At 33.5% G+C, this 57,671-nt stretch carries 56 protein-coding genes, 1 other RNA gene and 3 other annotated features (1 of these 60 only partly in view); of the genes, 4 read left to right on the top strand and 53 right to left on the bottom strand.

Features of this window, described 5'->3' with window-relative positions; genetic code table 11:
- Positions 1-185: 185 nt before the first annotated feature.
- From HMPREF2864_RS01015 to HMPREF2864_RS00980, 8 genes are all read right to left on the bottom strand, one after another.
- A complete protein-coding gene (locus tag HMPREF2864_RS01015) occupies positions 186-494 on the bottom strand; it encodes a DUF1292 domain-containing protein (RefSeq protein WP_002458948.1) in 309 nt (102 codons plus the stop codon).
- A 12-nt stretch (positions 495-506) separates the two neighbouring features.
- Complete coding sequence (gene ruvX, locus HMPREF2864_RS01010) at positions 507-935, bottom strand: Holliday junction resolvase RuvX (RefSeq protein ID WP_002458947.1); 429 nt, start codon at positions 933-935, stop codon at positions 507-509.
- Between the two features lie 3 nt (positions 936-938).
- Positions 939-1,199, bottom strand: coding sequence for an IreB family regulatory phosphoprotein (locus HMPREF2864_RS01005; protein WP_002458946.1), 261 nt, complete (start codon positions 1,197-1,199; stop codon positions 939-941).
- Between the two features lie 65 nt (positions 1,200-1,264).
- The gene (gene alaS / locus HMPREF2864_RS01000) at positions 1,265-3,895 is read right to left on the bottom strand and encodes an alanine--tRNA ligase (protein WP_070544765.1); all 2,631 of its coding nucleotides are present in this window, start codon (positions 3,893-3,895) and stop codon (positions 1,265-1,267) included.
- A gap of 267 nt (positions 3,896-4,162) precedes the next feature.
- On the bottom strand, positions 4,163-6,550 hold the full coding sequence (locus HMPREF2864_RS00995; protein WP_070544764.1) for an SF1B family DNA helicase RecD2: 2,388 nt from the start codon (positions 6,548-6,550) through the stop codon (positions 4,163-4,165).
- A gap of 1 nt (position 6,551) precedes the next feature.
- Positions 6,552-7,223 (bottom strand): tetratricopeptide repeat protein, encoded by a 672-nt coding sequence (locus HMPREF2864_RS00990; RefSeq protein WP_037545718.1) that lies wholly within the window; start codon positions 7,221-7,223, stop codon positions 6,552-6,554.
- Positions 7,224-7,364: 141 nt separating this feature from the next.
- Positions 7,365-8,477, bottom strand: a complete 1,113-nt coding sequence (gene mnmA / locus HMPREF2864_RS00985) for a tRNA 2-thiouridine(34) synthase MnmA (RefSeq protein WP_002458942.1) — start codon at positions 8,475-8,477, stop codon at positions 7,365-7,367.
- Positions 8,477-9,619 carry a cysteine desulfurase family protein gene (locus tag HMPREF2864_RS00980; RefSeq protein ID WP_002458941.1) on the bottom strand — a complete coding sequence of 381 codons (1,143 nt, stop codon included), beginning with the start codon at positions 9,617-9,619 and terminating at the stop codon, positions 8,477-8,479. The genes mnmA and HMPREF2864_RS00980 overlap by 1 nt, the downstream gene beginning before the upstream one ends.
- 229 nt (positions 9,620-9,848) lie before the next feature.
- On the opposite strand from HMPREF2864_RS00980, the gene HMPREF2864_RS00975 reads away from it, so the two are divergent.
- Positions 9,849-10,850, top strand: coding sequence for an LLM class flavin-dependent oxidoreductase (locus HMPREF2864_RS00975; RefSeq protein ID WP_002458940.1), 1,002 nt, complete (start codon positions 9,849-9,851; stop codon positions 10,848-10,850).
- Positions 10,851-11,051: 201 nt separating this feature from the next.
- On the opposite strand, the gene HMPREF2864_RS11995 is transcribed toward HMPREF2864_RS00975, so the two are convergent.
- Together HMPREF2864_RS11995 and cymR are read right to left on the bottom strand one after the other, a co-directional pair.
- Positions 11,052-11,192: an SAS049 family protein gene (locus HMPREF2864_RS11995; RefSeq protein ID WP_002458939.1), complete on the bottom strand. Its 141-nt coding sequence runs from the start codon at positions 11,190-11,192 to the stop codon at positions 11,052-11,054.
- A 109-nt stretch (positions 11,193-11,301) separates the two neighbouring features.
- A complete protein-coding gene (cymR, locus tag HMPREF2864_RS00970; RefSeq protein WP_002458938.1) occupies positions 11,302-11,724 on the bottom strand; it encodes a cysteine metabolism transcriptional regulator CymR in 423 nt (140 codons plus the stop codon).
- 83 nt (positions 11,725-11,807) lie between these two features.
- Between cymR and HMPREF2864_RS00965 the strand changes: the two genes are divergently transcribed.
- Positions 11,808-13,076: a replication-associated recombination protein A gene (locus tag HMPREF2864_RS00965; protein WP_070572090.1), complete on the top strand. Its 1,269-nt coding sequence runs from the start codon at positions 11,808-11,810 to the stop codon at positions 13,074-13,076.
- A 31-nt stretch (positions 13,077-13,107) separates the two neighbouring features.
- Here the strand turns inward: HMPREF2864_RS00965 and HMPREF2864_RS00960 are convergent, their stop codons facing one another.
- From HMPREF2864_RS00960 to HMPREF2864_RS00850, 24 genes are all read right to left on the bottom strand, one after another.
- The gene (locus HMPREF2864_RS00960) at positions 13,108-13,899 is read right to left on the bottom strand and encodes a tRNA threonylcarbamoyladenosine dehydratase (protein WP_002458936.1); all 792 of its coding nucleotides are present in this window, start codon (positions 13,897-13,899) and stop codon (positions 13,108-13,110) included.
- Between the two features lie 87 nt (positions 13,900-13,986).
- Positions 13,987-14,177, bottom strand: a non-coding RNA gene (gene ssrS / locus HMPREF2864_RS00955) — 6S RNA.
- Positions 14,178-14,286: 109 nt separating this feature from the next.
- Positions 14,287-16,053 carry an aspartate--tRNA ligase gene (gene aspS, locus HMPREF2864_RS00950; protein WP_070544763.1) on the bottom strand — a complete coding sequence of 589 codons (1,767 nt, stop codon included), beginning with the start codon at positions 16,051-16,053 and terminating at the stop codon, positions 14,287-14,289.
- 22 nt (positions 16,054-16,075) lie between these two features.
- Positions 16,076-17,335, bottom strand: coding sequence for a histidine--tRNA ligase (gene hisS / locus HMPREF2864_RS00945; RefSeq protein ID WP_070544762.1), 1,260 nt, complete (start codon positions 17,333-17,335; stop codon positions 16,076-16,078).
- 334 nt (positions 17,336-17,669) lie between these two features.
- Positions 17,670-18,545 carry an N-acetylmuramoyl-L-alanine amidase gene (locus HMPREF2864_RS00940; protein ID WP_002458933.1) on the bottom strand — a complete coding sequence of 292 codons (876 nt, stop codon included), beginning with the start codon at positions 18,543-18,545 and terminating at the stop codon, positions 17,670-17,672.
- Positions 18,542-18,994, bottom strand: coding sequence for a D-aminoacyl-tRNA deacylase (dtd, locus tag HMPREF2864_RS00935; RefSeq protein WP_002458932.1), 453 nt, complete (start codon positions 18,992-18,994; stop codon positions 18,542-18,544). Before dtd ends, HMPREF2864_RS00940 begins: the two co-directional genes overlap by 4 nt.
- 15 nt (positions 18,995-19,009) lie before the next feature.
- Positions 19,010-21,199: a RelA/SpoT family protein gene (locus HMPREF2864_RS00930; protein WP_002478083.1), complete on the bottom strand. Its 2,190-nt coding sequence runs from the start codon at positions 21,197-21,199 to the stop codon at positions 19,010-19,012.
- A 259-nt stretch (positions 21,200-21,458) separates the two neighbouring features.
- Positions 21,459-21,977 carry an adenine phosphoribosyltransferase gene (locus tag HMPREF2864_RS00925; RefSeq protein ID WP_002458930.1) on the bottom strand — a complete coding sequence of 173 codons (519 nt, stop codon included), beginning with the start codon at positions 21,975-21,977 and terminating at the stop codon, positions 21,459-21,461.
- Positions 21,978-21,996: 19 nt separating this feature from the next.
- Positions 21,997-24,273, bottom strand: coding sequence for a single-stranded-DNA-specific exonuclease RecJ (gene recJ / locus HMPREF2864_RS00920; protein ID WP_070544761.1), 2,277 nt, complete (start codon positions 24,271-24,273; stop codon positions 21,997-21,999).
- 272 nt (positions 24,274-24,545) lie between these two features.
- Entirely contained in the window at positions 24,546-26,834 is a 2,289-nt protein-coding gene (secDF, locus tag HMPREF2864_RS00915) for a protein translocase subunit SecDF (protein ID WP_002478081.1), read from the bottom strand.
- A gap of 185 nt (positions 26,835-27,019) precedes the next feature.
- Complete coding sequence (gene yajC / locus HMPREF2864_RS00910) at positions 27,020-27,280, bottom strand: preprotein translocase subunit YajC (protein WP_002458927.1); 261 nt, start codon at positions 27,278-27,280, stop codon at positions 27,020-27,022.
- Positions 27,281-27,298: 18 nt separating this feature from the next.
- Positions 27,299-28,438, bottom strand: coding sequence for a tRNA guanosine(34) transglycosylase Tgt (gene tgt / locus HMPREF2864_RS00905; RefSeq protein WP_002458926.1), 1,140 nt, complete (start codon positions 28,436-28,438; stop codon positions 27,299-27,301).
- 18 nt (positions 28,439-28,456) lie between these two features.
- Positions 28,457-29,482, bottom strand: coding sequence for a tRNA preQ1(34) S-adenosylmethionine ribosyltransferase-isomerase QueA (gene queA / locus HMPREF2864_RS00900; RefSeq protein ID WP_070544760.1), 1,026 nt, complete (start codon positions 29,480-29,482; stop codon positions 28,457-28,459).
- A 2-nt stretch (positions 29,483-29,484) separates the two neighbouring features.
- Positions 29,485-30,489: a Holliday junction branch migration DNA helicase RuvB gene (gene ruvB, locus HMPREF2864_RS00895; protein ID WP_070544759.1), complete on the bottom strand. Its 1,005-nt coding sequence runs from the start codon at positions 30,487-30,489 to the stop codon at positions 29,485-29,487.
- Between the two features lie 38 nt (positions 30,490-30,527).
- The gene (gene ruvA, locus HMPREF2864_RS00890; protein ID WP_037542897.1) at positions 30,528-31,136 is read right to left on the bottom strand and encodes a Holliday junction branch migration protein RuvA; all 609 of its coding nucleotides are present in this window, start codon (positions 31,134-31,136) and stop codon (positions 30,528-30,530) included.
- Between the two features lie 12 nt (positions 31,137-31,148).
- Entirely contained in the window at positions 31,149-31,604 is a 456-nt protein-coding gene (locus HMPREF2864_RS00885; protein ID WP_002458922.1) for an ACT domain-containing protein, read from the bottom strand.
- 11 nt (positions 31,605-31,615) lie between these two features.
- Positions 31,616-32,908 (bottom strand): GTPase ObgE, encoded by a 1,293-nt coding sequence (gene obgE / locus HMPREF2864_RS00880; RefSeq protein WP_070544758.1) that lies wholly within the window; start codon positions 32,906-32,908, stop codon positions 31,616-31,618.
- Between the two features lie 188 nt (positions 32,909-33,096).
- On the bottom strand, positions 33,097-33,381 hold the full coding sequence (rpmA, locus tag HMPREF2864_RS00875) for a 50S ribosomal protein L27 (RefSeq protein WP_002458920.1): 285 nt from the start codon (positions 33,379-33,381) through the stop codon (positions 33,097-33,099).
- Positions 33,382-33,392: 11 nt separating this feature from the next.
- Positions 33,393-33,713, bottom strand: coding sequence for a ribosomal-processing cysteine protease Prp (locus HMPREF2864_RS00870; protein ID WP_070544757.1), 321 nt, complete (start codon positions 33,711-33,713; stop codon positions 33,393-33,395).
- Positions 33,714-33,718: 5 nt separating this feature from the next.
- The gene (gene rplU / locus HMPREF2864_RS00865) at positions 33,719-34,027 is read right to left on the bottom strand and encodes a 50S ribosomal protein L21 (protein WP_002458918.1); all 309 of its coding nucleotides are present in this window, start codon (positions 34,025-34,027) and stop codon (positions 33,719-33,721) included.
- A gap of 13 nt (positions 34,028-34,040) precedes the next feature.
- Positions 34,041-34,124 (bottom strand) — a sequence feature (ribosomal protein L21 leader region).
- Between the two features lie 59 nt (positions 34,125-34,183).
- Entirely contained in the window at positions 34,184-34,678 is a 495-nt protein-coding gene (mreD, locus tag HMPREF2864_RS00860) for a rod shape-determining protein MreD (RefSeq protein ID WP_002458917.1), read from the bottom strand.
- Complete coding sequence (gene mreC, locus HMPREF2864_RS00855; RefSeq protein ID WP_060795676.1) at positions 34,678-35,520, bottom strand: rod shape-determining protein MreC; 843 nt, start codon at positions 35,518-35,520, stop codon at positions 34,678-34,680. The genes mreD and mreC overlap by 1 nt, the downstream gene beginning before the upstream one ends.
- A 195-nt stretch (positions 35,521-35,715) precedes the next feature.
- Positions 35,716-35,847 (bottom strand): hypothetical protein, encoded by a 132-nt coding sequence (locus tag HMPREF2864_RS12250; protein ID WP_002458915.1) that lies wholly within the window; start codon positions 35,845-35,847, stop codon positions 35,716-35,718.
- 78 nt (positions 35,848-35,925) lie between these two features.
- A complete protein-coding gene (locus HMPREF2864_RS00850; protein ID WP_002478074.1) occupies positions 35,926-36,396 on the bottom strand; it encodes a DUF4930 family protein in 471 nt (156 codons plus the stop codon).
- A 166-nt stretch (positions 36,397-36,562) separates the two neighbouring features.
- On the opposite strand from HMPREF2864_RS00850, the gene HMPREF2864_RS11810 reads away from it, so the two are divergent.
- Positions 36,563-36,745, top strand: a complete 183-nt coding sequence (locus tag HMPREF2864_RS11810) for a hypothetical protein (protein WP_002458913.1) — start codon at positions 36,563-36,565, stop codon at positions 36,743-36,745.
- A gap of 260 nt (positions 36,746-37,005) precedes the next feature.
- On the opposite strand, the gene radC is transcribed toward HMPREF2864_RS11810, so the two are convergent.
- The 4 genes from radC to HMPREF2864_RS00830 form a co-directional block, all read right to left on the bottom strand.
- Positions 37,006-37,683 carry a RadC family protein gene (gene radC / locus HMPREF2864_RS00845; RefSeq protein ID WP_070544756.1) on the bottom strand — a complete coding sequence of 226 codons (678 nt, stop codon included), beginning with the start codon at positions 37,681-37,683 and terminating at the stop codon, positions 37,006-37,008.
- Positions 37,680-38,390 (bottom strand): prepilin peptidase, encoded by a 711-nt coding sequence (locus HMPREF2864_RS00840; protein WP_002458911.1) that lies wholly within the window; start codon positions 38,388-38,390, stop codon positions 37,680-37,682. The genes radC and HMPREF2864_RS00840 overlap by 4 nt, the downstream gene beginning before the upstream one ends.
- 173 nt (positions 38,391-38,563) lie before the next feature.
- Entirely contained in the window at positions 38,564-39,841 is a 1,278-nt protein-coding gene (locus HMPREF2864_RS00835; protein WP_037540795.1) for a bifunctional folylpolyglutamate synthase/dihydrofolate synthase, read from the bottom strand.
- 12 nt (positions 39,842-39,853) lie between these two features.
- Entirely contained in the window at positions 39,854-42,484 is a 2,631-nt protein-coding gene (locus tag HMPREF2864_RS00830) for a valine--tRNA ligase (RefSeq protein ID WP_002478071.1), read from the bottom strand.
- A 40-nt stretch (positions 42,485-42,524) separates the two neighbouring features.
- Positions 42,525-42,761, bottom strand: a binding site (T-box leader).
- A 56-nt stretch (positions 42,762-42,817) separates the two neighbouring features.
- Here HMPREF2864_RS00830 and HMPREF2864_RS00825 point away from each other — a divergent pair.
- Positions 42,818-43,378, top strand: coding sequence for a DNA-3-methyladenine glycosylase I (locus HMPREF2864_RS00825; RefSeq protein WP_070572088.1), 561 nt, complete (start codon positions 42,818-42,820; stop codon positions 43,376-43,378).
- 178 nt (positions 43,379-43,556) lie between these two features.
- On the opposite strand, the gene HMPREF2864_RS00820 is transcribed toward HMPREF2864_RS00825, so the two are convergent.
- From HMPREF2864_RS00820 to infC, 15 genes are all read right to left on the bottom strand, one after another.
- Positions 43,557-44,630, bottom strand: a complete 1,074-nt coding sequence (locus HMPREF2864_RS00820; protein WP_002458907.1) for an AbrB family transcriptional regulator — start codon at positions 44,628-44,630, stop codon at positions 43,557-43,559.
- 75 nt (positions 44,631-44,705) lie between these two features.
- On the bottom strand, positions 44,706-45,989 hold the full coding sequence (gene hemL / locus HMPREF2864_RS00815; RefSeq protein ID WP_002458906.1) for a glutamate-1-semialdehyde 2,1-aminomutase: 1,284 nt from the start codon (positions 45,987-45,989) through the stop codon (positions 44,706-44,708).
- Between the two features lie 13 nt (positions 45,990-46,002).
- Complete coding sequence (gene hemB, locus HMPREF2864_RS00810; RefSeq protein WP_002458905.1) at positions 46,003-46,977, bottom strand: porphobilinogen synthase; 975 nt, start codon at positions 46,975-46,977, stop codon at positions 46,003-46,005.
- Positions 46,967-47,647, bottom strand: a complete 681-nt coding sequence (locus HMPREF2864_RS00805) for a uroporphyrinogen-III synthase (protein WP_002458904.1) — start codon at positions 47,645-47,647, stop codon at positions 46,967-46,969. Before HMPREF2864_RS00805 ends, hemB begins: the two co-directional genes overlap by 11 nt.
- A 28-nt stretch (positions 47,648-47,675) precedes the next feature.
- Positions 47,676-48,608, bottom strand: a complete 933-nt coding sequence (gene hemC, locus HMPREF2864_RS00800; protein WP_012990824.1) for a hydroxymethylbilane synthase — start codon at positions 48,606-48,608, stop codon at positions 47,676-47,678.
- Positions 48,609-48,668: 60 nt separating this feature from the next.
- The gene (locus tag HMPREF2864_RS00795) at positions 48,669-49,481 is read right to left on the bottom strand and encodes a cytochrome C assembly family protein (RefSeq protein ID WP_002458902.1); all 813 of its coding nucleotides are present in this window, start codon (positions 49,479-49,481) and stop codon (positions 48,669-48,671) included.
- Between the two features lie 21 nt (positions 49,482-49,502).
- On the bottom strand, positions 49,503-50,849 hold the full coding sequence (gene hemA / locus HMPREF2864_RS00790) for a glutamyl-tRNA reductase (RefSeq protein ID WP_070544754.1): 1,347 nt from the start codon (positions 50,847-50,849) through the stop codon (positions 49,503-49,505).
- Between the two features lie 142 nt (positions 50,850-50,991).
- Positions 50,992-51,579 carry a ribosome biogenesis GTP-binding protein YihA/YsxC gene (yihA, locus tag HMPREF2864_RS00785; protein ID WP_037543113.1) on the bottom strand — a complete coding sequence of 196 codons (588 nt, stop codon included), beginning with the start codon at positions 51,577-51,579 and terminating at the stop codon, positions 50,992-50,994.
- A gap of 136 nt (positions 51,580-51,715) precedes the next feature.
- The gene (clpX, locus tag HMPREF2864_RS00780; RefSeq protein ID WP_002458899.1) at positions 51,716-52,978 is read right to left on the bottom strand and encodes an ATP-dependent Clp protease ATP-binding subunit ClpX; all 1,263 of its coding nucleotides are present in this window, start codon (positions 52,976-52,978) and stop codon (positions 51,716-51,718) included.
- A gap of 203 nt (positions 52,979-53,181) precedes the next feature.
- Entirely contained in the window at positions 53,182-54,489 is a 1,308-nt protein-coding gene (tig, locus tag HMPREF2864_RS00775; RefSeq protein ID WP_002458898.1) for a trigger factor, read from the bottom strand.
- 163 nt (positions 54,490-54,652) lie between these two features.
- Positions 54,653-55,576 carry a hypothetical protein gene (locus HMPREF2864_RS00770; RefSeq protein ID WP_070544753.1) on the bottom strand — a complete coding sequence of 308 codons (924 nt, stop codon included), beginning with the start codon at positions 55,574-55,576 and terminating at the stop codon, positions 54,653-54,655.
- A gap of 16 nt (positions 55,577-55,592) precedes the next feature.
- Positions 55,593-56,204 (bottom strand): NUDIX domain-containing protein, encoded by a 612-nt coding sequence (locus HMPREF2864_RS00765; protein WP_002492922.1) that lies wholly within the window; start codon positions 56,202-56,204, stop codon positions 55,593-55,595.
- Between the two features lie 279 nt (positions 56,205-56,483).
- On the bottom strand, positions 56,484-56,840 hold the full coding sequence (gene rplT, locus HMPREF2864_RS00760; protein WP_002458895.1) for a 50S ribosomal protein L20: 357 nt from the start codon (positions 56,838-56,840) through the stop codon (positions 56,484-56,486).
- 47 nt (positions 56,841-56,887) lie between these two features.
- A complete protein-coding gene (gene rpmI, locus HMPREF2864_RS00755; protein WP_002458894.1) occupies positions 56,888-57,088 on the bottom strand; it encodes a 50S ribosomal protein L35 in 201 nt (66 codons plus the stop codon).
- Positions 57,089-57,116: 28 nt separating this feature from the next.
- Positions 57,117-57,644: a translation initiation factor IF-3 gene (gene infC, locus HMPREF2864_RS00750; RefSeq protein WP_002478060.1), complete on the bottom strand. Its 528-nt coding sequence runs from the start codon at positions 57,642-57,644 to the stop codon at positions 57,117-57,119.
- Between the two features lie 23 nt (positions 57,645-57,667).
- Positions 57,668-57,671, bottom strand: a sequence feature (ribosomal protein L20 leader region) (it continues 122 nt past the right edge of the window).

Raw genomic sequence — 57,671 nt, 5'->3', positions numbered from 1 at the left:
ATTAAGTGCTATCTTAAAAAGGAGCGGGATAAAGCCAAATTCGACTTTATCTTCCGCCCCACAAAACAAATCATTACGCTAATTACTTTAAATTTTCATGCACAGAGAAAAATTTTCTGTGATTTTGACTCAGTAATTAAATCATATATCTAATGTTTTTATTAATATAAATTCAAAGTTGTATTTTATTCATCAATTTCAGTATTGACTACTTCTTCAATCATATCCCATTCTTCATCTGTTTCGATAGGAATCAATTTACCGCCATCTCCTGATTCGTCTGGTTGATTTATCATTGGGATTAATTCAATCATGTCATCATCATCAGATTGTGCACCTTCTTCAGACAAAATAACATATTCTTTTTTGAATTCTGGATGATAAAATTCTAATATTTTGCGATAAAGTACTTCATTGCCATCTTCATCATATAATGTTAAAAGTTCTTCTTCGTTATTAAGTTCTAATTCAGTGTCGTGATTATGTTCAGTCATTTAAATTCTCCTTTATTGGATAGAGTCTAAATAGCCTTGAAGTATAAAAACTGCGGCCATCTTATCTATTACTTTTTTTCTTTTTTGTCTAGAAACATCGGCCTCTAACAATGAACGTTCTGCTGCCATTGTGCTTAGTCGTTCATCCCACATAATAACTTTCATATCAGGCATCGCTTCAAGAATTAATTCTTTATAGTGTATGGAAGCTTCTCCACGAAACCCTATAGAATTATTCATATTTTTTGGTAAACCAATAACAATTGTGTCAACGTTATTGGACTTAATAATATTAGTGAGTTGTTCAATACCATATTCTTCTTGTTCTTCATTGATGCGTAGAGTGTCTAATCCCTGAGCTGTCCAGCCCATTAAATCGCTAATTGCAATGCCTACAGTCTTGCTTCCTACATCTAATCCTAATATTTTATGCTGGAGCATATATTAATTATTTTTCTCTTTAAGATAGTATGAGACAAGTTCTTCCATAATGACATCTCTATCCACATGTCGTATTTGGTTTCTAGCTTCATTTTGACGTGGTATATAAGCAGGATCACCAGATAATAAATAACCAACAATTTGGTTTACAGCATTATATCCACGCTCTTCTAATGTACGATGCACGTTGCTTAACACAGATCTGACATTCTCTTTAGGAATTTCTTCATAATCAAATTTCATTGTTTTATCAAAATTTTCCATTGATTGACACTCCTCTATCTACGATTTAACTTACATATTTTATATTACACTAGAAAGGTATATAGTTATAGTTTTTTAATGTAATCTTTAATAAAGCGTAAAGATTCTGTGATATTTTCAGGTTGTGTACCGCCACCTTGTGCCATATCCGGACGGCCACCACCTTTGCCACCAACAATAGGAGCCATATTTTTAATGATATCGCCAGCTTTAATTTTGCTGGTATCAGCTTTTGGTACTGTAGCTATCAATGAAACTTTGCCTTCAACTTCACTTATTAATATGATAATTGTGTCTTGTAATTTAGATTTAAAATCATCCATTGTTTCTCTGATTGCTTTTGGATTAGCAATATCTACTTGTGTAGCTAATACTTTAAAACCATTGATTTCTTCAACTTGGTCTTCAATATTACCCATTTTTAATGTTGTAATTTCTTTATTACGTTGTTCTAATTGTTTATTTACATGTTTCACTTCTTCTTGAAGCTGAACGACTTTTTCCATAACTTGATCATCGGATTTGACTTTTAAATATGTTTTAGTTTGATTAAATTTATGCTGAATGCCTTCTAGATACAAGAATGCTGCTCTACCTGTTAAGGCCTCAATTCGTCTGACGCCTGCACCAGTACCTGATTCGCTAATAATTTTAAATAAGCCGATTTCAGATGTGTTTTGAACATGAATACCACCACAAAGTTCCAAAGAAAATGGTGCCATATTTACAACTCTAACTACATCGCCATATTTTTCACCAAATAAAGCCATTGCACCCATCTCTTTAGCTTCAGCAATTGGCATTTCTTGAATATTTACGGAAATACCACGCCATATTTCTTCGTTAACACGTCGCTCAACGTGTTCGATTTCTTCATTTGTCATTGGACCAAAGTGTGAGAAGTCGAAGCGTAAACGTTCACTTTCAACGAGAGAGCCTGCTTGGTTAACATGATCGCCTAATACTTCTTTCAGAGCGGCATGCAGTAAGTGTGTTGCACTATGGTTCTTTTGAATATCTCGTCGTTCATCTTTATTAACGTTTGCATCAACATGACTATTAACAGTTACATGACCAAATTGAACGGTTCCTTTATGCAAGTTTTGACCATTTGGTGCTTTCGTTACTTCTTCAACAGCAATTTCAAAATTGTCGTTACCAACTGTACCATGATCTGCAACTTGACCACCACTGACCGCATAAAATGGCGTTTCTTTTAAAACAAAATAAATGATGTCTCCAGCTTCTGCATGACTAACAGCTTGGCCATTGTAGATAAGATCTGTAATCTCAGTTTGATAATCAGTCGTTTCATATCCAACAAATTTGCTTTTTGTAGTTATGTTTTTAAGCACTTCGCTTTGAATTTGCATTGATTGTGAATTTTGGCGTGCCTGTCTAGCACGGTCACGTTGTTGTTGCATTTCATTTTCAAATGTTTCCATATCAACAGTGATGCCTTCTTGTGTAGCTATTTCTTCAGTTAATTCGATTGGGAAACCATATGTGTCATATAATTTAAATGCATCTGAACCATTAATTTCTTTTGTCGTCAGTTTTGCTTTAGCAATCAGTTGATCTAAAATTGATAGCCCTTCTTGTAATGTTTCGTGGAATCGTTCTTCTTCTGATTTAATGACCCGTTTAATGAAATCAGCTTTTTCTTTAACATTTGGATAATAAGGTTCCATGATATCTGCAACAATATCAACGAGCTTGTACATAAATGGTTCTTGAATATCTAATGTTTGGCTAAAACGTACAGCTCTACGTAACAAACGACGTAAAACATAGCCACGTCCTTCATTTGCCGGCAAAGCACCATCTGAAATTGCAAATGCGATTGTTCTAATGTGATCAGCAATGACTTTAAACGCCACATCTTGTTCCGGTATTTCAAGATATTTCTTGCCGGAAACTTTTTCAACTTCTTCAATGATAGGCATGAACAAGTCTGTCTCATAATTTGTACGCACATTTTGTGCTACAGAAGCCATGCGTTCTAGGCCCATGCCAGTATCAATGTTTTTATTTGGTAATGGCGTATAAGTATGATCTTTATTATGATTAAATTCACTAAACACAAGGTTCCATACTTCTAAATAACGTTCATTTTCACCACCAGGATACATTTCTTCAGCAGGGTCGTTCTTGCCAAATGCTTCACCACGGTCATAAAAGATTTCTGTGTTTGGTCCTGATGGTCCTTCTCCAATATCCCAAAAATTACCTTCGATACGTATAATGCGACTTTCTTCTAAGCCGATATCGTTATGCCATAAATGATATGCTTCTGTATCTTCGGGATGAATGGTTACATACAGTTTGTCTGGTTCCATTGCCATCCATTTGTCACTTGTTAAAAATTCCCAAGCAAATTCAATAGCTTCTTTTTTGAAATAGTCCCCAATAGAAAAGTTACCTAGCATTTCAAAGAATGTATGATGACGTGCTGTAAAACCAACATTTTCAATATCATTCGTTCTAATCGCTTTTTGCGAATTTACGATTCTAGGTTTTTTTGGTGTTTCTCGGCCATCAAAATATTTTTTTAATGTTGCTACACCTGAATTTATCCATAGTAATGAATTATCATCAATAGGAACTAAAGGTGCAGATGGTTCAACCATATGTCCTTTTTCTACAAAGAAATCAATATACATTTGTCTTATTTCACTAGCTTTTAAATTTTTCATTGGGTTTCACTCCTCAAATTCTTAGTCACAATTAAAAACGTTCATCCACAAGGGACGAACGTTTTCGCGGTACCACCCTAGTTATAAAGATACGAATCACTATTGATTCCACTTTATCACTTCATTGTCTTATCCATATTAGCACAAAGTAGCGTTCAGCAAACTGTATTGTACTTTACACCAACCAGCACATCTCTTTGAATACTCATTTGCTTACTCATCTTCATGTTTATTCACATTTTATTTTAAGTTGTGTTGTCTAAATTGTCAACGTTCAATAAAGTCATATGGCGTCATTTGATTCATGTTGATCATCGGATCTATTTGATAAATTGTCGCTGCTGATAATGTAACTTTTTTATGTTTAGCTATGATATTATCATCAGTAGAATTCTGCGTTTCGTGTCCAAAATATGCTTCTAATAAATCATATAATTGCGTCATTCTAACTTGACCATTTGTTTTAAGGCCAATGTCAAAGGCTTGTGGATCCCCTAGTAATACTAAAGATTGTTTAGCTCTAGTCAAACCAGTATAAAGAATAGGTTTTTGTAACATTCTAAAATATTGTTTCACTACGGGCATAATAACGATTGGGAATTCTGAACCTTGGGACTTATGAATCGAAGTGCAATATGCATGCGTTAATTCAATTAAGTCTTGTCGTGTAAATGTAATTTCATTACCGTCAAAATCGACGATAATAACATCTTTATTTAAAGCATTTTCTTTTGCCCAAAAAATGCCAACAATAATACCAATATCTCCATTAAAAATATTGTCATTAGGACGATTTACTAACTGTAATACTTTATCGCCTTTGCGGAATGCAGCATCACCAAATTCAATTTCACGGGCGTCTGGTTCTTTAGGATTTAAAATTGTTTGCAGAATTTGATTTAAACGTTTAATACCTGCACTTCCTTTATACATGGGAGCAAGTACTTGAATATCACTCATGTCATATCCTTTACTAACTGCACTGGATACTACTTTCTTAACAACGTCAGGAATTTGTTCTGCACTACAATTAATGAAGCTTCTATCATGATAACGTTTTGTAATATCTATGGATTCGTTTTGTTTCATGTGGTGAGCTAATTCAATAATACTTGAACCATCTTGTTGTCGGTAGACTTCAGTTAAATTGACACGTGGTATTTTTTTAGACTGGATTAAGTCCTTAAATACTTGTCCAGGCCCAACAGAAGGCAGTTGGTCTTCATCTCCAACAAATACAATTTGGGCATCTAAAGGTACCGCATTTAAAAACTGATGAAATAACCAAGTGTCAACCATAGACATTTCATCTATGATAATTAATTTTGCTTTAATTTCATTATCTAAAATGTCTTCTGGTTGTGTATCTTGATTCCATCCTATAAGTCGGTGGATGGTCATTGCCTCTAAGCCAGTAGCTTCTTGTAAACGTTTCGATGCTCTGCCTGTAGGAGCTGCTAATACTACTGGGAAATCATCATCAGTGTAATCCGCATAATCTAAAGAAAGTCCATGAATTTCAGCGTATAACTCTACAATACCTTTAATGACAGTTGTCTTACCAGTTCCAGGTCCGCCAGTTAATAACATGATTTTTGAGTTTATAGCTGTTTGTAAAGCCTCTTTTTGTGATGCAGCATAATGTACTTCATTGCTATCTTCTATCTCTCCAATATGCAACTGTAAATCAGATTGCTCAAGTTCATTTAATTTATGGGTATGAGTTAATATACGATATAAGTTTTGTACGCTTTTTAATTCTGAGTAGTAAAGACTGGGGATGGCAATTTTTTGTTGATCAAGAATCAACTTATCTTCTTCCATTAAAATTTGCAACATTTCTTCAAGTTGATGTATTTCAATTATTTCATCCCCTTGCGTACTTAACATTGTTTGTGCTGATTTAAGAATTGTTTCAGCAGGTAAATAAGTATGCCCTTGTTTAATACATTCTTCCTCTAGTGTGAATAATATGCCAGCTTTTAATCGTTCTGGGTCATTAAAGTCGATGCCGATATTACGTGCTAATGTATCAGCTTTATTAAATCCAATTCCTTTAATATCATATACAAGTTTATACGGGTTATTATCAACGACGTTTATTGTTTCACTTTGATAAAACTGATAGATTGCCATTGATAGTTTAGGGCCAAATCCTAAATCATGTAAGTGTATCATGATTTTTTCTGATTCTTGATTGGCTGCTATTTGTTGTGCAATTTGCTCTTGTTTCTTTTTAGAAAGATTTGAAACTTTTGTTAATATGTCTGGATGAGCTAAAATATCATTTATTGCATTTTCTCCCAAAGTATTAACAATATTTTGTGCTGTCTTTTTACCAATACCTTTAAATAAATCACTTGATAAGTAGGTAATAATAGCATCTTTCGTTTGTGGTAATTCTTTTTCAAATGTATCAGCTTTTAGTTGTTTGCCATATTTTGGATGCGCAACAACCTGTCCTTTAAAGGTGTATACGTCGCCTTCAACAATATTTGGGAAAAACCCTACAACCGTTGGCATCGTATCGAACGATTCATTAGATTCAATGGTATCAACTTTAAGTACAGTATAGAAATTATCTTGATTTTGGAACAAAATAACTTCGACGGTGCCCTTTAACATCGTTGGTTCAAATAGTGTAGGGTTATCCATATTAATCCTCCTTGTTCTTCATAGATAAAAAAGTGGCTTTTGCGTGCTGACTTAATAAATGTTTAGGATCAATGGCAATTGCCCGCTCAAAATACGAAATAGCTGTATCTATGTCTTCAGTCTCCATATATATCGCTAATCCTAAGTTGTATAATGCGTCAGTATGTGATGAGTCAAGTTGTAAGACGTATTTAAGTTGTTGAATAGCTTGTTCAAACATTTCTAATTGACATAATACAAGTCCGTATTGAAATTGAATTTCACTATCCCTATTTTCATCTTTTTCAGCTGCAGTCATTAAATATGGCAATGCTTCTTTAAATGCTTCTAATTGGTTGAATGCCATACCTATCATATAATTACAATCAACCATATCCATGTGATATTTTAATGATTTTTGATAGAGTTTGATGGCTTCATTGAAACGACCTTGATTATAATAAACATTTGCTAAATTATAATAAATTGCACCGTTTGTATCATCAATTGTTAATGCACGTTGAAAAAACTTTTCAGCCTGTACGATTTCTCCAATATCAGCCAGAATAATGCCAGCATTAATGTAATTTTCAATCACGTTTGGATTTTCTTCTATGTTATTAAATAATGCTTTCAGGGCTTTATCTCTCTGCCCTTTTTGTATGTATTGATATATTTGTTCTTGTTCAGTCACTAGAATACCTCATTTCATTCATCATTATATCATGTCCAAACTGTTAATAAATAAAAACAACCGCTTATTCTAAATAGCACTTGTGAATAAACGGTTGAATATCAACTCTAATTAACAACAGTAAAGTTTATTTAAAAGTAATTAAACGACATAGCTTAATTGCCCAGAAGTTTTGTAAACATCATCAATCGTTGCGCCACCTAAACAGATTTCACCATCATAGAATACAACTGATTGACCAGGAGTAATCGCTCGAACTGGTTCTTTAAAAGTCACTTTTATCGAGTGATCATCGACGCGTTCAACTGATACCTCCGTATCTTGTTGACGATATCTAAATTTAGCAGTGCAGTTAAATCCGCGTTCTAAATCTACTGGATTGACGAATGAATAATCTGATGCTATTAAATAATCACTATATAATGCATCGTGATGGAAACCTTGTTCAACGTATAATACGTTGTCTACTAAATTTTTGCCAACAACAAACCAAGGATCACCATCTCCACCAATACCTAAACCATGACGTTGTCCTATCGTATAATACATCAAACCACTGTGCACGCCCATTTTTTTACCATCAAGTGTTCGCATATCGCCGGCTTGAGCAGGTAAATATTGTGATAGAAATGATTTGAAGTTTCTTTCACCAATAAAACAAATGCCTGTAGAATCTTTTTTCTTTGCTGTAGCTAGCCCTTGTTCTTCCGCTATTCGACGTACTTCTTTTTTCTCTATATCTCCAATAGGAAACATGACTTTGGATAATTGTTGCTGTGATAATTGATTTAAAAAATATGTTTGATCTTTATTATTGTCAACGCCACGTAGCATTTCAACGTGACCGTCGTCATAACGTTTAAGGCGAGCATAATGACCAGTTGCTACATAATCAGCACCAAGTTTAAGTGCGTGTTCTAAAAAGGCCTTAAATTTTATTTCTTTATTACACATCACATCAGGATTTGGTGTACGTCCTTTTTTATATTCATCTAAAAAATAAGTAAATACTTTATTCCAATATTCTTCTTCAAAATTTACAGCATAATAAGGAATGCCAATTTGATTACATACAGCAATAACATCATTATAATCTTCTGTAGCTGTACATACGCCATTTTCATCAGTGTCATCCCAATTTTTCATGAAAATACCTATAACGTCATAACCTTGTTCTTTTAATAAATATGCGGTAACCGAGCTATCAACACCGCCTGACATGCCAACGACAACGCGAATATCTTTATTAGACACTATGATTCCTCCTTAAACTTATGATAAATTTTATGAATTTCCGCTACGATATATTTGATTTCATGTTCTGTAGTTAACTCACTGAAACTAAATCTTATTGAATGTTTTGAACGTTCTTCATCCTCATACATGGCAGATAACACGTGAGATGGTTCGGTTGATCCTGCAGTACAAGCGGATCCTGACGAAACATAGATATTTGCTAAATCTAATAAAGTTAGCATCGTTTCAACATCTATAAATGGAAAATATAAATTTAAAATATGACCCGTTGTTTCTGTCATTGAACCATTTAACTCAAAAGGAATAGCACGTTCCTGTAAGCTAACTAAAAATAATTCTTTTAATTGCATTAATTTGACGTTATTTTCATTTAAAGCATTATTTGCTAATTCTAATGCTTTTGTAAAACCAACAATTTGTGGTACGTTTTCAGTTCCGGCACGACGTTTCATTTCTTGTTCTCCGCCTAATTGTGAAAATTGTATTGGCGTATTTTCTTTAACAAGCAGCACACCCACACCTTTTGGTCCGCCGAATTTATGGCCAGTAATACTCATTGTGTCGATTTTAAAATCATGAAAATTAATTTCTAAATGCCCAATTGCTTGGACAGCATCAACATGTAACAATGCATTACTCTCAGCTACAATTGTTTCTATTTCATATATAGGTTGAACTGTTCCTACTTCATTGTTTACAAACATAATAGACACGAGAATGGTATCATCAGTAAGTGATTCTTCTAGCTGATCTAAATCAACTTGACCAGTATCATCTACATCTAAATATGTGACGTCATAGCCTTCACGCTCAAGTTGTTCAAAAACATGTAGTACAGAGTGATGTTCAATCTTTGTAGTTATAATATGATTACCGATATGCTCATTTGCATATACTAACCCCTTAATAGCAGTATTATTAGCTTCTGTTGCACCACTAGTAAAAATAATCTCATTTCGCTTAGCACCTAATAGTTCTGCTACTTTTTGGCGTGATTGATCTAAATATTTACGTGCATCACGTCCAACAGAATGTATAGATGATGGATTACCATAATGCTGTTTATATATATTCATCATTTCATCAATAACTTCAGGTCTAACTGGGGTCGTCGCCGCGTAATCTGCATATACTTCCATGTAATTTACACTCCTTGAGATAATATCAATGTTCCTATAATAGCACCAATGCTATTATTTTTCTATAGTTCTGTTTATGACTTTCACTTATTAGTTTAACATTTTAATTAATAGTAATGATACAGATAATATACTTACTGAATTCGTGTTAAATTGAGCATCTAAATATAAAAGTATTCTCACAATTGTTATACTTTATGCACTATTATCATAAGGGGTATATAAAGTTATGAAAAAGATAAAATATTCTGCATTAAATTTAGTACCTATTAGAGAAGGACAAAATGAAAATGATGCGCTTGCTGATATGGTTACACTTGCACAACAACTTGAAAAATTAAATTATGAACGTTATTGGATTGCGGAGCACCATAATGCGCCAAACTTAGTAAGTTCTGCTACTGCATTGCTAATACAACATACTTTAGAACATACGTCATATATGCGTATAGGTTCAGGTGGAATTATGTTACCTAATCACGCACCACTTATTGTTGCAGAACAGTTTGGTACGTTAGCCACGCTATATCCTAATCGCATTGACTTAGGATTAGGTCGTGCACCAGGTACAGATATGATGACAGCTAGTGCATTAAGAAGAGATCAACATAATGGTGTATATCAATTTCCTGATGAGGTAGAACAATTACAAAAATATTTTGGACCAGAAAATCAACAAGACTATGTTAGAGCCTACCCCGCTGTGAATAAGCAAGTACCATTGTATATATTGGGGTCTTCAACTGATTCTGCTCATTTAGCAGCACGCAAAGGCTTACCTTATGTTTTTGCAGGTCATTTTGCACCACAACAAATGAAAGATGCCATAGACATATATAAGGAATTATTTGAACCTTCTGATGTACTTAGTGAACCTTATGTCATAGTCTGTTTAAATGCTATTATTGCTGATAGTGATGAAGAAGCTCAATACTTGTCTACAACTCAAGCTCAAGTGATGATTAGTATTACCCGTGGACGTATGCAACCAGTCCAACCACCAACAGATAATTTACAAAGTTTGCTAACGCCTCGTGAGTACGAAATGGTTAAGCAACGTCAAAAATATTCACTTATTGGCTCAGAATTAAGTGTGAAGCAACAACTTGAAGATTTTATTCAGAAATATGGAGAAATTAATGAATTAATGGCGGTAAGTTATATTTATGATCAAGACAAACAACTTGATTCATATCGTCGTTTAAAACGAATTATTGAAGCTGACAAATGAGTAAAAGATTTATAGCAGCAAATCAGTAGAAAATAGATAATTAAATAACTGCGAAAGGACTATCGTTTAAAGTTAATAAGTAGAATAGTAAGTTATAAAATTGAAGTATACGAAAAATAAGCTCAAAAATGAATTTGTTTAAATTCATCTTTGAGCTATATTTCTCTTCTATATGATTACTTTACCATGACACAACAAAGATTAATCTTTTTTATCTTCTTTATCTTTGTTGTCATTACCATCTGTAAATTCATTAATTTTATCTTTTGCTTTTTGTACCTGTTCATTATCACTATCTTTAAATTTGTTAGCTGCATCTTTTGCTTTATCCATGAAACCCATAAATAATATGCTCCTTTCAGATTTTAAATAATTTTAATATCTGTTATTTCGATGCTGTTATGATACATTTTCCCAGGTTAAGAACTAAATAAACATATTTTTTAGCTATTTAAATGTAAAACATGTAACCATCTAAATCGGCTTCAGTTTCAACATAATCAGCTAAGTATTTTAATGTTGTATTATCTAATACATCTCGTACCGCATCACGCATACGCAACCACAATTGTTTTTGTGCAGGTGGCTCGGATTCGATACTTTCAACAAATGTGATGGGCCCTTCAAGTAAGCGAATAATATCACCAGCAGTAATTTCTTCTGCTGGGACTCTAAGTTGATAGCCACCTTTAGCACCACGCACACTTCGAATTAAACCAGCATTTCTTAAAGGGCCTACTAATTGTTCAAGATATAAATCACTTAAACTGTTTTCAGCAGCGATTGATTTCAATGATACACAGCCTTGCCCTTCTTTTTTTGCAAGAGATATCATTAAAGTTAAACCGTATCTCCCTTTCGTTGATATTTTCATAACATTACCTCACTTAATTCGATATATATATTCCCATTCTATCATTTTTTAAGTTAATATAGAATTAGAAAGGATGAAAAATTGTGACTAATGAACCATTAGCTTCTCGAATGCGACCTAAAAATATAGATGAAATTATTTCTCAACAACACTTGGTTGGTCCAAGAGGTATTATACGCCGTATGGTAGAAACCAAACGTTTATCTTCGATGATTTTCTATGGACCTCCAGGTATTGGTAAAACAAGTATTGCTAAAGCTATTTCTGGTAGTACTGCATATAAATTCAGACAATTAAATGCTGTCACGAATACCAAAAAGGATATGCAGCTCGTTGTTGAAGAAGCCAAGATGTCAGGGCAAGTTATCTTATTATTAGACGAAATTCATCGATTAGATAAAGCTAAACAAGATTTCTTATTACCGCATTTAGAAAATGGCAAAATTGTACTTATTGGTGCAACAACTTCAAATCCATATCATGCGATTAATCCAGCAATACGTTCTAGAGCACAAATTTTCGAATTATATCCATTAAATGAAGAAGATATAAAAGTTGCGTTGATACGAGCAATTGAAGATGATTCTAGAGGATTGGCCTCTTATCATCCTCATATTGATGAGGATGCAATTGAATATTTTTCTACGCAAAGCCAAGGAGATGTTAGAAGTGCGTTAAATGCGTTAGAACTCGCTGTCTTAAGTGCAGATGAAGACAATGGTGAGCGCCATGTAACGCTAACCGACGCTCAAGATTGTCTCCAAAAAGGTGCGTTTGTAAGTGATAAAGACGGGGATATGCACTATGATGTTATGAGCGCGTTTCAAAAATCTATTAGAGGCAGCGATGTTAATGCAGCGTTACATTATTTGGCAAGACTTATTGCAGCTGGTGATCTTCCTACGATTGTACGTCGCTTGCTTGTAATTAGTTACGAAGATATTGGTTTAGCTTCTCCGGGTGCTGGACAACGGACATTAGCAGCAATACAAGCGGCAGAACGCTTAGGCTTTCCAGAAGCACGTATTCCGTTGAGTCAAGCTGTTATTGAACTGTGTTTATCTCCTAAGTCAAATTCAGCGATAACGGCAGTGGATAGCGCTTTAAGCGATATTAATGCTGGAAATATCGGCCAAATACCTGATTACTTAAAGGATGGACATTATTCTGGTGCCAAAAAATTAGGCAGAGCAATTGGCTATAAATATCCCCATAATTATGGCAATGGTTATGTTGCTCAACAATATTTACCCGATAAATTAAAAAACAGAGAGTATTATACCCCTAAAACAACTTCAAAAACTGAACAACAGTTTAAGGCTGTTTACGATAATTTAAAACAACAAAAATGATGGCGTTAATTCACTACGCCATCATTTTTGTTTAATGTTTATTATTACTTTGTGTACCTTTGTCCTTAATTCTTGTGATAGGAACATCTTTTAAAATATCATTGACTACATAACTTGCACAAATTAGGCCAACGACACTTGGTACAAAAGCATTTGAAGATGGTGGCATTTGACCTTTGCGGTTAATTGCATTCGCATCACCTACTGTTGCTTTTACATCTTCACGGATGACAATTGGACTTTCATCCGAGAAAACAACAGGAATGCCTTTTTTAATACCTAGCCTTCTAAGTTTATTTCTAATAATTTTAGCCATTGGATCCATGTATGTCTTAGATATATCTTCAATTTTAAAGCGCGTTGGATCTGTTTTATTTGCAGCTCCCATACTCGATATGACTTTGATTCCTCTCTCAAAGCACTCTCTCATTAAATGAACTTTATAAATAATTGTATCACTAGCATCGATAAAATAATCTATTTCATAGTTGTTAAATAAATCTTCATATGTTTCTTCAGTATAAAACATATGTAATGGTGTTACTTTACAGTCAGGGTTAATTAATTTAATTCTTTCTTCCATAAGCGTTACTTTACTTTGGCCTATGGTTGAAGTAAGCGCATGTATTTGTCGATTAACATTGGTTATGTCAACATCATCTTTGTCTATTAAAATAATGTGACCAATATTTGTCCTAGCTAATGCTTCGGCCGCAAATGAACCTACACCACCTATACCTAATACGACAACAGTTTTTTCTTTTAGTAAGGCTAAACCTTCTTTACCATATGCTAACTCATTTCTAGAAAATTGATGCTTCATATTTAACTCCTTATTCAAATCACTTTTAACAGTATTCTACCAAAAGCAAGACAAAATAAAATACGCAAGACAAAGTCTTGCGTACCGATAGAGTCCATAGGTGCCGTAGTTATCATAGCTTGATCATTCGGCCTGCTATATACAGGTGGGTGCCCTGTTTCTTGTTTTGCAAGTCCTCCAATTGAGGCGTGTGCGCTGCAAGAAAACCTATTAGGCTCCCTGATCAAAGAGTGTTAGGCCCAAATTAAAAAGCAAACTTACGTACACCACAGATGACTATCTTATGACTACATCATAGCACCATTATAGATAATTTGAAACTAAAACGATTCGATATGTTAAAAGTTACGCGCAATAAAGTTGTAAGATTGACATAAACATTCTTTATTAATGTCGAATTCTAAGTGATAATTCTTGTAATTGTTTATCAGACACGTCGCTAGGTGCATCGGTTAATAGACAAGTTGCTGATGCAGTTTTAGGGAATGCAATTGTATCTCTTAAGTTAGTTCGATTTGTCAATAACATAACTAATCTGTCCAAACCTAGAGCTATTCCACCATGTGGCGGTGCACCATATTTAAAGGCATCTAATAAGAAGCCGAACTGTTCTTGGGCTTGTTCTTTAGTAAATCCTAAAACTTCAAACATTTTTTCTTGTAAGTCACCATGATGAATTCTAATAGAACCACCACCTAATTCATAGCCATTTAATACAATATCATATGCATTGGCTTGCGCATTTTCAGGTTCAGAATCTAATTTTTTAATATCTTCTTCTTTTGGTGAAGTGAATGGATGGTGTGCTGCAACATATCTTTTTGCATCTTCGTCATATTCAAGTAATGGCCAATCAGTTACCCATAAGAAGTTTAGTTTTGTTTCATCAATTAGACCTAGCTCTTTTGCAAGTTTGATACGCAGTGCACCTAGGCTTTGTGCCACAACATTAGGTTTATCAGCCACAAACATAACCAAATCTCCTGGCTCTGCCCCCGTTAACTCAGTTAATGTCGCTACATTAACATCTTCAAAGAATCGAGCAATAGGGCCACTTAACCCTTCCTCAACTACTTTGACCCAAGCTAATCCTTTAGCACCGTATATATTAACAAATTCAGTTAACCCATCCATATCTTTACGTGTATAGTTGTCGGCTGCACCTTTGGCAACAATTGCTTTGACTTGACCGTTTTGATTAACTGTATCTTTAAATACCTTAAAGTCCATTTCTGTTCCAAGTTTCGACACATCAATTAATTCCATATCAAAACGAGTGTCAGGCTTATCAGAACCATAACGACTCATAGCTTCGTTGTATGTCATGCGTGGGAATGGCCCTTCAACATCAATACCTTTTACGTCTTTAACAACTTTTCGTAGCATTTCTTCGCCCATAGCCATTACATCTTCTTGGTCTACAAAGCTCATCTCAATATCGACTTGAGTAAATTCAGGTTGGCGATCAGCACGTAAGTCTTCATCGCGGAAACATTTAACAATTTGATAATATTTATCGAAACCACTAATCATTAATAATTGCTTAAATAGCTGTGGAGATTGTGGTAAAGCGTAAAATTCACCTTCGTGGACACGAGAAGGAACTAAATAGTCACGGGCACCTTCAGGAGTCGATTTTGTTAAAACGGGTGTTTCAATGTCGAAAAAGCCATTATTATCAAGATAGTGACGAATTGATTGCGTAATTTGATGTCTCATTTTAAATGTTTGTGCTAATTCGGTGCGTCTTAAATCTAGGTAGCGATATTTTAAACGTATATTTTCATCTACATTTTGATTTTCTTCGTTGATTGAAAATGGTGGTGTTTCAGATTTATTAATTACTTCAATATGAGAAACTTGAACCTCAACTTGTCCTGTTTTGATTTTAGGATTTATAGTTTCTGGATCACGTTTTGTTACTTGTCCCTGTACTTCAACTACATATTCTGAACGAACAGTTTCTGCAATATTAAGTGCTTCTTGTGAGAAAGCAGGGTTAAATACGATTTGAACAATACCCTCTCTATCTCTTAAGTCAATAAAAATTAAACCACCTAAATCACGGCGATTATGCACCCATCCTTTTAACGTTATTTTTTCTCCCAATAATTCTTCTGTTACAAGGCCACAGTATGTTGTTCTCTTAGTCATGTATCATGTTCCTTTCTCTTACTTATTTAAAATAACTTAATAAATTCTCAAATTTAACAGTTTCTGAATTGCCTGATTCCATATGTTTAACTTCTACAATTTGATTATCAAGTTCTTGGTCGCCAATAACAATTGTATAAGTTGCATTCAAACGATCAGCTTGTTTCATTTGACCCTTAATTTTACGATTTAAATAATCTTTATCAGCACTTATGCCATTTTTACGACAATCATTAAGTAATTTTACTGCAAAATGATTGGCTGCGTCTCCCATCGTAACAATAAATAAATCTAATGTTTCATTTTCAACGATGTCGATATTTTCTTCTTCTAGTGCCAATAATAAGCGTTCGATACTTAGTGCAAAGCCAATACCAGTTTGATTAGGACCGTCCAATAATTGCAATAAACCGTTATAACGACCGCCACCACATAAAGTTGTTATCGCGCCGTCATAATTAGGGTTATCCATCATTAATTCAAATGCCGTGTGGGTGTAGTAATCTAAGCCCCGCACAAGGTTTGAATCTTCAACATAAGGTATGTTTAAATCATCTAAATATTGTTTGACAGCTTCATAATATGCCTTAGATTCATCATTTAAATAGTCAGTAATCTTTGGTGCAGTTTTAATGGCTTTTTTATCACGGTCTACTTTACAATCTAATATTCTCATTGGATTCGTGTGTAAACGTGATTGACAATCAGAACAAAAATCATCAATAACTGGTTCAAAGTGTTTTACTAGCGCTTCATTGTATTCTTTTCTTGATTCTGCATCACCAATGCTATTAATTACTAATTTAAGATGCTTTAAACCAAAAGATTGGTATATTTGCATTACCATTGCTAGAACTTCAGCATCAATACTTGGATCTTCAGCACCTATTGCTTCAACACCAAATTGTGTAAATTGACGATAACGCCCCTTTTGTTTACGTTCGTATCTAAACATTGGTCCGTTATAATATAACTTAACTGGTTGATTAGGCAAGCCTTGCATTTTATTTTCGATATAAGATCTTACAACTGCTGCTGTACCTTCAGGACGCAATGTAATACTTCTATTACCTTTGTCTTTAAAAGTGTACATCTCTTTTTGTACTACATCAGTAGAGTCACCTACACCACGTGCAAATAAATCTGTACTTTCAAAAATAGGGGTTCTTATTTCTTGATAATTATATAATTTCATAAGTTGAGCTAATTTATTTTCAATATAGCGCCATTTAGCAGTTTCTTCTGGCAGTATATCTTGTGTACCACGAGGAATCTTAATCATATCATCACTCCTACTATTAATTTTTTCAAAAATTAAACGCCCCTTGTACAGTAAAAAACTATACAAGGGACGAATATCCGTGTTGCCACCCTAATTGATTGAAATATATCAGTTCAATCCACTCATTACGTGTAACGTACGCATGACGGCTTTACTTTCATAAAGCACCTGTTCTTGTGTTCAAAGACATTAATTACTCCGTATAATCTTACAGCCAAGGATTATATCTCTACGCAATGATTGCTACCTTTTCATTAATTCTTTCAAGAATATGACCGGTTTTGTTTATAAATTTCATATTTAATATTAACGATTTTTCGCTTAAATTGCAAGTTTATGAAGCAAAATATTGTTTTAGCCCATCGACAACACCTTCAAGTACAATATGACGATGATGTTGGTCTCTAATCATTGTTTCATCTGTAGGATTACTAATATAGCCAAGTTCTAAGAGCACTGCTGGTATTTTAGATTGTCGTAACACTTGATAATTTTCTTGTTTGGCACCTCTATTAGATAATAATGCCTTTTTTTGGATTGATGCATTCAGCGTTTCGGCTAACTTGCTTTGACTATCTTTATACCAATAAACTGTAGCGCCATTTGCCACAGAACTTTCAAGAGAATCGTTATGTATGCTCATAAATATATCACCTGATGCTTTACGGTCCTCAAGTTTTACGTATTCATCATCACTTCTTGTCATTTTAACATGTGCACCTTCTTTTTCTAGTAAGGTCTTTAGTTCTAATGCGCTTTTAAGTGTATAATTTTTTTCTAAGCTTTTTTTGTTTGTTCTACTTGAAGCTCCCTGATCACTACCACCATGACCAGGGTCAAGTACAATTGTTTTCCCTTTTAATGGTTCTTGACTTTGACTAACATCTTTCTTGATATTTAAGCTCGTATGCCAGCCTGCAATCCATCCTTTTTTAGTTTCTTGACGATTCTGAACTTCAATCCATTTGCCTGTTTGATTAATCTTTGTAAAACCTTCGCCCTTATCTACCTTTTCGATAACGGGATATGCTGCGTTAGGACCGGTTCTTAATTCTGAGTTTTCAACTACAGTAATACGATCACTTTTTTGGTCGTTATGATTCAAAAATAAAAATAACAAGATTAAAAATAATACAAAGGAAATCAATGCAATCATAGTGGGCTTATTTTTTATTTTATATTTTGATAGCCAGGATTGTATTTTATTCATAAAATTTTGCCATCCTGACTTTCATATATAATTGTTACAGGTCCATCATTAATAATTTCTACTTCCATATCAGTACCAAATTCTCCAGTTTGAACATTAATACCATAATCATTTAATGCTTTATTAAATTTTTCATAAAGTTGATTTGCTTCATCCGGAGGCATCGAGTTTGAAAAGCCAGGACGATTTCCTTTTTTAACATCGGCGAATAAGGTAAATTGTGAAATCGACAAAATTTCACCTTCAACTTGTTGAAGATTTAAATTTAATTTTCCTGCATCATCTTCAAATAATCTTGCATTAACGATTTTCTTTGCCAAAGTTTCAATATCTTGTTCTGTAGATGATTTACCAAAGCCTACTAACAAACAGTAGCCTTGTTTTATAGAATGGTGAATATTATTATTTTTGACACTTGCACGTTTTACACGTTGTAACACAATTCTCATAGATATGCGCCTCCATTAATTCCATACTCTAGTTACAGTATATACATCACCAAGGGATTTGATTTTATCGACTACTCGATATACTTCGTTTACATTTTTTACCATAACGCTTAAATTAATAATGGCATTTTTATCCACATCAGAACGTCCCGCTACCTTTATCAAGCTACCATTTGTTGAATTTACGGCTTGTAGCACTTCATTTAGCAAGCCATTTCTATCATAGGCATTTACTTCTAAATCAACTTGGTAACGCTGTGTAGCATCTTTTGATTTCACCCATTCTACGTGAATCAGACGCTCATGTTCATTTTTGATGTTTGGACAGTCTGTACGGTGGACTTTGATACCGTGGCCTTTTGTGATATAACCTACAATATCATCTCCTGGGATTGGATTACAGCATTTTGATAACTTTATAAGTACATTTTCAATTCCTTCGACATAAACGCCACTATCAGTAATAATGTCTTCTTTAATTGGTAATGTCTTAGTGACTTCTTGCGCTTGATTTAATGCCTTTTGCTTATCCAAAATACGTTGTTTTTCAGTCAATTTATTGACGATTTGAAGGGCAGTCACGCCACCAAAACCCACAGCCGCATATAAATCTTCTTCATTTGCAAAATTATATTTTTCATTAACAATTGCAATATTTTTTTCTGTTAAAATATCTTCTGTTCGAAATCCTTGTTCTTTAATTTCAGCTTCTACCATAAACTTACCTTTTTCAATGTTTGAAGAGCGATCTTGTTTTTTAAAGAAACTTTTGATTTTACTTTTAGCACTTGAAGATTTAACGATTTTAAGCCAATCACGACTAGGACCATATGAATGTTTACTTGTTCTTATTTCAATGATATCGCCGGTTTGTATTACATAATCGATGGGAACAATTTTGCCATTGGCTTTGGCACCTATCATTTTATTTCCAACTTCACTATGAATTGCATAAGCAAAATCAATTGGTACGGCGCCATATGGCAATTCGATAACATCGCTGGCAGGTGTAAATGCATAGACTTTGTCACTTTGTAAGTCGTACTTAAGTGATTCCATAAATTCTTGTGCATCATTAGAGGTATGATCCGCTTCAGCAAGCTCTTTTAACCAATTTAATTTATTTTGAAAATCCTGTGTTTTCTCGTCAACAGTCTTTCCTTCTTTATATGCCCAGTGTGCAGCAACACCGTGTTCTGCAATTTCATGCATTTCATAGGTTCGAATTTGTATTTCTAATGGATCTCCGTTAGGACCAACTACAGTAGTATGTAAAGATTGATACATGTTTTGTTTAGGCATTGCAATATAGTCTTTGAAACGCCCTGGCATAGGTTTCCATAAAGTATGAACGAGACCTAGAATGGCATAGCAATCATTAATTGAATTAACAATTACACGTATTGCTAATAAATCAAAGATTTGATCAAATTGTTTTTTTTGCTTCATCATTTTACGATAAATACTATATATGTGCTTTGGTCTACCGTTAATTTCGCCCTTAATTTTCATTTTTATCATTTCAGCATCAATCATATCAATAGCATTTTTAATATAAGCCTCTCGTTCACTGCGTTTCTTTTTCATGAGATTGACAATGCGGAAATACTGAACACTATCAATATATCTTAAGGCCGTATCTTCAAGCTCCCATTTTATCGTATTAATCCCTAAACGATCTGCAAGAGGCGCGTAAATTTCAAGTGTTTCTTTAGATATTCTGATTTGTTTGTCTCTTGGCATCGCTTTTAATGTACGCATATTATGTAATCTGTCAGCTAATTTTACTAAAATAACTCGTACGTCTTTAGCTATGGCTATAAATAGTTTACGGTGATTTTCAGCTTGTTGTTCTTCTTTAGAACGGTATTTGACCTTTTTAAGTTTAGTTACACCATCAACAATACGTGCAATTTCTTCGTTGAACATCTCTTTGACATCATCAAACGTATAAGCGGTATCCTCTATGACATCATGTAAAAAACCAGCAACAATAGTTGGTCCATCTAGGCGCATTTCAGTTAAAATACCAGCTACTTGAATTGGGTGCATAATATATGGTAACCCATTTTTACGAAATTGCCCTTGGTGTGCTTCATATGCAAGGTGATAACTTTTCAGTACATACTGATAATCATCTGGTGATAAATATGATTTGGCTTTAAATAGAACTTCATCTGCACTATATGGATATTCGTTATTCACGATAAGCACCCCTACTTTTAAAAAATATAATATGTCGTTTCGCCCAACTGTTTCTAAATTTATATATATACATTTCCATTCTACCAAAATTAGTAGATTGTGATAAAGTGGTTTAAATTTTTATAAATAATAGCTCTATTTTACTACATCATAAAAGATAAATAAATGGGAGTAGAGAAACAAAGTCAAATTTGTACTTTGTATTCTACTCCCATTAAAATATGGTTGAGCAAAGAATGCTCATAATAAACTTCTATGCTTATTCATCATATGAAATTAGACTCATCACGTCATAGTCTTTGATTTTCTCTATACCATTTAAATATTTTAATTCAATAATAAAAGCGATGCCAACAACAATTCCGCCTAACGCTTCGACAAGCTTTATTGCAGCTTCAATAGTTCCACCTGTAGCTAGCAAATCATCTGTAATTAGAACACGCTGTCCTGGTTTAATAGCATCTTTATGCATAGTCAATACATTTGTGCCATATTCTAAATCATATTCATAACGAATAACTTCACGTGGTAATTTACCTTCTTTTCTCACTGGTGCAAAACCTATACCCATTGAATAGGCAACAGGGCAACCAATAATAAATCCTCTTGCCTCAGGACCTACAACAATATCTACTTCTCTTTCTTTGGCATAAGTAACAATTTGGTCAGTTGCATAACCATATGCTTCTCCATTATCCATGATTGTTGTAATATCTTTAAAACTAACCCCTGCCTTAGGCCAATCTTGTACTTCTGATACATATTGCTTTAAATCCATCTTTGTTTCCTCCTAATAGTTAACCCATTTGCTCGATAATCCAATGTTTCAAATGCTGAAAATCATCATACAGCATTAATTTTTCAACTTCTATTCTTGCTTTTCTCGTTTGATAAACTTGACTTGCTTCTATATCCTGTTTATTAGGATTTTGATTTACTGATATTATACCATTGCTATCTATAATAAAGCCCAGTTCAAGAAAAACTTTTAACATAAATTTTAATGTGTTAGGCTGAATCCCCAAAAATTTCGATAATGCCATCCCATCGCTGATTAAATTTACTTTTTGTTTTGACATCAGTATTTTAAAGCAAGCTTTGAATGTTTTTTTATCAGGCATACCTTCGAAATAAATTGAATGTTGATGTTGTAAAACAACATATATTTGAGAAAATTGATGACCATTCATACTTTCTGATAAATGTGCTAATGAAAGGGGTAAATCACGTAATACGACACGACTTACATGTTCATCAATACTTTCGCCATAATGATAATAATTATGATCTAATTTTTCTTTTTGTGGATGAATTAATATGGCTAATTGCTCGTCATGAAAATCGATTGATAGCTGTTTCCGTTTACTTCTATAATCCAAAATTTGCTGTTGATTGATAGCAATATCCTGAATGATAAATTGTGGTGATTGATTGCCATTCCATTCATTGATTTGTAACTGACCTATCATGTTAATTGGTTGGTTCAGCTCTAACTCATCGACTAAACTTCCGCTATTCCAATAAAGTGTAGCCAAATTAGAGTTACCAATTGTCATTTTTAAATGATTCTTATCTTTTCCAATCGCTTTCAATGAATTAACATTGACATCATCTAATTCAAATAATGGTTTATTAAAGTCGATTCCAAATGGTTTTAATCGCTCTATATCGTAAATGTTATTAACGGTAATCTCGTCTTCTGTAATTTTCACATCTATTTGTTTTTTCTGATCAAGCGATGTCGTCTCAGCCAAATTTGCCATCCATGTATTTAAGCCTTCTCGCAATTCAGATATGTTTTCGATAGGCATTGTCATCCCAGCAGCCATATGATGGCCACCAAATTTAGATATTAAATTTTGATGGTCACTTAAGATTTCAAACATTGAAACTTGTTCAATGCTACGAGCTGATCCTTTTGCATAATGTTGTTCATCATCAATATTAAGAATGAGTGTTGGCAATCCATATGTTTCTACAATTCTAGATGCTACAATTCCCAACACACCTTCGTGCCAATTTTCTTTTGCTAACAGCAGAAATTGACGCCCTTTAGCCACCTCTTCTTTGGCAAGTAACAAAGCCTCTTCTGTAATTTTTGATACAATATCTTTTCGTTCGTTATTAAAATGATTAACTTGCTCTGCTAAAAATGCTGCTTCTTCAGCATCTTCTGTCATAAGTAATTCAGCAGCTAATGATGCGTCTTCTAATCGTCCAACAGCATTTAATCTCGGACCGATGATAAAGCCAATTGTTTCTTCATCAATGGGATCGTTATAGTTTGCTTCATTTAATAGTGCTGCAATTTGAATAGGCTGATAATCGTTTAATATAGATAACCCCGTTTTTACAATGGTTCTATTCTCATCTGTTAACGATACTAAATCGGCAATGGTACCTATTGAAGCAAGAGCAATATAATATGGCGGTACATTATTTTTTAGTAGCGCTTGCGAAACCTTATAAGCGACCCCTGCACCACAAAGGTTCGGACATGGATAGTCGAATTCTGGGTGCATAGGGTGAACAATCGCAAAAGCATCTGGTAAAGTGCTTCCCATTTCGTGATGATCTGTAACAATAACATCTACGCCTAATTCTTGAATCATTTCAATTTCACGATGTCCTTGAATACCATTATCAACTGTAATGATAAGTGAAACACCTTCATCATAAGCATTTTTAAACGCTAACTCATTCGGACCGTAACCTTCAGAAAAACGATTTGGAATATACCAACCTACTTCTGCTCCTAAAGATTGAAGCGTTTTTACCATAATCGTTGTTGATGTCACACCATCTGCGTCATAATCACCATAGATTAAAATGCGCTCGTGTTTATCAATTGCCAAATTAATGCGTTCTATGGCTTTGGTCATATCACTTAATAGCCATGGCTCATGCAATTGTTGTTGCCCATTCAATAATCCTTCAATATCTTTTTTATTTACGATATGTTTACTTTCTAACACTTTTTTTATAATTGGAGAAAGTTTATATTTCTTTGCTATTTGTTCATCTATATATTGAGTTGGTTCATTGTGATTCCAAGTATATTTTGATTTAATCATTAGCCTTCCTCATTTCCAAAAGCCATTATATCGAAAATCTGCTTAAATAAAAAGCTTCAACATATATTTTTTTAAGTTTTATGATGTTTGACTACAGTAAAATAAAAATCTTCTTTGTAGAAGTACTACCGTTTTTTTATAAAGTTAGTAGAAAGCGTAAAGAAAATCATAATTTTGCCAAGCACTTTAAAAAATCTGTTGTTCTTAAGTAATATAGCAATAAAAAACATCATCGAACCACTAATTAGATGATTCGATGATGTTTCAGTTGATTAAACTAGAATTTTTTCGTCATTTGATTTTTTCTCTTTATAGACAACCAACTTACCTTTATCAGATTTTTTCAATTGTCGTTTTTTCATAATACCCCAAAGCGGTACAGCAATAAAGATTGAAGAGAATACACCAGAAATTAATCCTACAAGTAAAGCTAACGAGAAGTTAAAGATACTTGGTGCACCGAATAGTAATATGGCAACTACAACAACTATGACGGTAAGCACAGTATTGATTGAGCGTGTCATTGTTTGTCGAATTGATCGGTTAACGATATCGTCAATTTGTTCTGGCGACGTAATTACTTTTAGCTTATGCAAGTTTTCACGTACGCGGTCAAACGTTACAATCGTATCGTTGATTGAATAACCAATGATTGTTAATACGGCAGCTATAAACGTGATATCTACTTCGATACGGAATAAACTAAAGACTGCCACAATCATAAAGGCATCATGCAATAATGCGAGTACTGAGGACAATCCCATACGCCATTCAAAACGTAATGATACATAAATGATAATACCGATTGAGGCATATATTAAAGCCTTCAAAGCATTTTTAGCTAACTCTTGACCTATGACAGGTGACACTGTATTTACAGAAGGACTATGTCCAAATTCATTTTTAAATTTGTCATTTAATTTGGCAATGTCTTTTTTAGCTAAATCATGTTTAAACATGATAGTTGCTTGCTTTTTACCATCACCATTAATTTGTATTTCATCGGCTTTTAAGCCAACATCTTTCATTGTCTTCTCAACTTTAGCTTGTGATAGTGAATGATTCGATTCAACATCAACACGAGAACCACTTGAGAAGTCAATGCCTAAATTCAGTTTGAAAATACTTAGAATAACAATACCAACGATTAAGATAAGAATACTCAAACCAATTAACGGTTTGGCTAGTTTTACAAAATTCCATCTTTCGAAAGATGTTTTCAAATCGTGAACATCTTTACCTTCATTGATATCATGACGTTGTTTTTTCTTAACACCAAATAACCAGAATTTTTTCTTGAAGTAATTAGATGATACCAGTAACGATAATAGCCCTCTAGAAAGGAAGACTGCAGTTACAAAAATCATTAATATCCCTAATAACAGCATTGTCGCAAAACCTTTAACCGAACTTTCACCAAAGAAGAATAATACAGCGGCTGCAATAACTGTTGTTAAGTTTGAATCAAAAATGGTAAGGAACGAACTTCGATTTGCTTTAGTATAAGCTTGCTTAAGCGTTCGACCAATTCGCAATTCATCTTTTATTCGCTCGTACATAATGATATTGGCATCCACTGCCATACCTACGCCTAAAACAAGCGCAGCTAGACCAGGTAATGTTAATACACCAGAAATGAAATTAAATGCGACAAGTGTTAAATAAATATATGTCGTTAATGCGATAATTGCTACAAAACCTGGTAATCTATAGAAACCAACCATAAATAGATAAATAACAGCAATACCTATAAATGAGGCAAAAATAGTTTTATCTAATGCATCTTGCCCGAATTGTGCACCAACTGATGTAGAAGTCAACTCGTCAAGTTTAACTGGTAATGAACCAGCATTGAGCAATTCTGAAATTTGTTTAGCTTTTTTAACCCCTTCTTGGCCATGGAAACCACCAGATATTTCAACACTATCAGAATTAATTGGTTGATTTACAGAAGCAGCTGACACATATTTTCTATCATTTTCATTCTTTTTCTGAAGTTCTTTGTGATAACTATCTCCTTTTTCATAATCAAGCCATACGACCATCATATTTTCTTTTTTCTTAGAGATTTCTTCTGTTACCTTTTTAAACTTATCACGATCTTTTAATTTAAATGTAACGGTAGGTTCATTAGTTTGTTGTTTAAATTCTTGTTTTGCTGAACCTTGTACAATATCTTTTCCTGTCAGTTTAACGTTATCATTCGCATCCCGAATTGTTAAATTAGCTTGGGAAGATAATACATCACGAGCTTGGTTTTGATTTTTAACGCCTGCAAGTTGAACTCTAATTCTGTCTGGATCTTCAACTTGAATTCGTGGTTCTGATACACCCAGCACATTGACACGATTTTCTAAAGTTTGAGCCGTTGATTGAAGCGCTTTTTTATCAATTTTATCGCCTTTTTGCAATGGCTTAACTTGATAAAGGACTTCGAAACCACCTTGTAAATCTAAACCAAGGTTAACATTTTTAATTACATTCTTATATGTAAGCCCCATTCCTGCAAAGAGGAGGACAATAAGTAATATAAATGCAACTATTCTACTACCTTTTTTCACATAAACACCTCATTATTTACTTATGTATCTAGAATAATCCAAACAAACGATAGCTCGCAAGTTAAAAATGGACCTTATAGACATATATAGACTTATATATATTAACATATTCAACTATAATGTGAAAATTTCTTCTTCATTCATAAAAAAACCAAGAAACACAAATGCTTCTTGGCTCACAGTGATTAAGATGGATCTACTTGTTTAATTGCAGGTTTTTCAAAAGTCATTTCAGTGCCATGACCATTAACAGTGATAACAACTGTTGTTTCATCAACAGCTTTAACTGTTCCTTTCAAACCGCCAATTGTTGTGATTTTTTGACCTGCTTCAACTCTATTAACCATTTCACGGTGCTCTTTAGCACGTTTTTGTTGTGGACGAATAATTAAAAAGTAGAATACAAGTAAAAAAAGTACTGGTATTAAAATTGCTGTTAAATTCATTCTGTACTTACTCCTTATTTAAAAATTTTTAGGGTTTTCAACATTAAGTCCATATTGTTCAAAGAACGCTTCTTTAAAATCTAAAAGTCTATCTTCTCTAATGGCCTGTCTAATATCTTCCATTAATTTTAGCAGAAAATGAAGATTATGAATAGTAGTAAGACGAATACCAAACGTTTCCTCTGCTTTAATTAAATGTCTGATATACGCTCTGGAATAATTTTTACATGTGTAGCAATCACAGTTTTCATCTAGTGGACGGAAATCATTAGCAAATTGTGCATTTTTAATTACAAGACGTCCAATTGATGTCATACAAGTGCCATTTCGTGCAATACGTGTAGGTAGTACACAGTCGAACATATCCATGCCTCTTATACTACACTCAATCAAGGCATCTGGTGAGCCTACGCCCATCAAATATCTAGGTTTATCTTTTGGCATAAACTGTTCTGTGTGTTTCACCATATCATACATGACAGGTTTGGGTTCGCCTACAGATAAACCACCAATCGCATATCCAGGAAAATCTAATGCGACAAGTTCTTTAGCGCTTTGTTCACGTAAATCTTTATACTCTCCACCTTGAATAATGCCAAATAATGCTTGATCATCAGGTCGTTTATGTGCTTTTAAACAACGTTCTGCCCACCGAGAAGTTCGTTCAATTGAATCTTTTACGTATTTATATTCTGAAGGCATCGGTGGACATTCATCAAAGGCCATCATAATGTCAGACCCTAAATCATTTTGAATTTCCATGGATTTTTCCGGACTTAAAAAGAGTTTCGAGCCATTCGTATGATGTCGAAACTCAACACCTTCTTCTGAAATCTTACGTAAATTACTTAAACTAAAAACTTGAAAGCCACCTGAATCAGTTAAGATAGGACCATTCCAATTCATGAACTTATGTAAGCCCCCAGCCTGTTTGATAATATCATTTCCAGGTTGTAACCACAAATGATAGGTATTACCTAATATAATTTTAGCTTCTATATCTGTTAATTCTTCAGGACTCATAGTTTTAACTGTCGCCTTTGTCCCCACAGGCATAAACATTGGTGTTTCAAACGAGCCATGTGGCGTGTGAACAATTCCTAAACGCGCGCCAGATTGTTTACAAGTCTTGATATGTTCATATGTTACTGCTGGCATAATTAAACCTCACATTCCTTAAATAATTAACATTGCATCACCAAAACTAAAGAATCGATATTCTAATTCTACAGCTTTACGGTATGCCGTTAAGATAAATTGTCTACTACTAAATGCTGACACAAGCATGACTAATGTTGACTTAGGCAGATGAAAGTTAGTAATAAGTGCGTCAATGGCTTTAAACTCAAAACCAGGATAAATAAATATATCTGTCCATCCACTCGTAACAATGAATTGTGAATGATCTCGACGAATCGTTTCTAAAGTTCGTGTCGACGTTGTACCTACTGCAATGATTCGATGACCTTGTAACTTTGTATTGTTCAATAACTGTGCGGTATTTTCGGTCATTTGGTAATATTCGCTATGCATCTCATGTTCATTGATATTTTCTACACTCACGGGCCTAAATGTTCCTAAACCAACATGCAGTGTGATAAAAGCTATATTAACACCTTTAGCTTTAATATCTTTCAATAAATTATCAGTGAAATGTAGTCCAGCAGTGGGCGCAGCGGCTGAACCATTCTCTTTAGCATAAACAGTTTGATATCGATCTGGATCGTCTAAACGCGCTTTTATATATGGTGGTAAAGGCATTTCACCTAACTCGTCTAGCCTTTCCTGCAATATGCCTTCATAATGCAATCGCATGATTCTGCCACCTTGGTCTAATTCTTTAATACATTCTGCTATTATTTTCCCTTCACCAAACGACAGTTGGTTACCTACTTTGATTCTTTTGGCTGGTTTAAGTAAAACTTCCCAATCGTTATTTTCGATTTGAGTTAGCATTAACATTTCTACTTTAGCACCCGTCTCTTCTTTAACTCCGAATAAACGTGCAGGCATCACGCGTGTATCATTCAGAACTAAAGTATCTCCAGGATTCAAATAATTAATGACATCTTTAAAATGTTGGTGTTTCATATCGCCTGTTTCTTTATTTAATACTAATAGGCGACTTTGATCTCTATTTTTTAAAGGTGTTTGTGCAATTAAAGATTCTGGTAAATGATAGTCAAAATCCTCAATATTCAAATTTACTCCCTCTTCTCTTTCGATTTCATAAAGTGTTCATAAGCAAATGCAGTTGCTTTACGACCTCTAGGGGTACGTTCGATAAATCCTTTCTGAATTAAAAAAGGTTCATAGACGTCTTCAATCGTTACTCTTTCTTCTCCAATAGATACGGCAATAGTATCTAAGCCAACTGGTCCACCTTGATACTGGTTAATGATGCAATTCATCATTTTATGATCAATATAATCTAAACCTTGCTCATCAACTTGTAGCAACTTTAAAGCTTTCTTAGTCGTTTCTATATATATTTGATCATCACCATTAACTTGCTGAAAATCTCTAACTCGCTTCAATAGACGATTTGCTATTCTTGGTGTACCTCTAGAACGTTTGGCTAATTCAACTGCACTTTCATCATCAATAGAAGTACCTAAAACATCAGCTGTACGAATAATTATTTCTTTTAATTCGTGTTCATTATAGTATTCTAAACGCAAATGCACGCCAAAACGGTCTCTTAAAGGTCCTGTTAAACTACCGGCTCTTGTCGTTGCACCTATCAATGTAAACGGAGGTAAATCAATACGAATGCTTCGTGCTTCATCACCTTTACCAATGATGATATCTAGGAAAAAATCTTCCATTGCTGGATATAAAACTTCTTCAACTACACTACTCAGACGGTGAATTTCATCTATAAATAAGACATCCCCAGGTTGTAATCCAGATAAAATTGCAGCTAAATCTCCAGGTCGCTCGAGAGAAGGACCAGATACAGTTCTAATATTAACTTCCATCTCATTTGCAATAATATTTGATAATGTTGTCTTACCAAGACCAGGGGGACCGAACAATAATACATGGTCTAAAGGTTCTTCTCTTAATTTTGCGGCTTGAATAAATACTTCTAAGTTACTTTTAATCGTTGTTTGACCTATATATTGCTTTAAATATGTTGGTCTTAATGAATATTCAAATGCAGAATCTTCTTGGTGAAATGATTGGTCAACCATTCTATCGTCCACAGTTTGACCCCCTTTCTTTTAGAAATTATTATTAAACATTAGGAAATTAAGGCTTGTAAACCTATCTTAACCGCTTCATCAACTGATGTTACTACTTGCTGTTGTAGCGTTTTTTCGACTTTTGAAATTTCACGCTTTGAATACCCTAAAGCTTCTAATGCTAATAAGGCTTCCGCAATATAATTATCTTTCTGAGAGGTATTAGATACATCATCTATATGGATTGAATCATTGGATGATGCTTCTGTATAATTAACTTTTCCTTTTAAATCAAGTATGATTTGACGCGCAGTTTTCTTTCCAATACCAGGAAATTTAGTTAGATATGCATCATTTTCATCCTCAATTGCACGTTTAACCTCATTAGGTGTGCTCGTAGCCAAGATAGCTAATGCTGATTTAGGTCCAATGCCTGTAACTTTAATCAGATTTAGAAACATTTCCTTTTCTTCTTCATTAATAAAACCATAGAGTAACTGAGCATCCTCTCTAACAATCAGTGATGTGTAAATCGTTACCTCTTGATAATAAAATTGTTGGAACCGATATGAATTTGGTGTTTGTATTTCATAACCGATACCTTGTGTTTCAACCACTACATGGGTTGGGAATAGCTGAGTTAATTGCCCTTTAATATATGCGTACATCATCTACCATCCTTACATGCTCATACTGATTAAATCTACTTTAAATACATGGTCAATTGATCGCAACGCTAGAATCACTTCGTCTATTGTAAGTTCTGTATATTGTGCATTAAGTGACAATGTGATTGTCGCTTCTTCATTAATAGGCACGCTTTGATGGATTGTTAAAACAGATAACTGTAGTTGAGAAATTGTGTGAAGTACCGTTGCTAGAGTACCTACCACATCATTAACATAGAGTATTAACGTGAATTCTCTATGTTCTAGCATTTTTTCATCAACAGGAAAAATGGTATCTCTGTATTTATAAAAAGCACTGCGTGACAAATCAAAACGTTGTACAGCATCATAAATGGACAGCTTAGAATTTTCTTTTAAAGCATCTTTAATCTTCAAAGTTTTAATGACAGATTCAGGAAGTACATCCTCTCGTATTAAATAAAACTTATGGTATTCTTTCTTGTCCATTTAACTGCCTCCTATTCTATAAATTCAAATTCTCCGCCTAGAATTCTTACTATATCACCATTAGCGCATCCACGTGCTCTTAATGCATCATCAATACCCATTGAACGCATTTGACGAGCAAAACGACGTACAGCTGGATCACTGTTGAAATCTGTCATTTTGAACATTCTTTCAATAGCATTTCCACTTACAACATAAGCGCCATCATCGTCTCTAGAAATCGTAAATTTATCTTGAGATGGCGTATGTTTATATAATACTCGATTTACACCAATCTCTTCATCTTTTTCGACTGAGAAGTCTATATCTTTAACTTCTTCTAATTTATCTGCAATAGCATAAAGTAACGTATCAATATTATCTCTAGTAATAGTAGACACTGGTATTACCATGATATCAGCAGCTATACTATCCTCAAATTTCTGTAAATTGTCTAGCGCACCTGGAATATCCATTTTATTAGCAACAATAATTTGGGGCCGTTCTTCTAAACGTTGTTGATAATTGATTAATTCTTGATTGATGACGTGATAATCATTAATAGGATCTCTACCTTCTGAACCACTCATATCTATCATATGCACAATAACTTTCGTTCGCTCAACATGACGTAAAAATTGATGTCCTAATCCTACTCCATCGGATGCCCCTTCAATCAAACCAGGTAAATCTGCCATAACAAAACTACGTTGATCAGGCGTTGATACCACACCTAAGTTTGGCTTGATAGTTGTAAAGTGATATGCCCCAATTTTGGGCTTCGCTTTAGATACGATCGATAATAATGTTGATTTACCCACACTTGGAAATCCAACCAATCCCACATCGGCTAATAACTTTAACTCTAGAGTGACATCTAACTCTTCACCTGGCTCACCATTTTCACTAAAATCAGGTGCAGGGTTTCTAGGTGTAGCGAATCTAGAATTTCCTCGACCTCCGCGTCCACCATGGGCTACTACTGCACGCTGACCATCTTCCACAAGGTCGGCTAACACTTCTTCAGTTTCTACATTTTTGATTATCGTTCCAGGTGGTACTTTTAGAATTAAATCTTCAGCATTACGCCCATGCATATTACTGCTTTGTCCATTTTCTCCTTTTTTAGCTTTAAAATGACGTTGGTATCTAAAATCTAGTAAAGTTCTTAATCCTTCATCTACTTCAAAAATGACAGAAGCGCCTTTACCACCATCACCACCTGCTGGTCCTCCAAATGGTACATATTTCTCTCTACGATAAGCAGTGATTCCATTACCACCATCACCTGCTTTAAGAGATATTTTTACTTGATCGACAAACATATATCTCACCTCTTTTACATGTAATCATTATCTTGAATTATATCATTAACTATATTGCTAATAAATCATAAGTGTTATAATTTACAATCAACTTCTTTGTAGTAGAAGTTTACTTTAATGGGCGATTTATTATGATTTACGCAAAAATAAAACACCAGAAGTATGTACTTCTGGTGTTCCTTTGACAATTATTCAGCAACTGCATAAACAGAAACTTGTTTTTTGTCACGACCTTTACGTTCAAAACGAACAACGCCGTCGATTTTAGCGAATAATGTATCATCGCCACCACGACCTACATTTTCACCAGGATAGATTTTAGTACCACGTTGACGGAATAGAATAGAGCCACCTGTTACAAATTGACCATCCGCACGTTTAGCACCTAATCTTTTAGATTCAGAGTCTCGTCCGTTTTTTGTAGAACTTACCCCTTTTTTAGATGCGAAGAATTGTAAGTTTAATTTCAACATCGGGATACACCTCACTTATAATTTAATCTGATATTTTCATTATATTCGTCTTCAATCGTTTGTAAAGAAACTAACATTGCTTGAAGAATCAGTTGCGCGTCATCATTATCAAGATTCACAATTCTAATATGGAAATGACCACCGTCATCATCATAATCGATATCTGGCTTCTCTGAAGTCAAACCCATAATAGCATTTACGCTGCCAAACAGAACTGCTGAGGCACCAGCACATACGATATCATGACCATAATCGCCATAATCAGCATGACCATCCATGATAACATCAGTTACCTTGCCTTCATCATTTACTGTAATATCAACAGTTATCATATTAATTAAGCGTTGATTTTATCAACAGTTAATTTAGTATATGGTTGACGATGGCCTTTTTTACGTTTTGAGTCTTTACGACGTTTATAAGTGAATACTGTGATTTTTTTACCACGGCCTTGTTTATTAACTGTAGCAGATACTGTTGCACCTTCAACTGTTGGCGCACCAACTTTTACAGAATCTCCACCTACAAATAATACTTTATCAAAAGTAAAAGTTTCGCCTTCTGCTACGTCTAATTTTTCAACGTAGATTTCTTGACCTTCTTCAACTTTGATTTGTTTTCCACCTGTTTCAATAATAGCAAACATACTTTGCACCTCCTATATTTATAAGTCACGCCATACATAGGTGACTATTGCAAATTGAATAGTACTTAAACCCATATTTGAGCGGTTGTATGTAGCTATAAAACTACTCAACTACTGCATCTTACCATTAGTACCTTGTACTGTCAATCTTTGAAATTAATTTTTGAGATATTTATAGCAAATTGGGAACATAATAATTAATAGTATTAAATTGAGAATAAATGTAGGTAATAATCTCAATAAGATAAAATCCCATATGTCAAACTCAATAAAACCTACTGCACCATATATCAGTGCTGCATACATTTGAAATACTAATGTTGCACATATGATGACGAAGAAAATCATGATGTAATCACGATAAAATACTTTGAAAAATTTATCAATAATAAAAATAAGTAGAATATACCCAAACATATAAATACCATACAGACTTCCAATATAAATATCGGTCATTATTCCCAAAAACGTACCTAAAATTAAAGAAATCCCAAAATTTCTATAGACTGTCAGCATTAGCAAATACATTAAAGTTAGTTGTGGCACGAATTTAACAGCGTGATTGCCTATATTAAATGGTATGATTAGTCCAATTGTAATGTCGATATAAAAAAGCACAATTCCAAAGAACAGATATAAAAATGATCGCATTATTCATCCCTGCTTTCATCATCGGGAAGCGTTTTTGGATCTCTTTTCGCAATATAAACGTGATTTAAATCTCCTAAATCTGCTGCTGTTTTAACTCTCAATTCTTTTGCTAGACCATATTGGTCATTTTCAACTTGCGTCACTTCTCCGACATATAAATTACTTGGTAGTTGATCACCTAATCCGCTTGTAACCACCTTGTCTCCTGCAGAAATTTTGTTTTTATTATTGACTTCACTAATTATTAGTTCTTGTTTCTTACTATCATAACGATCAATTAATCCAAACACTTTCTTATCACCATGTTGAATATTAACCGAAAGTTTACCAGTTCGTGCGTTTGTCGAGATTAAATCAACCTGTGCAGAAAATTGATTTACCTTCGTAACTCTTCCAACAAGACCTTGTGATGTCATCACTGCCATATTATTTTGTATGCCAGATTTAGCACCTTTATCTATGATGACTGTGTTCATCCATTGATCTGGGTTACGCGCAATCACAGTGCTTGAAATTGGCTCATACTTTGAAATATCTTTGATATTTAGTTCTTTTTTGTATTTCTTATTATCTGCTTTTAACTGTTCATTTTCAGCTTCTAATTGCTTTATTTTAGCTTTATTATCTTTTGTATCTCCAGAATTGAAAAAATTCCCGATCTCTCCAGCGACAAAATTGACAGGATAACTAATGATTCTTTGACCAGTAGATACTGTATCCCCTATAAATTGTTCAGGAGGCGATTGAGTTGAAGACCGAATAGATAAACCTATAAGCGCAATAAAAACAATGATAGCGCAAAAAACAACAATCAGCTTGTTATTTTTAAAAAACTTTAGCACCCGGAACACCTCTATTAAACTTCATTATCCTTTTCTATTTTATATTACTCTAGTCTTTAAATAAAGCACTAACTTTTATTAGATAATAAAAGTGATCTTCAGATGAATAGTATCAATAAAAAAACTGCTGATGATTAAATCACCAACAGCACTTCTATCAATATTTTCATTGGAAATTGCTATACTTTTGATTGATTATTTTTCTTCTTTAGTTGCGTTCTTTTCATCTTCTTTATATAGTGTTTCTTCTTTTCGCCACTTTGCAAAAAGATTTTGGGCCTTTGCTTGTTCATTAGCTTGTTTGGCTTTAGATTGTTGTTGTGTCATAAAATCACCAATCCTTTTTATTTACTATACTTCAAGGCTAACGTATTTATAGTATGATTTCAAATGAGAGTGATAAAGTTAATATGCGTTTAATTCTTTAAGTGGAATATGTTGTTTAAGCCTTATCAATTCTTGTTCCATCTCAATTTCAGTATTAAATACCTTTATCTTATCTGACCCTAATTTATAAATTATGAAATGATCATCACGTTGGCCTGCTATATAATCATCGTTATAACCCATTCGCCTTAAACCAGATACAGCCATAAATTCTTGTTTATCTATGATTTTAAAAACATTTTTTATCTGACTTTTAGGTATGTTTTGAATTAAATCATTATCTTCAATTGTATATGGTTCGTTTTGTTGATTGTATTGTGTCTCGGGAACTGAATTTAAATTATTAATGTCTGATGTTTCAGATATTGAACTAACCGGGTTCCATTCTTGATCTCGTAAAAAAGGTGCGTATCTAAGGGCGATATATACAATCATCATGATGATAACTATGGCAATAATGTTTTTTATAGTACTCAGAATGAAATGCATACAGTTTCCCCTTCCTAGTGATCATTTAGAGTATTATAATAGAATTAGGATATCGATGCATCAGTCTTAAGTACGAGTCAAGCTTTAATCTTAGGACTGATGCGTATTATTAAATTTAAGAATATAATAAGACGTAGTAAACGAATATTAGAAAGGATGACCGCTAATGAGTATTCTCACTATTATCTTGATTGTTTTATTAGCAATTTTATTATTTAGAGTGGGATTTTCAATATTGAGATTTTTAATATCAGCGGCGCTTGTAGTTCTTTGCCTTTACCTTGCATACCAAGGCATTTTATGGGTTTATGAAAATTATCAAGGCTTGACTGGATATTTCCATTTTTAATATAAAAATTAGAGGTAACGCACCTGCAAGGTGTTAACTATATAATTTCACAAGTTTTGATAGATTTAACTTTGAGCAGCATTTCTTAATGTAAACATACAAGTTGTCATATTATGTTTGCACGCTTCAATTTGATTGTCATTTAGTCACGATTTAGCATGGCATACTAGCATATTGTTAGTATGCTTGTTTTAGTTTTTAGAGCACAAATCATGCATATCACTTTCTTCAATTAATCAATTGCGAAAATGCTTTACATATTATTCTATATATCCTTCATCACATAAACTAGTAAATTTATTATTACCAATGATAATATGATCTAGTAAAGATATTCCTAAAATATCTCCACATTCTTTTAAACGTATTGTAGTTGCAATATCTTCCGATGATGGTGTTACATCTCCAGATGGATGATTATGAACGACAATTAATGAATTAGATGTATAACGCAACGCTGCCGCAAATATTTCACGTGGATGTATAATGGTTGAATTTAATGTGCCAACAAAAATTGTATGTTCTTTAATAACGATATTCTTTGTATCTAAAAATAATGCTACAAAGTGTTCTTGTTCTAAGCCTTTGAGTTTAGATGTCATTAGATTTGCCACATCTTCAGGAGATTTAATCTTAACCTTCTCACTTAAATGTGTCGCATTCATCCTTTCTCCTAGTTCAAATGCGGCTTTTAATATAACTGCCTTATGTAAGCCAATCCCTTTAATTTGAGTTAATTGATGAATGGTCATACATTTTAATTCTTTTAGTTGATGTTTTCCAAACATAATTTCATTGGCAATCTCAATACTCGAACTGCCTTTGCGTCCTGTGTTAATTAAAATTGCTAATAATTCTGTGTTAGATAAGCTTTTCTCTCCATAATGTAGTAGACGTTCGCGAGGTTTTTCAGAAGTAACCATATCTTTAATTTTCATAACATCATTCCTTCAACGTAAAACTTAAGCATTTTAAAACAAAATGCATTTAAAATAAACGAGATAAAAATAAATGGAATAAGCGGTATTTGCATTCTTTTAGTCTTATATTTAACAATTAAAAAAAGACTATATAGCGTAGCTAATAATAATGTGATAAATATAAAGTAAAGCATAAACGATTGTGGGAAAATAAGTGATAAAAATGAAATTAAAATTATATCGCCATAACCAAGCGAGTTATGAATAAATAAATAAATTGCATGACTTACTAAAGTATAAATAATAAAGTTAATGAGATAAAAGTGGGAAATAAACAATAGACATATAACAAATAAAGCGAAAAATTGTAAATTTAAGTATTTAGTTTCTATATCATAAATTGCCATAACTAGGAGAAACAAGAAGACGAACGAAAAAATCGTTGGATTTATGTCAATGTCCCAAATTAAGCTCATAGTAGGAATAATAAAAGCAATTAGCTCTCCTATAAGATAATACTTATTTAATTTGTGATGACAACAAAGCGCTCGTCCTTTTAAAAATAAAAAACTAACTATTGGTAATAAGGAATACCACGGTAATTTTTGGTGACAATAATCACAAGTTGAACGTGCTTTTAAAATACAAAATGATATACGTTCGACACCATTCAATTGATATAAATAACTAAAAAGAACACTGTATAAATAGCATATGATAACCACATATCAACCTCCTTACAAAAATTATAAGGAGCTCCGTTCCAATTGTAAATATTATAAGCAATATTAAAAGATAAATATTTTACAACTATTTATTTAATGAAATTAAACATAAAAAAAGCAGCAGATTTAAAATATCTGCCGCTTAAATATCAAGCATACTTTGCATCTATTCATTATTTGTCAATTTCAACAAACTCTACATTATCTTTTACTTCGCTTATAAAATATAAACTTCCGGTGATTAATAATCCTTTTCCAGAATAATTGTTTATAAATGAATGATAATCTTGAATATACTCAACAGTTATATCTTGAATCAAATCTTTAAACTCATCTGCTGTTATTGCTTTTGGAAAATCAAACTCAGTAAAATAAAAGACATCAGCAATTTCTTTTAACTTATTCATCATACTGGCAATTGGTTTACCCTTAATTGCCGAGAACAAAATATCCATCTTTTCTTTATTATAATAAGTTTTAACAGTTTCGATAAGTGCCTCAATACTCTCATTATTATGTGCACCATCAATAATCATCAATGGTTCTTCTTTAACCTGTTCTATTCTTCCAGTCCAAGTCACTGATTCAATCGCATCAATCATTTTGTTGAAGTCTAACTCAATAAGACCTGCTTCATTTAACTCAATTAACGCTGTAATTGCTAGTGCTGCATTTTCTTTTTGATGTTCTCCAAGCATGTTTAAGATAATCGTCTCTAATTCATACGATTTATAGCGATACGTAAACTCATCATCTTCAGACACAATAATGATTTCACGTTCTAATTCAATGGGCTTTGCATTCTCACTAACTGCAAGGTCACGTATATATTTTAATGCTTCATCATTTTTCACAGCATAAATGACTGGGATGTTGGGTTTAATAATAGCACCTTTATCTTTGGCAATATCTAAATACGTATTACCTAAAATATCGGTATGATCTAATCCAATACTAGTTAATATCGATATAATGGGATTAAAGACGTTCGTAGAATCATTTTTAATACCCAAACCTGCTTCAATAACTACAAAATCCACAGGATGTATTTCACCAAAGTATAGAAACATCATCGTCGTAATTATTTCAAACTCAGTTGCAACGCCTAAATCAGTATCTCTATCCATTGCTTCACTAATTGGTTTAACGCGTTCTACTAAAGCGACAATTTCATCATCTGAAATTGGTACGCCATTTAGACTGATACGCTCATTAAATGATTCTATAAATGGTGATGTAAATGTACCAACTTCATAACCATTACTGGCTAAGGCAGAACGAAGATACGCTACTGTTGAACCTTTGCCATTTGTACCACCAACATGAATACCTCTTATATTATGCTGAGGATTATTAAATTGTGCAAGCATCCATTCCATACGTTTGACGCCAGGTTTGATACCAAATTTAGTACGTTCATGTATCCAATACAAGCTGTCTAGGTAATTCATCATCTAATACTCCTATGCTTTTAATTGTTCAATTCTTGCTTTAACACCATCATATTTTTCTTGGTAACGTTCCTTTTTATCTCGTTCTTCATTAATTACTTTTTCAGGTGCTTTTTTAACGAAGTTGTCATTTGCTAATTTTTTATCAACGCGATCTAGTTCGCTTTGAAGCTTTTCTAACTCTTTAGTTAACCGAGCAATTTCTTTATCCATATCGATAAGCCCTTCTAATGGTAAAACAACTTTACCAGCTACAACAACTGATGTCATTGCTTTTTCAGGAATTGTGATATCAGTATCAATAATTAGTTCGCTCGGGTGGCAGAATTTATCAATATAGTCCGCATTCTCAATTAATGTCGCTTTAACGTCTTCATCTTTGGCTTGAATAAAAATTGGAATGGCTTTAGATAAAGGTGTATTAACTTCAACTCGAGATTGTCTAACTGATTTGATTATTTCCACTAATTGTTGCATCGTTTGTTTACTATCTTTAAAGCTGAATTCTTCTTTAACTGTTGGCCAAGCAGCTTTGACAATGGTATCACCTTCGTGAGGTAAACTTTGCCAAATTTCTTCAGTCACAAATGGCATAAACGGGTGTAACATGCGCATCATTTGATCAAGGGTATAACTTAATACAGAACGTGTTGTTTGTTTTTGCGCTTCGTCTGCACCATTCATTGGTATCTTACTCATTTCTATATACCAATCACAGAATTCATCCCAAATAAAGTTATATAATACGCGACCTACTTCACCGAATTCATATTTGTCACTTAAATCTGTCACCGTTTCTATCGTTTCATTTAAACGCGTTAAAATCCATTTATCAGCTAGTGATAAGTTGCCAGATAAATCAATATCTTCTACAGCAAAATCTTCACCAATATTCATTAAGCTAAACCGTGCACCATTCCAAATTTTATTGATAAAGTTCCATACAGATTCAACTTTTTCAGTAGAATATCTTAAATCATGACCTGGAGATGAACCCGTCGCTAAGAAATAACGTAAGCTATCTGCGCCATATTCTTCGATTACATCCATCGGGTCAACACCATTGCCAAGTGATTTACTCATTTTACGACCATCTTCGGCGCGCACCAATCCATGTAATAATACATCTTGGAAAGGTCGTCGTTCGGTAAACTCTAAACCTTGGAAAATCATTCGAGCCACCCAGAAGAAAATAATGTCATATCCGGTAATCAATGCATTAGTTGGATAATAACGTTTAAAATCATCTGCACTTTCGTTAGGCCAGCCTAATGTTGAGAATGGCCATAAGGCACTAGAAAACCATGTATCTAGAACGTCTTCATCTTGTTCCCAGTTTTCTATATCTTTTGGCGCTTGTTCAGCAACATAAATTTCACCTGTTTCCTTATGATACCAAGCTGGGATTTGATGACCCCACCATAATTGTCTAGAAATTGTCCAATCTCTAATTTCTTCCATCCATCGATTAAATGTATTCTCAAATCGTGGTGGATAGAAATCAATGCGATCTGTTGTTTTTTGATTGTCTAACGCGCGCTGTGCTAATGGTTTCATTTTTACAAACCATTGTGTGGATAAATATGGTTCAACTATTGCACCGGAGCGTTCTGAATGACCTACCGAATGCATATGATCTTCAATTTTAATTACTAAATCTAATGCTTTTAAATCTTCTACAAGTTGCTTACGACATTCAAAACGATCTAACCCTTGGTATTTTCCTGCTTGGTCATTCATGGCACCTGTTTCATCCATCACAATAATACTATCTAGGTGATGACGTTGACCAATTTCAAAGTCATTTGGATCGTGAGCCGGAGTAACTTTCATAGCACCACTTCCAAATTCAGTATCAACATATTCATCTGCTAAAATTGGCAATTCTCGACCAACAATAGGCAAGATAACAGTTTTACCTATAACATCTTTATAACGTTCATCATTAGGGTTTACAACAATCGCAGTATCCCCTAACATCGTTTCCGGCCGGGTTGTAGCAATTTCAATGTAACCATCCCCATCAGCATAAGGATATTTAAAGTGATAAAAATGCCCTTGAACATCTTCATGTATGACCTCTATATCTGATAATGCTGTACGTGCTTTAGGATCCCAATTTATAATACGTTCTCCACGATATATGATACCTTTATTATATAAATCAACGAAAACTTTTTTAACAGCTTGACTTAATCCTTCATCTAGGGTAAAACGTTCACGACTATAATCTAAACCTAGTCCTAATTTAGCCCATTGTTGTCGTATAAATGAGGCATACTCTTCTTTCCATTCCCAAGCTTGTTCTAAAAATTTTTCTCTTCCAATATCATGTCTAGAGATGCCTTGTTCATTAAGTTTCGCTTCAACTTTAGCTTGTGTAGCTATACCAGCGTGATCCATGCCAGGTAGATATAACGTATCATAACCTTGCATACGTTTCATACGTGTAATGATATCTTGTAAGGTTGTATCCCAAGCATGTCCCAAGTGTAATTTCCCAGTTACATTTGGTGGTGGAATAACAATCGTATATGGTTTTTTTGACTTATCCGTAGATGTATTAAAATATCCGCTATTGACCCATTCATCATATCTACCTGATTCTACTTCTCGCGGATTATATTTAGGTTCCATTTTCATCAATAATGACCTCCTTGAAATAAAAAAACCGTCCTAATATATATAGGACGGAATTTCCGTGGTACCACCTAAATTCAAGAAAAAAGTTCTATAAAATCAAACTTAATTCTTGCACTTAATTATGATTAACGCTCAAACACGCTTTTATCTACTTAATATTACTGTTCAATAAAAGATCTAGTGGGCTACCTTCAGTAAGAACGCTATGCATATTCTCACCAACCATATGCTCTCTGAATTACCATTCATACTTACTCTTCCCAAACATATATTTTGCTTCTTAATTATAGTATAATGGAAATCGCTATAAGTCAATCTCTTGGAGGTATATTTATGAATGAGTGCGCATTTAGCACGAAAGATCCTATTTATTTAGATTATCATGATAACGTATGGGGAAAACCTTTATATGATAGTAAAGCCTTGTTCAAGCTCCTGGCACTAGAATCTCAACATGCCGGACTTTCCTGGTTAACTATTTTAAAAAAGAAAGACGCATACAGTGAAGCATTTCATAATTTTGAGCCTCAAAGAGTAGCACAAATGACTGAAAGCGATATTGATAAGCTAATGAGCTTTCCCAATATTGTTCATAATCGCAAAAAATTAGAAGCAATCATTTCACAGGCTAAAGGATATTTAGACATTGAAAAAGAATTTGGTAGTTTTAGTCAGTTTCTATGGTCATACGTTGGCGGTCAACCCATTGACTTACATTATAAGCATGCGTCTGACAGAATAACTGTAGATGAACGAGCAACACAGCTTTCAAAAGATTTAAAGTCATATGGTTTCAAATTCTTGGGACCTGTTACTGTGTTTTCATTCCTTGAAGTATCAGGGATGTATGATGCTCATTTAAAAGATTGTCCACATAAACCTGTTCATAAATGACGATAACAATCTAGTACAATAATGTTATAGATTTTATTCATAAGACAACTTGGGCTGACTGGATAGCAACCTATGAAAACTCAGACATACCATACGAAGTATTGATAATAAAAGAAGCACAAAGATGATTTATGTCAAAACATCTCTGTGCTATTATTTTGGAATTTATGCCCCACTCTTATTTCTTGTCATATCTTTTCAAACTCAATTTCAATAAGTAACTAATAATCGGTGCAACTATGAATAAAATAAAGAAGATTCTAAAGATATGAAAACTTGAAATCATTGCTACATCAGCACCTGTAGCTATAGCCACAATAACAATTTGACTCATACCTCCAGGCGCACCACCTAAGAATAATTCATTTATAGAATCATTGGTAAATAAATGAACGAAATAAACCATGATAAAAGCACTGATAATTAATAATACATTCTGATAAATGATTGCAATCGCAATACGACCTTTCAAATCACCAAGTAATTGAGCTATTTGCAATCCGATTCTTATCATGTATATAACTTGAGCTGATGCCAAAATATAATTATCTAAGGTAAATGTGATATGCGTAACTAAATTCCAACTAATCAATACCAGGATAGGTGCTAATAACTGTTTAGTAGGAAAGTTGATTTTTGCCATTATAAAATAAACAAGTGCAATTGCCATGATTATCAATATAATCTCTGGAAAATGGAGTACCTGCGTTAATGGTTTTGCATGACTTATACTTTGCGTAGCTGTTTGATCGCTACTAAATAAATAAGAAATAAGCGGCACAAGAATGACAACGAAAATAACACGTGAAGTTTGTGTCAAACTCACAACAAGTATATTAGCCCTCTTATTCTCTTCTGCCATAATGAGCATTTGACTAAGTGCTCCAGGAATTACACTTAATATTGCAGTTTCAGTATTCACACGTGCTATCTTTTTAAAAAAGTATGCGATAATTAAAGATAATGCGATGAGTAATACAGTAACAATGATAATTGTTGTCCAGTCATCTTTAATATCATTAATAACTTCTGTTGTGAATGTCGATCCTATTTGAACACCCAATAAAATCAGCCCGACTTGGCTAAACCAGAATGGCCACTTTATATTTAATTTTAAAAATTTAACAACAATTATAGCAGCAATAATAGGACCAAACATAAATGGTAACAGTACATGTGCAAAATATAATATTAAGCTCACGATGATTGCTGTTGTTAAAAGAATTAAATTATTAAGCCATATTCTTCTCATCATGACCCTTCTTTCATTAAAAAGAGGTTAAGACATCCTCAGTATGAAAGTCCTAACCTCATATTATTAAATTCATTATACAATACGACTTAAAGCAGTATCAAATGCTTGAATTGTTGTTTTTATGTCGTCTTTAGTATGTGCCGTAGATAAAAATGTACCTTCAAATTGTGATGGCGGCAAGAATACCCCTTCTTTTGCCATTTCACGATACATTTGGCTAAAGAGTTCTAAATCACTGCTATTTGCTTGTTCAAAGTTAGTTACAGGACCATCGTTTAAGAAATAGCCAATCATTGATCCAGCTCTGTTAACAGTGATAGGTACATTATGTTTAGCAAAGATCTCTTTCAATCCTTGTTCTAATAAATCCCCTAATTCTTGGAAGTAATCATAAGATGCTGGGGTTAGCTGACTTAGCGTTTCATAGCCGCTTGTCATTGCCAACGGATTACCTGATAAGGTTCCCGCTTGATAAATATCGCCTTCAGGAGCAATATGGTCCATGATTTCTTTTTTACCACCGAAGGCTCCTACTGGCAAACCGCCGCCGATGACTTTTCCTAAACATGTTAAATCAGGAATTACATTAAAATAACCTTGAGCACAATGGTATCCAACACGAAAACCAGTCATTACTTCATCAAAAATAAGCAACGCTCCATATTGAGTCGTAATATCTCTTAAACCTTGTAAAAAGCCATCAACTGGTGGAACGACTCCCATATTTCCAGCTACTGGTTCAACGATTATACCAGCAATATCATCACCATAGTTTTCAAATGCCAATTTGACTGCATCTAAATCATTATACGGCACTGTAATTGTATTTTTCGCTGTGCCTTCTGGAACACCTGGTGAATCAGGTAAGCCTAATGTAGCAACACCTGAACCTGCTTTAATTAGTAAAGAGTCACTATGACCGTGATAACAGCCTTCAAATTTGACAATTTTATTGCGTCCTGTATAACCACGAGCTAATCGTAAAGTATCTAATGTTGCCTCGGTACCTGACGATACCATACGTATCTTCTCAATTGATGGTACCCGTTCAATAACAAGTTTAGCAAGTTGATTCTCTTTTAGCGTTGATGCACCAAAACTCGTCCCTTTATCAACAGCTTCATGCAACTTTTCAATAACTTGTGGGTTCTTATGCCCTAAGATCAGCGGCCCCCAACTCAATACGTAATCGATATATTCATTGCCATCTATATCGTAAATTTTGGATCCTTCAGCATGATCCATAAATATTGCAGGCGTATCTACGGATTTAAAAGCTCTAACAGGACTATTTACACCACCAGGCATTAAATTTTCAGCTATAGCCATTGCTTCTATTGATTTTTCGTAACTCATAGTCTACCTCCCTCTATTTATCTAAATAACGACATATATCTTTTGCAAAATAAGTAATAATCATATCTACACCGGCACGTTTCATTGATACCATTTGTTCCATTACAACACGTTCTTCATCAATCCAACCATTTATTGCTGCAGCTTTTGTCATTGCATACTCACCACTGACGTTGTATGCCACTACAGGGATATTCGTATTATTTTTAACGTCCCGCACAATATCCAAATAACTTAAAGCGGGTTTAACAATCATCATATCTGCGCCTTCTTTTAAATCACTTTCTAATTCTCTTAATGCTTCTAAACGATTTGCTGGGTCCATTTGGTAAGTCTTTCTATCACCAAATGATGGTGCAGAATCAGCAGCGTCTCTAAATGGTCCAAAGAAACTAGAAGCATATTTAATACCATAACTCATAATTGGTACATTATAGTAGCCTGCGTCATCCAAACCTTGGCGTATTTCAGCCACAAACCCATCCATCATATTGCTAGGTGCAATAATATCTGCACCAGCTTCAACTTGAGAAACAGCTGTTTTAACAAGTAATGGCAATGATTTGTCATTATCAACATCATGTGTATGTTCATCAATGACACCACAATGGCCATGGTCAGTGTATTCACACAAACAAGTATCTGCAACAATTAATAAATCTTCGTGCAATGATTTCGCTTTACGAGTTGCCTGTTGAACAACACCATTAAGATCATACGCACCTGAACCAACTTCATCTTTAGCATTTGGAACACCAAAGAACATAATTGCTCTAATTCCTAAATCATATGCTTCATTAATTTCATCATCTAATAAATTTAAGCTTATTTGATATACTCCAGGTAGAGAAGTAATCTCACTTTTTACATTGTCCTTTTCAACTACGAATATAGGATAAATTAAGTCTTCTTTTCTTACGTGATTTTCTCTTACTAAATTGCGCATCGTTTCTGAAGTACGCAATCTTCTGTGTCTATCAAATTTCATTGTAATTCCTACTTTCTATAATTTTATTTATCAATGATTCTAAGGTTTGATTATCAGCAATCTTAGGTTCATAACCATAATATCTAATCGTGTTAGCAGTCTGACGGCCAATTGCGTAGTAAGCATAAAAGTTTGGAAGGTTAGCTTCTTCAAAAAAGTAATGCACAGCTGAAGAACTTGAAAATGTAAGTGCATCGATTTTGTTATTTGATATCAACTTAATTACTTCATGGATATTATCCCTATGTGCAATAGGTGTATACAAGTCAATCTTTACTACCTTATTATTTTGTGATAGTTTCCGTTGCAAATAAGGTCGCGCTTGTGCGCTACTAGGTATTAGAAGCTTTTGATTTTGCAACTTCAACTTAGAAATAAGTCCTTCTTGGGAATAATCATCAGGTATAAAATCAACTTTTATACCTAGTTCTTGACATAGTTGCGCTGTTTTATCCCCTATCGCTGCTACATACTTTATATTAACGCTATTAAAAAAAGGATAAAATAATTGTACAGCATTTTTAGAAGAAAAAATAATCCAGTCATAGTTATCGTGCAATAGCTGAGTGTTAAATTCAAGCGATTGGATTTTAATAAACGGTTTATGCACAATCTCAATCAAATCACTTTTTACATTACTCGTTTGCGTCATTACTACAACTGGCTTCATTTTTCATTACACCTCAATATTTATGGTATTAATGCAATTGTTGGTCGTTTAATTTTCTAATTATTTCATAAGCACCTTGTTCAATTAAAACATCGCTAACTTTATTACCTAATTCTATAGGATTATTGCCGCTTTCAGTATGCTCATATCGTTCTTTTCCATCAGGAGTCATAATCAATCCAGTAAATTCAATATCTCCATTAGGTTTATTCATTGCATAACCCCCTATTGGAACTTGACAACTGCCGTCCATTGCTGCAAGAAATGTTCTCTCTGCTGTTACACAGTCAGCTACTTGTTGATTGTGCACTTGCTTAAGTAAAGCTAACAACTCAACATCATCACTACGACATTCTATCCCTAATGCACCTTGTCCAATTGCGGGTAATAAAACATCTTTATCTAAATAAGTTGTGACAATATCATCTGACCAACCCATACGCTTTAGTCCTGCTGCAGCTAAAATAATAGCATCATAATTTTCAGTTTCTAATTTATGAAGACGCGTATCTATGTTACCTCTTATCCATTTAATCTCAAGATTAGGATATTTTGCTAAAATTTGTGCGCCGCGTCGTAAAGAACTAGTGCCAATAATACTACCATCTGGCAACTGATCAAGTGGCGTATGATTTTTTGCAATGTACGCATCAAATGGATTTTCTCTATCGGGAATGCAACCTAAAGTTAAACCTTCAGGCAGAATACTTGGAACATCTTTTAAAGAATGTATCGCAAAGTCAATTTCTTTATTAAAAAGTTCGTGTTGGATTTCTTTAACAAACAAGCCTTTGCCCCCAACTTTAGATAATTGTTTATCTAAAATCTGGTCACCTTTTGTCACAATTTCTTTAATTTCTATTTCTAAATCCGGATTAATTTCTTTTAATTTATCAATAAATTGCTTGCTTTGTGTCAAAGCTAATTTACTTCTTCGTGATCCCACAACTAGTTTGCGCATAGACTATCCTCCTAAAAATACATCTGCAAAGTAAATAGCATCATAAGCCATAATATAAACCTATGAAAAATGTGTTGTACAGAAAAGATTTATCATACATAGGCAAAACAAAATAATATTAAAATAAATGAGATGCTTCGCACTTAGCCATCGTTTAACATGGCATAATAAATAAATAGCATAAAGTGAAGTAATAATTGATGATAAAATCACTTTAGGATCTATAAAAATACTTTTACCAACTGAAAATACACCCCATTGTGCTCCTAAAATAATGCTCATTATCATTAGGACAAAGCCGGCTAATGATGAATAAAAAACAATATTTTCTAATGAAGCAACACTGCCAATGCGAAAATATTTTTGATCAAAATTTTTCTCTTTAAGGTTGCGATATTGAATAATAAAAAGTAGTGCATTGACAAATGCTAATGCATAAAATGCATAACTAAGTACCGCAAGCCCAATATGGACTAAAAGAAGCTCATTAATTACAGCGCTTTTTTCTACGTGGGTTGAGTAGTTATCAGGTTGGAATGTACTCATTGTTAACAGCACTAATCCTATTAAATTCAAGAAAAATACTGAGAAACTCATACTCTTTATTAAATTTAATATTAATGAAATTGTGATTAATATCCAAGCCAAAAAGAAAAAAACATCGAATATAGAACCTAATGGCACTTCATGTTGCGAAGTGATATATACAGACAAAGAGATTGTTTGTAACATCCAAACAATCCCTAGTGTGTAATTTCCAAAAGTTCTCACTTTATGTGTTTTTCTAACAAAATCCCAAAAATAACATAATAAACTTAAAACATATATGATTAAAATAACTTCGTGAAATCTAATAAACAGGGTTTCTTGCATATCATCACCATATTAATATGCTTATTCAAAACTAAAAATACGACGCACTGCTAATTCACTTTCTTGATGTGCCTTGCGTTCTTTTACTTGCTGATATGGATCTTCTGCATCTATATCAAAAATGTTTTGAAATAGCTCTAATTTTTCATAACTGTTTTTATCATTACTTAATTCTTTAGCTTGTTTAATAGGATCCTTTAGCATTTGATTGATGATACTTTTAGTGTGTTTAGAGATAACTTTACGTTCCCTTTCACTTAGATCAGGCAATTTGCGATCTATGCTTTCCATCGTTTCAGCCTGAATCGCCATAGCTTTTTCTCTAAGCGCTCGAATAACCGGAACTACTCCTAACATATTAACCCAATCATTATGGGCATCAATTGCTGAAGGAATCTGCTGTGCAATAATATCTGCAGCCAATTGACGCTCTCTTAAATTAGCATCAACTAATCCGTTTAAGTCATCCACATCATAACTAAAAATATTATCTGTTACAGACACTTGAGGATCTATGTCTCTAGGTACTGCGATATCAAGTAACAATAAAGAAGCCACTGAACGATATTGTACAACATACTCCATCATTTGTTTAGTAATAACATAATCAGGCGAACTTGTTGAACTAATTACCATGTCAGCTTGAATTAATAAATCTGGAAGCTCGTTCAAAGTTGCATAACTTACATTGTGTTTTTCAGCTAATTCTTGTGCTTTTGAATGTGTTCTATTAACTACTGTAATATTTGTTAATCCAGCACCTAATAAGTTAAGTAAAGATAGTTCACTCATTTCCCCTGCACCAATAATGATTGCTTGTTTACTTTTCAGTTTACCAAATACCTTTTTAGCTAATTCAACAGCAGCATAAGAAACACTTACCGCATTATCTGCAATATCTGTTTCATTATGTGCTTTTTTAGCAAAAGTAATCGCCTGTTTAAATAAATGATTAAAAATTGTACCAGTTGTTTGATTATCTTGAGCTAAGAAAAATGCATCTCTAATTTGACCTAAGATTTGTGTTTCACCTAATACAATTGAATCTAAGCCAGAAGTGACTCGCAATAAATGTTCTACTGCTTCGTCCCCCACTTTAACTTCTGACATCGCTTTAATATCATCTACTTCAAATCCAAATGAACGTGCTAAAAATCGTTGAATATAATAGCGACCCGTATGAATTTGATCAACAATAGCGTATACTTCAGTACGATTGCACGTAGAAAGAATAACGTTTTCCAAAATAGACTTCGTTTCAAATAAATCTAAATGTGCAATACGTAAGGCATCATTTCTAAAAGCAACTTGCTCTCTAAGTGCAACATCGGCAGTGCGATGATTTATACTTATAGCAATAAAATGCATTTTAACGCCCTCCATATACTTACAATAACCATAGTATAACATATATTATAATGTGTTTAAGTACCTTGCTTAAACAATTTAGAAACATTCTAATTTAGTTTCAAAAAATTGTCATAGTTTATGATGAACATATAGTGAATCTTTATAGATAAGGTTCAAGTAAATTCCATATTTGTTGTTGTCTACTGTTTTTAATTGAAGAATAACTAATGATATTATCTTCATCTTCTAAATCTAATTTTTCTTTTATATTCTTCAAATGCTTTTGCACTTTCCCTTTAGGAATTTTATCTTCTTTGGTGCAAATAACTAACGTTGGAATATCAAAATGCTTTAAATAATTGTACATTAATATGTCATCTTGTGTCGGATCATGGCGTAAGTCAACCAATTGAATAACAAGCCTTAAATTTTCACGAGTTGTGATATATTCTTCAATCATTTTGCCAAACTTTTCTCTTTGAGATTTGCTCACTTTTGCATAGCCATATCCGGGTACATCTACAAATATGAGTTGTTGATCAATATTATAAAAGTTTAATGTTTGAGTCTTCCCGGGCTGCTGAGATGTGCGTGCCATGTTTTTTCTACCAATCATACTATTGATAAACGTAGATTTTCCAACATTAGAACGACCACTTAAAGCTATTTCTGAAAGATTAGTATCTGGATATTGCTCTTCCTTTACGGCACTGATTAATAACTCAATATTGTTGGGATTTATCTTCATATTATATCCTCGCTTTATCATTTAAAAATCTTTCCTAAATTACTTTATCATTTTCATACTCAAATTGTCATTATGAAATAATATAAAAAGCGAAATGGAATTGTAATTAAATTCTCATTTCGCTTTCATTTCTAATTTAAGCTGAAGTTTTATTTTTATTAATTAATTGTCCTTCTGAGTCATATAATTCTGGTTCTATTTCATTGTTTATTGTATCTGACGTAATAACAACTTTAAAGACATTCTCTGTTGATGGCACATCATACATAATATTGATTAATGCTTCTTCAATAATTGAACGCAAGCCACGTGCACCTGTTTTCCGTTCTATCGCTTTTTCACTAATTGCAGACAATGCATCATCCGTAAACTCAAGATCGACATTATCTAGTTCAAGCATTTTAGTGTATTGTTTTACAAGCGCATTCTTAGGTTGTGTTAAAATATTTTTTAATGCTTTAACATCTAATGTTTCTAAATTTGCTACAACTGGCACACGCCCAATAAACTCAGGAATTAAGCCATATGCTTGTAAATCTTCTGGTCTAATTTGTGCAAGTAGTGCTTCTTCATCATATTTATCAGCTTCATTACTAGCAAAGCCAATTACTTTTTCACCAAGGCGACGTTTAATCACTTCTTCAATACCATCAAAAGCACCACCAAGAATAAATAGTATGTTAGTCGTATCAATTTGAATTAGTTCTTGATTTGGATGCTTTCTTCCACCTTGTGGCGGTACACTTGCAGTCGTACCTTCTAAAATTTTTAGCAATGCCTGTTGTACACCTTCACCTGAGACATCACGTGTGATAGATGTGTTTTCAGATTTGCGAGCAATCTTATCAATTTCATCGACATATATAATACCTTTTTCCGCTTTATCTATATCAAAATCAGCTGCTTGAATAAGGCGTAATAAAATATTTTCAACATCGTCGCCCACATAACCAGCTTCTGTTAAGCTTGTTGCATCCGCAATAGCAAATGGTACATTTAATGTTTTCGCTAACGTTTGTGCGAGCAATGTTTTACCACTACCAGTTGGTCCAATTAACGCGATGTTACTTTTTTGAAGCTCAACTTCATCTTCATTTGGACCTAATTGCTGTATACGTTTATAGTGATTATACACAGCAACTGCTAATGATTTTTTTGCTTTTTCTTGTCCGATAACATATTCATTTAAATGTGCCATGATTTCTTTAGGTGTAGGTACTTCAGTAAATTCTTCCGAAGATGTTTGTGCTAACTCTTCTTCAACAATTTCTGAACATAACTCAATACACTCATTGCATATATAAACGCCACTTCCTGCTACTAATTTCTTTACTTGATCTTGATCCTTACCGCAGAAAGAACATTTTAAATTTTCTTCGTCTTCATTAAATTTAAACATTCCTTTTACACCTCTATTCCCTAACGACTATACTAGAATGCATTTTACAATGCAACTTAATACTTCTACAACTCTTCTGCTTAAATGTAGAGTAGCAGATACATAAATGATGCACCTGCTACCTTCAATTATCTATTAAAATAATAATTTGAGAAATAATGAGTACATAAATATCTCAATTTGATTTGTTACATTGACGCTGTTTATTCTTTGTCTTCAGATTTTGCTTCTACTAATTTTGCGTTGTCGCGTAATAAGTCGATCACTTTTTGAATACGAACGTCATTTTTGATGATATCTGTATTTCCTAATGTATTTTTAATATCTTCAACTGAAAGGTTAAATTGTGAACTCATTTTTTCTAATTCTTTATCAATATCTTCTTCAGATACCTCAATGTTTTCAGCATCGGCAATTGCTGTAAGTGTTAAGTTTGTTTTAACACGTTGTTCTGCATCGCCTTTCATCTGTTCTCTCATTTGAGATTCATCTTGACCAGAAATTTGGAAGTACGTTTGTAAATCTAATCCTTGTTGCTGAATTCTTTGTGCAAATTCTTGAACCATACGATCTAATTCAGTATTAATCATTGCTTGAGGAATATCAATTTTAGCATTTTCTGTTGCTTTGTTGATTGCTTCTTCTTTTTCTACGTTTTCAGCGTTAGTCTCTTTTTGTTCAGCTAAACGCTTGCGTAGATTTTCTTTATACTCATCAACTGAATTTGCCTCAGAATCTAATTCGTTCGCAATTTCATCATCCAATTCTGGAACTTCTTTAAATTTGATTTCATTGATTTTAGTTTTGAATGTAGCTTCTTTACCAGCTAATTCTTCAGCATGATATTCTTCTGGGAAAGTAACAACAACGTCTTTTTCTTCTCCAGTTTTTAAGCCTTCTAATTGTTCTTCAAATCCTGGAATAAATGACCCTGAACCGATTTCTAGATCGTATTTTTCAGCTTGTCCACCTTCAAATGCTTCACCATCTACTGAACCAGAGAAGTCAATATTTACAGTATCGCCATTTTCAACTACGCCGTCTTCTTTAACTACCATATCAGCTAAATGACTCAAACTATGGTCAATAGACTCTTGTAATTCTTCATCTGTTAATTCTGTTTCTTGCTTTTCAATTTCTAAACCTTTATAGTCACCTAATTCAACTTCTGGTTCAACTGTAACAGTTGCTTCAAATTCAAAGTCTTTGCCTTTTTCAATTTGAGTTACGTTTACTTCAGGTTGATCAACTGGTTTGATACCTGTTTCTTCAATGGCTTCACCATATGCTTCTGGTAATAAAATATCTACTGCATCTTGATATAATGCTTCCACACCAAAACGTTGTTCAAAGATTGGACGTGGTACTTTTCCTTTACGGAAACCAGGTACATTAATTTGTTTAACTACTTTTTTAAAAGCTTTATCTAACGCTTTGTTTACTTTTTCTGCAGGAACTGTAACTGTCAATAATCCTTCGTTACCTTCCTTTTTTTCCCAAGTTGCTGTCATGTATAAATACCTCCATGCTTACTTTTTTAATTTTTCAACTCCATCATTATATCATACGACAATTATGGAGACAAACATTGATATTCTGGTGTTTAGCCATATTTGTGTAGTTTCACAACAAATTTATATTAACTGATACACCTTCAATTTAAAAGTGATTAGCCTACACATCTTTATCTAATTGCTGAATAAAACACAATATACTCATATTGTCTTCGTTGTTGCTTAAATCAAACATAGATTTAAAATAAGTAACATAGCCATCTATCCACTGTTGCTTATTATACAAATCATATATATCCAGTGGATAAAGTAAAATGGTGTGATTATTCATAATATGTCTTGCTTCATTTAAAAGATTAAATTCATTGTCTTCCAGTTTTTTCATTACTTCAGGAATCACTTGTGTCTTCATAGATGTATGCTCAAAACCTAGTAATAAATTAGGTTGGACTGTAAATGTTTGACTATATTTTCGAATAGAAATTACTTTTGAATATTGCGCAAATCTTAGATACTCGATCATTACACTAAGCACATGTGGTGGTATTTGATAATAATGAATAATGTTAGCAATTGAATCTTTAAATTCATAATGGCCATTATCAATAAGTTGTAATATCAGTTGAGATTGCTCACGTCGCGATAATGATTCAAAGCGACCAAGCATATCCGTCACACGTTGTTTATCTTCTAATAATTGTGCTTTAGCAAATTCACGCATCGGATGAAGTGCCATCCTTGTTTCATGAAGTTTTACTTCATCAATAATTTGATCAATAACTTCCACTGCTTCAAAGTATTGTCCCAAGCCATTTAAACTTTGAATGTAATATATCATTAATTCATCATACTTTTGTAAGCCCTTCTTTAATAAAATAATCGTTTCTTCTCTGAGCTCTAAAAAAGCATTTAGCTGTAGTAATGTCTCACATTTAATCAAAGACAGCGTTTCATCAAGTTCAAAATGTGCTTCGTATGTTTCAAATAAATCATAAACTAACGTATGATTTTTATTTTTATGAGCATCAATAATTTCGTTTGTTAGCTTTAGTTGTGATCTAGGAAAAGGTATAACATCGGACATCTTATTTACACCTCAATTAATACAAATCTTGTAGAATTAAAGCACTCCAAGTTTCAAAATCGTCATAATTATCTATTTTACCTTGTTCCATCCATTTAATTCTTAACGTGTCTGTCTCCTTAGCCTCTACATCATTGGAATTGACTGTAATTTTAAAGACAACACCAATGTGTACACGACCAACTTCATTATTATCATCATTAATAAAACCAATATATTGCATATTCTGCGATTTGTCTGATGATAGACCAACTTCTTCCTCTAATTCTCTTTGTGCGTTGACACGAAGTACTTCATTGACATTATCGGCGCCTACGACGTCATTCATATGACCACCTACGCCAATTGAACTCTGCCCGTGTAACCTTTGCTCGCCACCACCTGATAAACGTTCATAAACTAATATTTCACCATGTTCATTTTCGAGTAAGCAGTAAGATATTAATTGTTTATAACTTGGATCTTCTTCCATATCACCACGTCGTTTTACTTCATAAGCATCTAACTTATTAAATATCTCTTCACCCTGATTACCATGTTTGGTTAAAAAACCATTAAATGCATTTTTATTATTATCAAATAATATTGATCTAGGAACTACAATAATTTGTTCATCAAATTTAGACATGTTTTTCTCCTTATTAAATATTTCTTATCTCACATTTTAGCAAACTATTAAAATGATTGACAATGTAATGAAAAGTGAATAATGGTGTAGAGTCTTGGACATAAGTCTCGTAATAATAACATAAAGATGATTTAAAATTCTCTCTGTCCTTCTCTTGAAATCAATACTGCATGCTATAAGTTATAAAAAATTACAAAAACGCTAAATTCTATTGAAACATGATAGAATTTAGCGTTTTTGTTTTAATCCGATACCTCTATGTCCCGGATTTTTGAAATATTATTTTAAAGCTTCTTTTGCTTTAGAAACTAATTCGCCAAAAGCTTTTTCATCTGAAATTGCGATTTCAGAAAGCATTTTTCGGTTAATATCGATGTCAGCTTTTTTCAAGCCATTCATCAAACGAGAATAACTCATGTCATGTTGACGTGCTGCAGCATTGATACGTGTGATCCATAATTTACGGAAATCACGTTTACGTTGACGACGGTCACGGAATGCATATTGACCTGATTTCATAACTTGTTGTTTTGCTACTTTATATAATGTATGTTTTGAACCAAAGTAACCTTTAGCTAATTTAATCGTTTTTTTACGACGCGCTCTTGTTACTGTTCCACCTTTAACTCGTGGCATATTAAATTCCTCCTTAGTAAATCACTCTATATGTTCATTATTGGTTGTTACTTTTTGTATGCAAGTAATTGTTTTACGCGTTTTAAGTCGCTTTTAGAAACTAATCTTGCTTTACGTAAGTGACGTTTTTGTTTTGTATTTTTATTTGCAAATAAATGTGAAGTAAACGCTCTAGAACGTTTTAATTGTCCTGAACCAGTTCTTTTAACACGTTTAGCTGCTCCACGGTGAGTTTTCATTTTAGGCATGATCCATTTCCTCCTACTAATCGTTAAATTATTTTTCGTTGACTGGCGCTAACATGATAAACATTTGACGCCCATCCATTTTAGGTTTTTGTTCAACAGTGGCAATATCTTTACACTCGTCAGCAAATTTTTCAAGAACACGTTGACCAATTTCTTTATGTGTAATTGCACGGCCTCTGAAGCGAATTGAAACCTTACATTTGTCACCTTTGGTTAAGAACTTACGTCCATTTTTCAACTTCGTTTGGAAATCATGTTCCTCAATAGTTGGACTTAGACGAATTTCTTTAACATTGATGACTTTTTGTTTTTTCTTCATTTCTTTTTCTTTCTTCTGTTGCTCGAATTTATACTTACCATAATCCATTATTCTTGCAACAGGCGGTTTAGCATTTGGAGCTACTACAACCAAATCTAATTCTACGCGTTCAGCCATTTCTAACGCTTCACGTTTAGATTTCACTCCAATTTGCTCACCATCTTGTCCGATTAAACGTAATTCTTTAGCACGAATTTTCTCATTAATTTGAGTTTGATCTTTTGCTATGATTGACACCTCCCAAAATTTTACGAAATTTTCCAA

It is taken from the genome of Staphylococcus sp. HMSC059F04 (assembly GCF_001812565.1).
Taxonomy (GTDB): domain Bacteria; phylum Bacillota; class Bacilli; order Staphylococcales; family Staphylococcaceae; genus Staphylococcus; species Staphylococcus lugdunensis.
Note: the sequence above shows the minus strand (reverse complement) of the source record. Positions and strands in the feature narration are given on the sequence as shown.

Excerpts from the sequence above, each read along its gene's own strand:
- HMPREF2864_RS12250 (WP_002458915.1), bottom strand. The coding sequence starts at position 35,847 with ATGACACAACAACAATCTAAAGCCAAACAAGCTAATGAACAAGCAAAG.
- HMPREF2864_RS00870 (WP_070544757.1), bottom strand. The coding sequence starts at position 33,713 with ATGATAACTGTTGATATTACAGTAAATGATGAAGGCAAGGTAACTGAT.
- HMPREF2864_RS00830 (WP_002478071.1), bottom strand. The coding sequence starts at position 42,484 with ATGAAAATGGAACCTAAATATAATCCGCGAGAAGTAGAATCAGGTAGA.
- obgE (WP_070544758.1), bottom strand. The coding sequence starts at position 32,908 with ATGTTTGTCGATCAAGTAAAAATATCTCTTAAAGCAGGTGATGGTGGT.
- hemL (WP_002458906.1), bottom strand. The coding sequence starts at position 45,989 with ATGAGTTACGAAAAATCAATAGAAGCAATGGCTATAGCTGAAAATTTA.
- HMPREF2864_RS00820 (WP_002458907.1), bottom strand. The coding sequence starts at position 44,630 with ATGAGAAGAATATGGCTTAATAATTTAATTCTTTTAACAACAGCAATC.
- ruvA (WP_037542897.1), bottom strand. The coding sequence starts at position 31,136 with ATGTACGCATATATTAAAGGGCAATTAACTCAGCTATTCCCAACCCAT.
- radC (WP_070544756.1), bottom strand. The coding sequence starts at position 37,683 with ATGAAAATTAAAGATATGGTTACTTCTGAAAAACCTCGCGAACGTCTA.
- alaS (WP_070544765.1), bottom strand. The coding sequence starts at position 3,895 with ATGAAAAATTTAAAAGCTAGTGAAATAAGACAAATGTATATTGATTTC.
- hemC (WP_012990824.1), bottom strand. The coding sequence starts at position 48,608 with ATGCGCAAACTAGTTGTGGGATCACGAAGAAGTAAATTAGCTTTGACA.
- rplU (WP_002458918.1), bottom strand. The coding sequence starts at position 34,027 with ATGTTTGCTATTATTGAAACAGGTGGAAAACAAATCAAAGTTGAAGAA.
- HMPREF2864_RS11995 (WP_002458939.1), bottom strand. The coding sequence starts at position 11,192 with ATGGGTTTCATGGATAAAGCAAAAGATGCAGCTAACAAATTTAAAGAT.
- yajC (WP_002458927.1), bottom strand. The coding sequence starts at position 27,280 with ATGAATTTAACAGCAATTTTAATACCAGTACTTTTTTTACTTGTATTC.
- HMPREF2864_RS00885 (WP_002458922.1), bottom strand. The coding sequence starts at position 31,604 with ATGGACAAGAAAGAATACCATAAGTTTTATTTAATACGAGAGGATGTA.
- HMPREF2864_RS00995 (WP_070544764.1), bottom strand. The coding sequence starts at position 6,550 with ATGGATAACCCTACACTATTTGAACCAACGATGTTAAAGGGCACCGTC.
- recJ (WP_070544761.1), bottom strand. The coding sequence starts at position 24,273 with ATGATTAAATCAAAATATACTTGGAATCACAATGAACCAACTCAATAT.
- HMPREF2864_RS00975 (WP_002458940.1), top strand. The coding sequence starts at position 9,849 with ATGAAAAAGATAAAATATTCTGCATTAAATTTAGTACCTATTAGAGAA.
- rplT (WP_002458895.1), bottom strand. The coding sequence starts at position 56,840 with ATGCCACGAGTTAAAGGTGGAACAGTAACAAGAGCGCGTCGTAAAAAA.
- HMPREF2864_RS00960 (WP_002458936.1), bottom strand. The coding sequence starts at position 13,899 with ATGAAGCATCAATTTTCTAGAAATGAGTTAGCATATGGTAAAGAAGGT.
- HMPREF2864_RS11810 (WP_002458913.1), top strand. The coding sequence starts at position 36,563 with ATGAGTATTCTCACTATTATCTTGATTGTTTTATTAGCAATTTTATTA.
- aspS (WP_070544763.1), bottom strand. The coding sequence starts at position 16,053 with ATGACTAAGAGAACAACATACTGTGGCCTTGTAACAGAAGAATTATTG.
- HMPREF2864_RS00925 (WP_002458930.1), bottom strand. The coding sequence starts at position 21,977 with ATGGATTTAAAGCAATATGTATCAGAAGTACAAGATTGGCCTAAGGCA.
- HMPREF2864_RS00940 (WP_002458933.1), bottom strand. The coding sequence starts at position 18,545 with ATGAATAAAATACAATCCTGGCTATCAAAATATAAAATAAAAAATAAG.
- mreD (WP_002458917.1), bottom strand. The coding sequence starts at position 34,678 with ATGCGATCATTTTTATATCTGTTCTTTGGAATTGTGCTTTTTTATATC.
- HMPREF2864_RS00850 (WP_002478074.1), bottom strand. The coding sequence starts at position 36,396 with ATGCATTTCATTCTGAGTACTATAAAAAACATTATTGCCATAGTTATC.
- HMPREF2864_RS00805 (WP_002458904.1), bottom strand. The coding sequence starts at position 47,647 with ATGAAGCCAGTTGTAGTAATGACGCAAACGAGTAATGTAAAAAGTGAT.
- HMPREF2864_RS00980 (WP_002458941.1), bottom strand. The coding sequence starts at position 9,619 with ATGGAAGTATATGCAGATTACGCGGCGACGACCCCAGTTAGACCTGAA.
- HMPREF2864_RS00825 (WP_070572088.1), top strand. The coding sequence starts at position 42,818 with ATGAATGAGTGCGCATTTAGCACGAAAGATCCTATTTATTTAGATTAT.
- HMPREF2864_RS00835 (WP_037540795.1), bottom strand. The coding sequence starts at position 39,841 with ATGAATTACCTAGACAGCTTGTATTGGATACATGAACGTACTAAATTT.
- hemA (WP_070544754.1), bottom strand. The coding sequence starts at position 50,849 with ATGCATTTTATTGCTATAAGTATAAATCATCGCACTGCCGATGTTGCA.
- tgt (WP_002458926.1), bottom strand. The coding sequence starts at position 28,438 with ATGCCAGCAGTAACATATGAACATATCAAGACTTGTAAACAATCTGGC.
- hisS (WP_070544762.1), bottom strand. The coding sequence starts at position 17,335 with ATGATTAAGATTCCTCGTGGTACACAAGATATACTGCCAGAAGAAACT.
- dtd (WP_002458932.1), bottom strand. The coding sequence starts at position 18,994 with ATGAGAATTGTGTTACAACGTGTAAAACGTGCAAGTGTCAAAAATAAT.
- yihA (WP_037543113.1), bottom strand. The coding sequence starts at position 51,579 with ATGAAGATAAATCCCAACAATATTGAGTTATTAATCAGTGCCGTAAAG.
- HMPREF2864_RS01015 (WP_002458948.1), bottom strand. The coding sequence starts at position 494 with ATGACTGAACATAATCACGACACTGAATTAGAACTTAATAACGAAGAA.
- ruvX (WP_002458947.1), bottom strand. The coding sequence starts at position 935 with ATGCTCCAGCATAAAATATTAGGATTAGATGTAGGAAGCAAGACTGTA.
- cymR (WP_002458938.1), bottom strand. The coding sequence starts at position 11,724 with ATGAAAATATCAACGAAAGGGAGATACGGTTTAACTTTAATGATATCT.
- rpmA (WP_002458920.1), bottom strand. The coding sequence starts at position 33,381 with ATGTTGAAATTAAACTTACAATTCTTCGCATCTAAAAAAGGGGTAAGT.
- tig (WP_002458898.1), bottom strand. The coding sequence starts at position 54,489 with ATGACAGCAACTTGGGAAAAAAAGGAAGGTAACGAAGGATTATTGACA.
- HMPREF2864_RS00765 (WP_002492922.1), bottom strand. The coding sequence starts at position 56,204 with ATGTCTAAATTTGATGAACAAATTATTGTAGTTCCTAGATCAATATTA.
- HMPREF2864_RS00795 (WP_002458902.1), bottom strand. The coding sequence starts at position 49,481 with ATGCAAGAAACCCTGTTTATTAGATTTCACGAAGTTATTTTAATCATA.
- HMPREF2864_RS01005 (WP_002458946.1), bottom strand. The coding sequence starts at position 1,199 with ATGGAAAATTTTGATAAAACAATGAAATTTGATTATGAAGAAATTCCT.
- rpmI (WP_002458894.1), bottom strand. The coding sequence starts at position 57,088 with ATGCCTAAAATGAAAACTCACCGTGGAGCAGCTAAACGTGTTAAAAGA.
- hemB (WP_002458905.1), bottom strand. The coding sequence starts at position 46,977 with ATGAAATTTGATAGACACAGAAGATTGCGTACTTCAGAAACGATGCGC.
- HMPREF2864_RS00770 (WP_070544753.1), bottom strand. The coding sequence starts at position 55,576 with ATGTCCGATGTTATACCTTTTCCTAGATCACAACTAAAGCTAACAAAC.
- clpX (WP_002458899.1), bottom strand. The coding sequence starts at position 52,978 with ATGTTTAAATTTAATGAAGACGAAGAAAATTTAAAATGTTCTTTCTGC.